Source organism: Candidatus Hydrogenedentota bacterium, from assembly GCA_013359265.1.
GTDB lineage: Bacteria > Hydrogenedentota > Hydrogenedentia > Hydrogenedentales > SLHB01 > JABWCD01.
Map to the genome: position 1 here is coordinate 1 of JABWCD010000025.1, position 57,671 is coordinate 57,671.

Genomic DNA, 57,671 nt, shown 5'->3' on the forward strand with positions numbered 1-57,671 from the left:
CATGGCCGATCTCCTTTTGTGAGCCTCGAGCTCGTTTAAAGTCTGGGAGCTACTCTATAGCATCCCGCAAAGGAGATCGGCCTTCTCATACTATCTCGTGAGTCGTCATCGTACTCGTGGCTCGACACTCGAACTGAATCGATTACGATTACGAGCACGATTACGAAGCACGAGCACGATGACGAACACGAGCACGCGGTGCAGCCGGCCGTGAAACGCACCAACCCCGGAGCAGCCCTTATGAAGTCGTTTTTCAGTCGTGCGCGAAGCAATATTGCCGATATCGAACGCGCCCACGGCGTGCTAGAATCTGCCCTGGGGGGAACACAGGGCGCCCGCGCGGGAATGGGGATTCCATCGCGGGCGGCGGTTGCTGTGTTCGCATTACGTTTGGGGGATTGCACACCATGCGACGATTTATAGCAATTCAAGTTTGGGCACACCGTCTCTTTCGTGCTCCTGCTCGTGAGTCGTCATCGTACTCGCACTCGATACTCGAAAAGATCGAGCACGAGCACGCGCACGAGCACGCGGTGCAGCCGGCCTTGAAACGCTCCAGTATTGGCCTTTTCTTGTTGGCGGTCTGCTGCGTTGCGTTCGCCCAAAGCGAAATTCAGTTCGAGGACCCGCCCCCATCCGACCGGCCGTGGGTGTACTGGTTTTGGAAGAACGGCAACATCAGCCGCGAAGGGATCACCGCGGACCTCGAGGCGATGCAGCGCGTGGGCATCGGTGGCGCGATTCTGATGGAAGTGGCGTTGAGCGTGCCGAAAGGCCAGTACGAATTCTTCAGTCCCGAGTGGCGCGAATTGTTCGCGTTTGCCGTTCAAGAGGCGAACCGGCTCGGCCTCGTTATCAGCATGAACAGCGCGCCGGGCTGGACCGGCAGCGGCGGGCCGTGGGTCACGCCGGAGCGATCCATGCAACAGGTCGTGTTCAGCGAGACGAACATCGCGGGGCCAAAACCGATCGCGCTTGCGCTGCCCAGACCGCAAGCCGTGCTGGACTATTACGAAGACATCGCCGTGTTGGCGTTTCCCGCGACGACCGGCACGTACCGCATCGCCGACATTTCGGAGAAGGCGTTCTATAAGCGCGGGGCGTTCTCGTCGCAACCGTCGGTGCGCGCGACGTTGCCATCGCTCGCCGACTACGAGAGTGCGCCGCAGGACGCAATCACCCCGCTGAAGCAAATCGTCGATCTCACAGCGCATATGGACAGGGACGGTCAACTGACGTGGGACGCGCCCGAAGGGAACTGGACGGTCCTGCGCATCGGTCATACCAGCACGGGGCAAACGAACCGGCCCGCGCCGTTGCCGGGGCTCGAGTGCGACAAGCTCGATACGGAAGCGCTCGACGCGCATTTCCGCGCGTTCATCGACGTGCTCCTGGAAGACATCGGGCCGGACGCGCGAAAGGCGCTCGTGTCCGTGCATCTCGACAGTTGGGAAGTGGGCGCGCAGAACTGGAGCCGGCGTTTTCGCGAGGAGTTCACCAAACGCCGCGATTACGATCCGTTGCCGTATCTACCCGTGATGGGAGGACGCGTGGTCGAGAGCCTTGACGTCTCCGAGCGTTTCCTGTGGGACCTTCGACAGACCGTTTCCGAACTCATCGTCGAGAACCACGGCCGGCGCCTGCGTGAACTGGCGCATGACGAAGGTCTGTGGTTTTCGGTCGAGCCCTACGACATGACGCCGTGCGACGACATGTCGCTCGGGGCGACCGGAGACGTGCCGATGTGCGAGTTCTGGAGCAAGGGATTCGACACGCGCTACAGCGTGCACGAGGCGACGTCCGTCGCGCACGTGTACGACAAACCGATCGTCGCAGCGGAAGCATTTACATCGATTGATCGCTGGTTGTTTCATCCCGGCACGATCAAGGCGCAGGGCGACTGGGCGTTTTGCGAAGGCGTGAACCGATTCGTCATCCATCGCTACATTCACCAGCCCTACTCGAATATTCGGCCCGGTTTGAGCCTGGGTCCGCACGGACTACATTACGAGCGGACGGAAACCTGGTGGGAATTCTCGCGGCCCTGGCACGAATATCTTGCGCGCTGCCAGCATGTCCTGCGGCAGGGCCGGTTCGTGTCCGACATTCTCTATCTCAGTCCCGAAGGAGCGCCGAACGTTTTTCAAGCGCCCGATCCCGCACCGAAGGGATACAAGCACGACGGATGCACGCCGGAGGCCTTGCTCACGCGCGTCAAGGCGGAACAGGGAAAACTGGTGCTGCCGAACGGCGCGCGGTATCGGCTGCTTGTGCTGCCGAAAGCCGAGACGATGACGCCGGCGCTATTGCGGAAGGTTGGCGAGATTGCCGCTGCGGGCGTCGCGGTGGTGGGCGCGCCGCCGCGCACGTCGCCGAGCTTGACGAAGTATCCCGAGTGCGACGCGGAAGTGCAGCAACTGGCCGCCGAAATCTGGGGCGCGTCCGCGGGCCACGTCGTATTACCACAAGACGCATCGCAAACAGCAGCATCCACCGATAATCCTCGCGATGCGCTGGCACAAGCGCATTGGATTTGGCACCGCGAAGCCGATCCGGCTACGGCGCCGCCGCCGGGAAAGCGCTATTTCCGCCGCGTGTTTTCGTTGCCGGATAACGCCGTCGCAAAGAATGCGCGCGTCGTGATGACGGCGGACAACGCGTTTGAATTGCATGTGAACGGTTTGCCGGCGGGCGACGGCGATACTCTAAACGAGTTGTATGCGATGGACGTCACGTCGTTGCTGCGGCCCGGCGAAAATGTGATTGCTGTCGCCGCCGAAAACAAAGGAGGAAAGCCGAACGCCGCGGGGCTTGTCGGGGTGTTGTTGATCCATCTGGGCGACGGCTCGGACGTGGCGGTGCCCACGGACGCGCAGTGGGTATCGTCGACGGATGCCGACGCGGGCAAGTGGACGGCCGTTCACGATCTCGGGTTGTTTGGAATCGCGCCGTGGGAAGACGTGGGCAAGAAGGCGGATCGAATCGATCCGTATCCGGACTCGGCGCAGATCGAGTCGTTGCTGCGCGCGATGGGCGTGCATCCCGACTTCGAAGCAAGCGCGCCGCTGGACTACGTCCATCGCCGGCTCGAGGCCCACGATGTCTACTTTGTGACCAACGGCAGTCAGGACGCGGTCACGGCAGCGTGCACGTTTCGCGTCGACAACATGGACGCGCAGTTGTGGCATCCCGAGACGGGCCGCGCGCGGACGTTGAACGGTCTGTCGCCGACCGGCGATGGTCGATCCGTAATCTCGCTTCGCTTCGATCCGCTCGAAAGCTACTTTATCGTGTTCGGCCCGCGCGATCCGAAGCGCGCGCAAAAAGCGGCGGATCGCGCCGATTTCCCAACGCTCAACGTGATTGAAACAATCGCCGGTCCATGGAGCGTAACGTTCGATCGGTCGAGCGGAGGAAGCGGCGAACCGGTGACGTTCGACGAGTTGGTGGACTGGTCCCAACGGTCCGACGAGAGTATCCGGTACTACTCCGGCACGGCGACGTATGCTAAGACGATCGAGATTCCCGAATCGGCGCTTAAGAATCGTCGTCCGCTCTACATCGACTTGGGACGCGTCGAAGCGATGGCATCTGTCCGGTTGAATGGAAGGGAACTTGGCATTGCTTGGAAGCGACCGTTCCGTATTGCGATCGGCGATGCGGCAAGACCGGGCGAGAACGCGCTCGAGGTGCGCGTGGTGAACCTGTGGCCAAACCGCATGATTGGCGACGAACGTTTGCCCGCGGACAGCGAGCGCGATGAGAGCGGCACGCTGAAGCAGTGGCCGCAGTGGGTGCTCGAGAACGGAAAGAGCCCGACTGGCCGCGTCACCTTTGCGACGTGGCGGCACTGGACCGCGGAGGATTCGTTGATCCCTTCGGGATTGCTAGGACCGGTGACGATCGTGGCGGAGGAGTAATTCGCGAGCTGGCTTGCCCATGTCACGATCGCGAATCACGGCTTTTCGTGCTCGTGCTCGTGCTCGTAATCGTGCTCGTAATCGTGCTCGTAATCGTGCTCGTAATCGTAATCAAGTACTTCTCGTTTTTTCTCGTTCCCAACTTTCCAGTTGGGAACGCGCTCTTGAAAAGCTCTGCTTTGACTCGCCAAGTACACAAGCCGCCGCTACACGCGACGTGTACCCACGAAGCCAAATACTCGATTACGAGATCGATTACGATTACGAGCACGAGCACGAGCACGAGCACGAGCACGAGCACGAGCACGAGCACGAAAGGCCGACAGGCGCGCGACTTTCCTATTCACCATTTCGAAGTAAACGAATACGCGCCGTCCGCGCGTTTCCATGTGACGGGGATGTTGCCCGAGGGCCAACTCTCCGTCTTCATTTTGTGCCGTTTGCTCCCTGTCGCGTCGCGCGACACCGATTCAATTTGCAGACTACATGTTGGAGCGTTTCGGTCTCCGGCTCCAGTTGGATGCAGCGATAGAAGTCAACACAACCTTGACATAGGGCCGGTGCATCAAGAACTTCCGCAAAGTCCTGTTTCATCGGATGCGTGGAAAACAGGCACCACGGTTGCGACGGATGGAGAAAGTCTTCCGGGCGAAGGAAATCGTTTAACGCCAACGCACGTGCCTGCGTCAGCCCGAGCAACGCGGACAGCCCGAGTAGCTCCCCTGCGCACAAATTGGCGTACAACTGAAGGCCGTCGGCTTGCCAATTCGATACGTGGACGTTTCTAGAATCGCTTACCCGAAACAGACCGTGATACGTCTCATCGGTCACATGCAGGACAAGGTCATGCCTTGGATACGAGAGGTCGAAGTGAAATCTCTCTTGCTTTGTGTTGACCCAGGCGGCAACCTGACTCGTCACCGGTAGTTCACCGCGCACCGACACCGGAATCATCTGTTTGTCCCCCAGAATTGCTATTCGTTCAGCCCAATGGTCTCTTCAATCTGGCGATGGCTTTCCGCCAAATTCCGCGCAGCCACGTCATTTGGTTTCGGAAATACCATCGCCCTTACCTGATTCGTAAATACGCGCACGTCCGGGTCTGAAACTTGCGCCGCCACCGACTCCCGGTACGGCGTTATTTGGTGCTGGCGTGCAAGTTCCGCCATCCGCTCCTTCGAGACCAGTTCCTTGATGAACTCCCACGCGAGGAATTCGGCCTCGGGCGTACTACGGCGAATCGCCGCCAGCGTGAAATCCGAGGCAACGACGCTGGTTGGCGCGCTTGGTGCGATGACCGCCCACGCATCGTCCTGCTCCCGCAACGCGTTGAGGCTCGATCGCCCGGACAACCCATCCGTCACCAATTGAAAGTACCTCGGCATGGCGGTTTGCGGTCTTCCCGTCGTAGTCGGAAGCATTGAGGGAAAGCTCGCGTATAGCCGTTCGAACTCGCGGCGGGTAGACTGCCAGGCGGCAGACTGGACGACGGCTGGATCGTCGTATCCACCGCCCGCCTCCAGCAAGATCGAGTCCCAGAGCCAACTCGCAGGCACTTCGAGGTAATTGCCGCCCGTGGGTCCCGTCTGCCGGTCCGCGTCCAGTCGCGATGCGAGATGTTCAAAGAGGGCCGGCCAGTTGCCGGAAGCAAGTGTGGCAGGGTCCAAGTCAACGTAGTTCGTGTTGATGGCCAATGCCCAGGAGCGAACGAGTACGGGCACGCCGATCACTTCGCCTTCAATCGTAGCCGCCCGCCATAGGTTCGGGAAAAAGTCTTCCATATCAAATTCCGGATCGGACACAAACTCCGTCAGCGGTAGTAGCTGCCCTTGAAGGTGGAATTGGAGCAAAGAGCGCTCCGGGGCGATCGCATTGTTGTCCAACAAGAGCACATCGCCAATGTCGTCCGATCCAACCGCACTGCTGGTTGCGCCGGATTCGACCGAGCCGATCTCGAATCTTGCTTCAAGCGAATCCGCGAGGCTCGAAGCGACGTCTCGCAGGAACGCCAGTTGCGCAGGATTGAGCGCGTATGGTGGTGGCCCGATGCGGACGACTCTGCCTGCAATCCCGGTATTTGCGGTTGCGTCAGCGGAAAGTCCACTGGAGGGTCCGGCATCGGTGCGATTGCCGTCGAGCGCGCGAAGCGGAGACTCCGCGCCGCGGGTTTCTTCCGGTGGAACGGAACGCGGCGGTGGCACCGCGGTATTCGCGTCGAATCGAGTGGGCCAATACCGCGGCGCGAGCAAGAGCGCAACGATGCCGCAGAGAATGGCCGCGAACGCGGCGGCCGCCCTGCGCCGGGGCCACTGCGTCTGGTGGACCTCCTGCCGCGCGGGCTGCACCGGAACGGTCCGCAAGTTGGCCAGCACGATGCCAAGGTGTGCGTTACGTTGTTTGTCATCTTGGATGGCCGGTTCGATCTCTTTTTCCAAAGCGGCTTTCAGGCTGTTCCGCCCGTATTCAAGCCGCTTCCGCACGGCCGCTTCGCTTATTCCGAGGAACTCGGCGATTTCCGGCGTTGGCCGTTGGTCGAAGTAGAACAGGCAAACCACTTCGCGCGACTTCGTGGGGACCCGCTGAAGCTGCCGCCGAATCGCCTCGCGCATTTCGGTATTCACGGCTTCACCGGCGCCCGACTCGCTTGAGCGAAAGTCGTCGCCGTACAGTTCGCGAATTGTGGACGCTTTTTGCTGCAACCGTCTTCGCCTCTTCACCAGGTTCAGGGCCGCGTGCCGGGCCGCGGTCACCAGATAGTGGGAGAACCTTTCCGGCTCCCGTACTTCCGCCAGCCGCTCGAAACAGCGCAAGAAGGTATCTTGGACAAGGTCCTGACTGTCCTCGCGATTGGCGGTAATTCCAAAGCACACCGCTAGGGCGGTCTTGTAGTGGCGACGCACCAGTTCGTCGTAAGAAGCCCGCTCGCCACCCAAGGTTTGGCGCACCAATTCCGCATCCGACTTCACTGGCGGTCCCGATTTCTTACTTTCATTTGCTTTACTCATATAGGCAATCGACGCCTCCGCAACGTGAGGTTTCCCCAGGAATCTCGTAAACCGAATGCCGGCTGCGGTTTATCGCCATCGCCGAGGGGGTACGCGTTCGCCCCAGGCCGGCGAAAACCACCGGCCCCGGCCCGAATCTCGGCGCAACCGCGCGCAGGACGGGCGAAAGGGGGTTGACAAATTGTATAGTACGTAGTACAGTGTGTATCCAGATACGTGGTGCTCCGGTGTATTACTTTGAGGTGCTAGGAGATGCTCATGCCTTATCCACAAGGACTTGCGCGAAGTGTCGGAACGCCGACGGGGTGGAAATGTCTCCGCGTGTGCGTACTCTGCGCCTTTTTCGTGTTGGGCGCAAACGCGACGGAACTCGTGCTCGGGCCGCCGCCCTGGGATTTGCGCCCCCACGTCCGCTGGTCGTTGCAGACAGTCGCCACCATGTACGAATCGTCGCATCCGGGCGTCACGGTCCGCGTCACGCCCGGGCTCGCTTCGTTTAATGCAACGACTGTCGATGCCCAGGATCTTGGCGACATCATGTTCGTTCCCGGCACGGAGTTTGGCCGGGCGTCGATACTGGGCATTCTTGTCGAGCGCGGACTATGTCTCGACCTTTCCGCGAATGTGCAGGAACCGGCATTCGAGAAAGACGACTTCTACCCAAACGTGTGGGATTCCGTTACCCGTGACAATCGGATTTGGGCCGTCCCGCTGATGGTCCGCTCGTGGGGCCTGGCCGTTGACGCCCGCAAGGCGGATGCGACCGCGTTCGGCGAGCAAGTTCAGTCGTGGCAGGGGTTGATCAACTCGCAAAGCGCCCTGGTGCGCGATTTCAACGGAGACTCGATCCCGGACTACACCTCGATGTTGTGCGGGATGACCCCGTTCACGGTGTGGCAATGCGTGTTCCTGGACCTGGGCGGCGATCCGTCAGATGCGGCGTCGTTGCGGCCGGGTACGCCGGCCTGGGAGGGAGCGTTATCCGTCGTGAACGGCCTGCATTCCGCGAACCCCCTGTTCTTTGACCGTTTGCGCCTGACGCGGGCGCTTGAATTGCGGCGCGATGCGGCGGTCCGATTCGTGCATGACGACGACGCGGGTAGAACATCGTTCCAGCTTCATGATGGACCGGAGAACTGGAAGCTCGTCCCGGTGCCGGGATCGGGCGCGATCGCGCCGCTCGACACGACGGTTCTGGCCATCAAACCCGGCCCGCCGGATAAGGAGGCGGCGGCGTGGGCTTTTGTGCGTTGGTTAACGTCCGCGGCGGTGCTTGCGGAGTTGACCCCGAAGTTTCACCTGACGCCGCTTCGGCAGTCGGTCGTGGCCACGATAAACGATCCCGTCACCTCGTTCTTCGCGGCCCAGATCGAGCGGATGCGGTTCCAGCCGCCGTCGGGCGCCGCGAATCCGGACGTGGAGGGGCTGCGCGCGTCCCTGAATGCCATCGGTTCCGGCGATACCCATGCCAAACTGTGAACAAGGGAGAATATCGATGCGACAACTATTACCCCGTTATGCGCCGTTGGTGGTCCTCGCGATCGCCCTGGTTACCGGATTCTCGATTTCATCGGCCAATGAATACTGCGCACGTTGCACGGACACGTGCGTGGGTATCGCCGGGGGCGGATGCGAGTTATACTTCGGCCGGCCGGATGTGTGGAACGACGTCAATTGTCCGCCAAACTCCGACTCGAGCGAGCCATGCGATGTGACCAAGACCGTGGGCTGTTACACGACGTATCGCGTATGCTCCGAAGGGTACTGCGACATGGGCGCGTGCGTCGGCGAGGGCGGATGTTCAACCTACACCTACCCGTACATCGATGCAGGTACAAACCCTTCAGGACCGACACAATGCACACCGCAATGACGATTGTCCGAGGAAAACGGATTCCGCGCCATTTCATGGGATGTGCGTGGATGCTACTGGCCACGCTGCACAGCGCCGCGCAGGAGCCATCGTTCGCCAAACAACTGCTTCTGCAATCGATACGCAATCGCGAGTCGGTCGAGACCAAGGCGCTGCACGCAACGGTCCGCGTGGAAGTGGAAGGGCCGGCGTCGGCGTTGGTGGTGCCCACAAATAAGAAAGGCGAGGTTTACAAACAACTCAATGTTCAGGACTGGTGGGTGGACGACCAAAAGATTGCCGTAGCGACCCAGCAGGAGAGCAAGTGCTGGCTGGACGGCGAGCTGATTTCGTCGTCCGAGCCGGGCGAGAATCCGCAGTTCGTATACACGTATGACGGAGAACGCGCGTTCTATTTGGACTATCGGGAAGGCGGACAAACGATCGAGGTTAACACCCGCTGGCCATTTTCGGGCACGTCGCACCCGGTGCTCTTTGGCCGAGCCTATGCCAATATTCCCATTTCCGAGTGCATGGCGGGCGGCTTCGAGATGCTTCGTTCGGAGGACCTCGATGGACAGCCATGCGAGGTGGTCGAGTTTCCGTTCGGCTCGGGAAGGGTCAACTGCTGGATCGCCAAAACCGCCGGCAACCTCGCGCTGCGCGAAGAGTTCTACAGTGGGAACGGCCGTGTCCTGTCGCGCCAATTTCGGTTCACGCCCGGGCCCTCGGGGATGCTGCGGCCCGAGAGCGGCACCGAGGTGCGCCACGCATCGCGCGGAGGCGACGTAACCACGACATGGACCGTCACCGCGTTCGATATCGATGCCGAGCGGCCGGAATACGTCTTTACGCCCAACCTCGAAAAAGCCGCCAAAGTAATCGACGGCGCTACCAAGGAGGTAGTGAAAGGGCCCGATGTCACGTCCGCGACAAATAACTAAGGCCGCCGCCGTGTCGGTCTGCGCGGCGTTCCTTGCGCTCGTGGCAGCGTTCCGATCGGGCGACGCCAATCCGGTACGCGTTTCCGATTCCACGATAGACGTGGGGACTGTGGTCGCCGGGTCGTCTTTTCGCGCGGCGACGACGACGATACAGAACAACTCGGGGCATGCGATCGAGCTGCTGGCCCGATGGGACTGCGGCTGCGTTCGCGTCGAGCCCTCGACGTTTACCCTGCCGAAGAGGGGCCGGATTGATTTGAACGTCGTCGTCTCCCCCAGTGTCGCCAACGATCGCATCTCGTCCAATGTCTATTTCACGAGTCCGAGCACGAAGACCGCGGTCGCCACGCTTCACATAACGGGAAAGGTTGCGCCGCTCCTGCAATCCGACGTGCAGACGCTCCAACTGGAATGCGACGAATCCAAGGACGTGGTGGAAAGACCGCTGGTGATCAAGAACGCACACGTGGCCAACTTTGACGGACGGTTCAGGCTGACCGGGGCGGCGGGTCAGTACCTTGACCTGGACTCGCAGCACCTTTCGGTTCACGCCGGCGAGACCACCCGCGTTCGCGTTCGGGGCCGATATCCGGGCGATGCGCGCGTTCGGGGCACTCTGGAAGTCGCGCAGGACTCGACGGGAATCGCCGTCTTGAAGGTCCCGATCGTGTTGACCGGCATACCGCGGGTGCGCGTTTCCCCTCCAACGGCGTTGTTCGACGGGGACAGCGCTGTGGTTGCGCTCCAGTTGGCGAAGTCGGATGAGGCCCCCTTCCTTCTGGACGACGTGAAAGTGGATCCGCCAGACCGAGCGACCGTGGATTGGGAACGCGACGTGAGGGCCCAACGCCACACGGTCCGGCTGACCGTTCCGCCAGACCGCCGGCGCACCGGATCGACCGGAACGATCACGATTTCCGCGAATGCGGACAACGAAACGCTAACGCTTAGCGTCCCGCTCTTGATCGGCCCAAAATGAGCGTCACGGAGCAGCATAGCGACGCCGACTTTCTGCGCCGCATCTTTCCGCCGGCGTTGCGGCCGCTGGCAGCGGACATTAATCCCGAGTCCGTACTCTTCGCGCCCGGTTGGGGCCTCGGACTCGGCGACCAGTGCATGTGCGTGCCGCTGGTCCGGCTATTGAAGCGCCGATTCCCGGACGCGCACTTGTGTGTCCTGACAAGCTACCCGGAGTTTTGGGAATGCAGCGGGATCACCGGCGCCGAATTCGTGCCGCTGGACCCTAACTCGGCGCACCAGATATCCGAATACGTGGGACAGTTCGACGTTGCGATCGTCGGATACTTCCCCGGAAGCCTGGACACGCTGTCCATGGCGGGGAAACCCATCGCCTTTGCCGCGGGCGGCCAGCTCATGCAGTACCGCTGCTTTTATGCCGACACGGACAGGCGCGGCGAAATACCGCTCGAGTCGTGTCGCGTGACCGTATGCGAGGCGCACAAGTTTCTTTCGCTCTTCGCGGATATTGGCGTGTGTACGCGCGACGAGTATTGGGAGGCGCTCTCGAATCTTGATTCCGTGGATGCCCGGGATTCCCGGACGCGCGGCCGACGCGTCTTGATTTGTCCCGCTGCCGCGCAGTTGTATAAGGAATGGCCCGCTGCGCGCTGGAGCGATCTCGCCGAGGACCTCGTACGCAACGGGGCTTCGGTGACGGTATCCTCGGGCATGAATTCGCGTGAAGCGTCGGTAGCCGAACGAATCGCGAGTGGGCATCCCGGAATCGACCTAATGCCGCCGCAGTCGCTTGGCTGTTTCATGGAGTCGCTCAGCGAGTTTGACCTGGTTATTTCAGGCGACACGTCGGTCCAACACCTGGTTTCGTTCCTGGGCAGACCTGTTTCGCTCACGATTTATGGTCCAACCGACCCGCTCCGGTTTTGTCCGCCGACACCCAATTGCTTCCATTTGGCTCCATCTACGCTGTCCAGAGCGGAGGCCCGGGACGGCGTCTTGGCGTGTTTTGCGCTGATGGCGGGCGAATACGGCCACGTGGCCCATGAAGCGAACGCGCTGAGCCTCAAGAGTGCTGCCTTGCAGTTCGTTGAAGCCTGCCGGTTGGGCGCGCAAGCGACGGACGGAGCGGAGAATTCACAGGATTACAAGGTGCGAATCCGGGAGTTACGCCGGTTGCTCCGCCCGGAGTCCCGGCTGTTTTGCCTGGGTTGCGAGGGTCAGCTTCAACGAGTCTTCGCCGTATTTGAACGGGCGCAGCCCCTCGTTGCGATCCAGTACCTGCGCCAGTCTTCGGCGTACCGTATGGCCAGATGGATCGTAAGCCATGGATGATCCCTTCGACGCTCAAGCGCGATTTGATACGCCGGAGGTGCAAGACCGGTTGCAGGAGTATCTCCAATATGGCGACACCCGGCCCTTGCAGGTGGACTTGGACATAACCACGGAGTGCAATTATCGCTGCACGTTTTGCGGCGACTTGGCGCGGGGCCAGCTCAACCGTGGCGGCTTGAACGCTACCCAATTGCTGGCGCTTCTGGACGATATGCACGCGCTCGGTGTGCGCGACGTCTCGCTCATCGGTGGTGGTGAGCCAACCGCTTCGCCGCATTTCTGCATGGTAATTGAAGGATTGCGCACACGAGGTATCCGGGTTGGCGTTGTAACCAACGGGAGCCTGATTACAGATGTAATTGCGGACTGCATCGCCGACACCTGCTCCTGGATACGGATCAGTCTAGACGCGGGTTCGCGGGATACCTACGGCGCGCTGCACCATCCCCCCGAGGGTATTACGCTCGATACGGTCGTGTCGCGGGTGTCGCGCTTGGCACGTCGCATGCCCGGGCGCGTTGGAATCTCGTTCCTGGTGATGAATCGCAACGTAGGAGAGATAGAGGCGGCGGCCAGGATAGCCCGCGGCTGTGGCTGCTCGTACATTCGGATACGCCCGGCGCAACATCCGATGACCGGACGGGTGCTACCGATCCGGGATGCGGACGAACTGCGCCGGCAGCTTGACCTGACTTCCGCATATGCGACAAAAGACTTCCTCGTAAGCGTTGGGGACACTTGGGCCGCTGCCGGTGACTATCCAAACGAATCGCTGCAACGCAAGGAATACTTCCGCTGCCACGCCCAGGCGTTTGGCACGACGATAGCCGGGACGGGAGCGGTATTTGTTTGTTCCAAGTGGCGCGGTGAGGCGAAGTGGGAGATTGGAAACGTGCGGCACACGCGCCTGACGGAGATTTGGAGTAGTGAGCAAAGGCGGACCGTGCTCGCCAAACTAAATCCGAGCCGGGTGTGCTCCAATGTTTACTGCCAGGCCCACGTGTACAACGAATTGCTGGATAGACTCGCAGCCGTGGAGATATGTGTTTAGTTGGCGGAGGATACCCGCGTGTCGCCAAGTTTGGCATGGGAGGCCCTGAGATGCTGGAAAAAGTCAATCTGAATAGTAGTGTCGCCGTGTATGTGCAAATAGAGAACCAGGTGCGCTTCGCCGTCGCCGCGGGCAAACTGAAAGCGGATGACCAGTTGCCTTCCGTGCGGGAACTGAGCGAGCGGTTGGAGGTGAACCCGAATACCGTGTCGAAGGCGTGCCGGGATTTGGAAGTCATGGGCATCGTCTACACGCGGCGTGGAATGGGGATATACATCCAAAAGGGCGCCGAGGCCAGGTGCCGCTCCGCTGTACGCACGCAGGTCATCGAAAAACTATACGAGGTCGTTGGTGAGGCCCTGGCGGCGGGATTTTCGCACAAGGAAATGGGGGCAATCGCAGACAAGCTCTGCCACGCCGGCGTAGAACCCTACGCAATCGAAAGCAGCCTCGTACGATCGCTGACGAAAGTTTGACGCGCCGGTAACCGGTAATGAATTGAAATCACTCGCACTATGGGCTTGGCCCGGAGCCCGGGATCGTTTGTCTGCGACAGTGAACAAACTTGCGCGCGCGGTCTTGATTTGTCAGCTCATGACTACACGGTAAGCCTTGTTCATTCGGCACTTCGCCTGATTCTGCAAGAGGGCCGCCCGACCACCATGCCGGGTGCAGTTCGTGATTCACGACTGCCGCGTGGCCCGTATCGCCGGAAAGCGAACAAAACCGAAGCCGGGCCGTCCGGCATAGGTCTCGCAGATATTGGTCTTTGAGCACGTGTCTTCGGGCAAGATGCGCGCCTACTTGTTCCTTGTCGAGGTAGTTCTTGTCCAAAATTCGGGGAATGGTATGCCGTTCTATACCAGCGAACGGATTTCTTCCGGAGGATTTGCCCTGCGTCTTGGCATGATTCCATTCAGACTGTAGGGTCTTGTGAGCGTTACTCACACTGACCGGTTACGGGCGGCTGTTGCTGTCGCTGGGAAACGACAGTTAGTGGAATCGGCCTTTCGGGGAAGAAGGTGACCAGAAGTCCGAATCAGACGTAGCCAGTCTGCCCAGTACTCATTGTCGTCAAACCAGCCCTGCAATTTATCGATCTGGTGGAGAAATTTCACGGATCATGCCCGCCGCACGCAGCACGGACATTCAACGAGGCCCCGGGGCGTTGGGTCTTACTTGCCCTCCTCGTTATTACTCGAACCGTGCCACTTGCAATCCCTAGCAACTTCGGCTATTTTGGATTTAATATCCAAATTGGACGACATGCATGTACTTTCACAGGGACCTCGAATCGGCGTTCATAGACGCATCAACCCAGTTCCCGGTCGTCCTGCTCACCGGCCCGCGGCAGGTGGGGAAGACCACCCTGCTCCGTCACCTGTGTGGTACGGACCGCCGCTACGTCACCCTGGATGACTTGACCCTGCGGTCCTTGGCCAATGAGGACCCAAGGTTGTTCCTCCAGCGATACCGGCCCCCGGCCCTAATTGACGAAATCCAGTATGCGCCAAACCTGCTTCCATACATTAAGATGGAGACGGACACGTCCCGAACGCCCGGGGCATTCTGGCTTACCGGCTCGCAGCAGTTCCATATGATGAAAGGAATCACCGAGAGCCTCGCGGGAAGGGTCGCCGTTGTACGCATGCTGGGCTTCTCCCGACGGGAACTTGATCGCAGGAAACCCGTTGCCGGTCCCTTTCTTCCGACCCGGCATGCCCTCGAAGAACGAGCCGCGACCGCTGCTGCGTCGAAACTCGATTCCATCTACAAGTTGATCTGGATGGGTTCGTATCCTGCGTTGCACGCGGGTTCGGTGCGTGACCGTGATCTGTTCTACAGTTCGTATCTTCAGACCTACCTTCAGCGCGATGTACGCGACTTGACCCAGGTCGGCGATCAGCAGTCGTTCGTTCGGTTCATCAAAGCGTGCGCGGCACGGACCGCGCAGATGCTGAATCTTTCCGAACTCGCTCGCGATGTCGACGTCAGCGTGAAGACCGCCAAGGCATGGCTTTCCATCTTGGAGGCGAGCTTTCAAGTGGCGTTGGTTCAACCATACCATTCCAACGTCACCAAGCGATTGGTCAAGACACCCAAGTTGTATTTCCTGGACACCGGGCTCTGTTCGTATCTCACCGAGTGGTCATCGCCGGAGACGTTGGCGTCCGGCGCAATGAGCGGCGCTTTCTTCGAAACCTTTGCGTACACGGAGATTCTCAAGAGTTGGTGGCACCGCATGCGCACACCGAACCTTTACTACTACCGGGACAAAGACACCAAGGAAATCGATTTCGTAATCGAGCAGGATCAAACGCTCTACCCGGTGGAGGTCAAACGAAGTGCAACACCCAAGCGAGAGTGGGTCCAGGCTTTCGTTGTCTTGGACCGCTTGAAAAAACCAGTGGGCGAGGGCGGAGTGATTTGTATGTGTGAAGAGATAACCCCGCTGAGTCTCGGCACGAATGCTATACCAATCGGCGTGGTGTAGCTGTGGCAACAAGTCGGAATGATTGTGGGCGTGGCTGCGGCTAAGACAGTGATTCGAAGCAACGCAGTACCACGAAGTGCGTAGACATTATGCGAGTTAACACGCAGCGTTCGTATCAGTAGATCACCCAGGAAGAGAAACTTGACAGACTCTGACAATCGATGCCGGTTCTCGGCAAAAGGAGTAGGAAAACAGACGCCGGACGATCTGACACGTAACCGATTGTATAGGAGCGAGTTACGAGATGGTGGGCGGTACTGGACTTGAACCAGTGACCCCTTGCATGTCAAGCAAGTACTCTAACCACCTGAGCTAACCGCCCACAAGGGGAAGAAGGAAGTCTAGCAAAGGGCCGGGCGGGCGTCAACAGGCAGGCAGGCTGCTCGCTTCGAGTAGATTCTTGCTTGAGGCAGCAGGCTGCCACGTGGTTGGCTACGTCGTTCGGTTGTCACATGGTACGGTACGATTAGCGAAGGTCTTGACAGGCGCCGGGCACCGGGTCGTTTAGTTCGGTCATCAGGGTTTTGGAGTTGCCGCACCCAATAACTGCAGGATTTCGAGTATCTCGATGCGCGCCCGGTCCGCCTCGCCGCGGTCCATCGGCGCTTTCCATTCGAAACCTTTGTTGGCGAAGCATGCGTCGGTGATCCGCGCAGGCGTCTCGCGCAGCAGCGTTTGTGCGCGTTCGACGATGGCAGGATCTGTAGTCTTGTCTTTCGCGGCGGTCACGGCCTCGTCCAGGATTGCGAGGTACTCGTAATCTTCGACTCCTTCGCGCATCGCTTCGATGTGTTTGCCGGTCGTGACGGATGCCGCATCGAGGAACAATGGTGTGTAACAGGTACCCTTTGCGGCGTATTCGTTCCACGCCGAGCCGCCGCCGGTGTCGCCAAACGCCCAGAAGTACGAAGCCGTTGCGTTGTAGCGCCAGCAATCCCACGGTTGCAGCCGGTGGTACGAATACGGGTCGAGCACGCGCACGGGCCCGCTGCACGAATAGAATTCGAGCGACTTTCCCTTGCCCGGCAGCGACGCGAAGAACTCCCGGTACGGTTGTTCGGCCTGGTAGAAAATCTGCCGGTTTGGACACACTGCGTCGCACGCCGCAATGCTCGCCGATTCCGTGACAGCCATGGTGCGGTGGGTTGGATCGATCCACAGCCGGATTCCGGTATTCGCCTCGCGGAGCGGTTTCGCCCATGCCGCAATCGCTGCGTCGTGCTCCGGCTCGTACGGTTCGTCCATCAGCAGCACAGCGAACTGCTCGGGTTTCAGCTCCGAAGCGCGAATGTGGTCTGCCCAGAACGCAAACCACGCCTTCGCGGCGCTATCGAACGGCGGCGTTCCCGCGGGCATGCTCGCGAGATGGTTCGACACGGCTGCGAACACGCAGTACTGCGCAGCGCCGCGCCACCGCGCGATCCATTCGTCGAAGTGTTTCGTGTCCGGCGGCGCGGTCATGTTCCCGTCGGCGTCGAAGCTGCCGTACGGCAGCACCTGGCTGGCGCCCCACGGCGAGTCCACGAAGTGCTCTTTCAGGAATGCGACGAGCGGCTCGCGGTTCTCCGTTGTCACGCCGTACATGGACGGCTGGTCGGTGTAGTCCCATCCGCCGCAGTGCAGGCGCGGCCGATCGGGGAATTGGATGGGATACACCGCGAGTTCGATCGGAACTTCGCGCGCGCCCAAGTTCGATTCGAGTTGTATTGTGCCGGAATACGTGCCCGGTTCGATGCCCTTGGAATGTACCGTCAACCACACTTGCCGCGTGAGACCCGAGTGAACGTGAATGGAGTAGGAATCGCCGTCGCGCCTGGCCGGGGGGAGCGCAGCTTCGACCGGCTCGCCCATGCGCGTATCTGTCCACGTAGCTTCGTACACGGCGATGTACGGTGGCGCGGCGCCGCCGGGCAAACCGGCAAAGCGCATCGTAACTTTCACATCGTCTTGCGTCGCATTTGCGAGGTAAAACGCGCCCGATCGGAATTCGTTCAGCATCATGCGAATGCTCAGCGCCAGCGCATCGCCCCGTTGGGGGCGATCGTAGGGCGTGCGGAAGTCCCATCGCGGCGTCGCGCGTTCACCCCACACGGTGATTGGTTCCGCGCCGGCCGCGGCCCAGAGCCGCGCTTGCGCCCGAAACACACGCGCGTGCGCCTCGTTCAACGGCAGGATCGCTTTGAAGCCGGCGGGGAACGCCGCGGGTAGATCGGCGAGCCCGCCCTGCACGGCGTCCAGTTCCACGGCAACCGCGTTGCGAACGGTTTCCTCGGCCGACGCGGCTTGCGCGCGGACGCCGTCGATGTCCCGTTGAATCCGCCGTTGCACCGCCACGCGCATTCCAAGGCGCGACGTGTAGGCCGCGATATCGTCGATCGCCTCGCCAGGCATCGGCGACGACAGCCACTCCGCGTCCCCTTCGTACACTTCGATCTCGTCCACAAACGTGTAGGGTTCCGCGAGCACCGCCAGCGCCACATAGCGTCCGTGCGCTTTCAACTCATCCGTCCAGAACCAGTGCAACGCATACTTGCCGAGTGGCGGCGCATGTTTGCGCGCGCTCAAGGTAACGAGATCGCCAATCCAGTGAAACGCGCGCGCGTCGCCGCCGGCGAACAATTGAATCGAACTGGGCCAATACACGCCCGCAACTCCCGCGGCGGTCGTGTACGAGACGCCGCGGATCGGTTTGTCCGCGCCGAGATCGATTACGATCACGACGGGCCGCGCGTGCTGCCAACCCACCGTGGACGGTTGCGTCCAGAAATGTTCGGCCGTAAACACACCATCGGTGAGTTGCGTGGCGTCGCCCGCTTCGGTGCAATACGTATAGTTTGGTGCGGGCTCGAGCGTGTATGGAGCCCCCTTCGCACTATTCGTGAACGGCGCTTCAGGCGCCTGGGTGAGCACCGCGATCATCACGGCGAACGCGATTGTGTGCATGAGGTCCCCCCTCTCACACCGGCACAGTTGCCGCAGCCGCCGGTGCGCCGAATCCACTGTATCTCAATGCAACATTGATTGCACCGTGCGCCGGCGGTGGGCGGCGACGCGTCGAAACTTTTCGAGCAGGAAAACGGATCAATGGCGTGTCCCGTTTCCGGATGCTATGCTACCGCGTCCGGTTTTCGCGGGTTAGCGGGAGTGAGCATGAAGAAGACGCACGTGGCCGTCCTGATGGGCGGCGTCAGTTCTGAACACGAGGTATCGCTGAAGAGCGGCGCGATGGTCAGCGGCAACATCGACCGCGCCAAGTACGATGTGACGCAGGTCGTCATCACGCAGGAGGGCCACTGGAAATTTCCCGGCGAAGACCTGCTCGATATCTACCACGCGTTGCCGCGTCTGCGCGAGTTGAAGGTTGACTGCGTCTTCATCGCGCTCCACGGCCCCTTCGGCGAGGACGGCCGCTTACAGGGCATGTTCGATGCACTCGGAATGCCGTATACCGGATCGGGCTGCGCCGCGAGTGCGCTCGCGATGGACAAGATTCACTCGAAGGCCGTCGCGCGGCAGGCGGGCGTTCGCGTCGCGGATCAATTTCTGCTCACGCGTCAGGAGTGGGACGCGAACCGTGCGGCGATCCTCGCGCGCGTGGAGAAGGAATTCGATTATCCGTGTTTGATCAAGAGTCCCTGCCAGGGTTCGAGCATTGGCATGGCGATACCTAAGGACGTCGAGCACTTCAAGAAGAGCCTGCTGGAAGTTTTCATGTACGGCGATCTCGTGATGATCGAAAAGTTCATCAACGGCACCGAGGTGACATGCGCGGTGCTCGATGTCGAACCCGGCGACCCGCCGCGCGCGTTGCCCGTCACCGAGATTTGCCCGGTCGATTCAGAGTTTTTCGACTACCACGCGAAGTACACGCCCGGCGCTTGCAACGAAATCACCCCGGCGCGCATCTCGCCCGAAGTCACGAAGAAGGTGCAGGCCGTTGCCGAACGCGTGCACCACGTCATCGGGTGCAGCGGGTTCAGCCGCAGCGACTTTATCCTCGACGGCGACGACCCCGTGTGGATTGAAGTCAACACCATTCCCGGCATGACCGAAACCTCGCTCTACCCCCAGGCCGCCGCCGCCGCCGGGATCGCCTTCCCGCAGATGCTCAGCCTGTTTATCGAGGAAGCCCTCGCGCGGAAGTAAATAGTCGTCAATTCGCCTTGAATGCCCGTCCCCATACCGGCAAACTGTCGGCATGTTGACGCACCTGTCGATACGAAATTTCAAGCTCTTCCAGCGCGCCGATATCGAGTTGGGAAATGCCGTCGTACTCATAGGACCGAACAATTCGGGCAAGACAACCGCGCTGCAAGCACTGGCCTTATGGAATATCGGACTTCGAAAATGGAACGAAAAACGGCAAGGTAAGGCGTCGCCTGAGAAACGCCCAGGGGTGACTATCAACCGGCGCGATCTAATTTCGATTCCCGTTCCAGGTTCGAACTTATTGTGGAGGGACCTCCATGTCCGCGATATAGAACGCGTCTGGAGCGACGACGAAGGAAAGAGGAAGCCGAAGACCTCGAATATTCGAATAGAAATCGAAGTTCGTGGGGTCACGCGCGACAAACCGTGGAGTTGCGCATTTGAGTTTGATTATGCCAATGATGAGTCTTTTTATTGCCGGCCACTACGAATTGGCAACGGTTCGAGGTCAGGTCGTATGGAGGTGCCATCGGAAGCGGCCGAGGTAAATGTCGCTTTTCTGCCGCCCATGTCAGGCCTTGCAGCAACAGAGCCAAAGTGGGAACCTGGAAGAGTAAACGTTCTGGTCGGCGAGGGACAGACCGCACAAGTCTTGCGCAATCTCTGTTTTCAGATTCACTCGAAGACCGACGGGGGGAATGATTGGCGGCGCGTCTGCAGAATCATGAGCGATCTGTTCGGGATTGAACTTCTCGCGCCGGAATATGTCGCGGAGCGCGGTGAGATTACGATGGCCTACAAGCAGCGAAGAATCCAACTGGATATTTCGTCATCCGGCCGCGGTCTTCAGCAAACGCTGCTGCTCTTGGCGCATTTGTATTCCAATCCGGGTACGGTACTGCTTCTCGACGAGCCTGACGCCCATCTTGAAATACTGCGCCAGCGAGAGATTTATACACTTCTGACCAATACGGCTGGCGCCCAAGGCTCTCAGATTATTGCGGCAAGCCATTCGGAAGTTATTCTGAATGAAGCTTGCGGCAAGGATACGGTGATTGCATTCGTCGGTACTCCCCATCGAATCGACGATCGTGGAACTCAGGTGTTGAAGTCGCTTCGGGACATTGGGTTTGACCAATACTATCAAGCCGAGCAAATGGGGTGGGTTTTGTACTTGGAGGGGCCGACGGATTTGGCAATTCTTCAAGCGTTCTCCGACACACTTGGCCACACTGCGCGCAAGTACCTTGAGCGACCGTTCGTCCACTATGTGAGTTCGAATCTTCCAAGCCGCGCGGAAGCGCATTTTTTTGGTCTGCGGGAGGCGAAACCGAATTTGGTAGGAATTGCGGTCTTCGATCGGCTCGAAGTCACACTATCTTCCACCGAAGACTTTGTAGAAACTATGTGGTCCAAACGCGAAATTGAGAACTATTTGTGTGCAGAAGACGTGCTGCTGGCATATGCGCGGCGGGATGAAGCGGACGATTTATTTTCAGCCGCTGAGCGCGAACCCAGAGAAGAGGCCATGCGGGCGGCAATTCGGGAAGTGTCTGACGCGCTGAAAGTCCTCGACATGCCTAGTCCGTGGTCTGACGATATAAAGGCGTCGGACGATTTCCTCGATAGAGTGTTTCGCACCTTCTGCAAGAAGCTCCGCTTGCCGCTCGAGATGCGAAAATCCGAATACCATCAATTGGCAAAACTCGTTCCGGCCCACGAGATTCATCAAGATATTGTCGAAACGCTCGATGAGATTGTACGGATCGCCGCACGCGCCCGGCCAGGGCGCTAATCGGAGCGTTTCAGGCCAGGCCATTAGCTGGCGAAATCGCATGGCCCGCCGGATGCGCCCTGCACGGTCTTATGCTATTCTGGTTGTCTTCGCGCGGCCGAACGGGGGCCGCGGGGGTAATGGGCGCACTTCCAATCGTTTGGTGTGTGTGCGGACGCAACGTGGTCGGACTATCGAATGCGAACGCAGGAGGGTGTTATGAGCGAGGGTACGGGAATGACACGCAGGGATTTCGCAAAGTATACGGCGGCCGCGGGTTTGGCCACGTTGTTGGCCGATCCCATCGCGGCGGCGAAAGAGAAGCCGCTGAAGGTCGGTTTGTTGGGCTGCGGCGGACGCGGCACGGGCGCGGCGGGGCAGACGCTGCTGGGGAACCAGAACATCAAACTGGTCGCGATGGCGGACCTGTTCGAGGACCGCTTGCAGGGTTCGCTGAACAGCCTGAAGCAAAACAGCAAGATTGCGCAAAAGATTGACGTCGGCAAGAAGAATATCTTCGTCGGCCTCGACGCGTACAAAGGCATTCTCGAAACCGACATCGACATACTGATCGAGGCGACGCTGCCTTACTCGCGCCCGAAACACTTCGAAGCGGCGATCAACGCGGGCAAACACGTATTCACCGAAAAGCCCGCCGCGGTCGACCCGGCAGGCATTCGCCAGTTCATCGCCGCGGCCGAGAAGGCGAAGGAGAAGGGACTTACCGTTGTCGCGGGAACGCAACGGCGCCACAGCCTCGATTACCAGGAAACGATCCAGAAGATTCACGAAGGGGCCATCGGCGACATCACACACATGCGCGTGTACTGGTGCGGATCGCTGCCCTTCTGTCACCCGCGCAAACCGGAGTGGAGCGACTTCGAAAACTGCGTGCGCAACTGGTACGCGTACTGCTGGGTCTGCGGCGACAACATCGTCGAGCAACACGTGCACAATCTCGACATCGCCCACTGGGTCATGCAGGCGAACCCCGTGTCGGTGTTCGCGTCCGGAGGCCGCGCGTGGAAGACGAACGATCCGAAGTACGGCGATCTGTGGGACAACTTCTCCTGCGATTATGAGTACGCCAACGGCGTCCACGTGTCGAGCTTTTCGCGCCACTGGGGCGGCGCGGACGGGGGCGTGTTCGAGGAGGCGATCGGCACGAAGGGCCGCAGCACCTGCCGCGACTTGATGAGCAGCGGAAAAGAAAAGATGGTAGACCCTTACGTGCAGGAGCACATCGACTGCGCGAACAGCGTCCGCGGCGTTGTGCCGTATATCAATGAAGGTGTCCAGGTCGCGGAAAGCACGATGATGGCGATTGTCGGCCGCATCTCCGCGTACACCGGCAAGGTCGTGAAATGGGACGACGCGATGAAGTCCGACCTTTGCATTGTCCCCGCGGACTGGGATTTCAGCAAGTCCTATCCGACAGGTCCGGTCCCGATCCCCGGAACGCAACCGGCTTAACGCGAATCAGGCGATTATTCCGCCGCCTTCGCCATTCGGCTTGGGCGGCGTTTTTTTGCGCTCTTGCATGTCCGTCGCAGTTGTTCATCGGTTGCCGATTCCGAATGACGAGCGCGAAACCGGCGGACCGTGAACAGAAGACGAAGTGCGCGTTACCCGCTTGACTTCCCCCACCCCCTGCTTCACACTCGAATGCGCCCAGTGGACTAGCCAAGAGGGACGCTCGCTGTGGACGCCCGGACCGCGGAAGCCCACTTCAAAGAAGCCGACTCGCTGTACCGCGATGGCCGTTATGCGGAGGCGCTTGACCGTCTGATCGAGCTTGACGAGGCGTACCCGAACACGCCGAACGTGCTTTTTCCGCTGGCGCGGTGCCTGCGCCGGGTCGGGCGGGTGGACGAAGCGCTCGGAATCTGCGACGACCTCATCACGCGGTGTGGCGATCTGCGGGCGCTCGAATTGCGCGAGTACATCCGCAAGTCGCACGCGCCGGAAGCCGAAGAGTCGCTCCAGCCGCAGGCGTATTCGGTCGCGGGCCTGAACCAGGACGCGCACGCCGGCGTGCTCGACGACCTGCTCGGCGAACAGCATGGCGCGCCGCCGCCGTTGCCACCAATGAGAGCGCCCGCGCCGTCGAAGCGGAAGTACCTGATCGTCGGCGGCATCGCGGCCGCTGTTGTCCTGATCGTGCTGCCGCTGGCGATGGGCCTGATGCGCGGCGCGCCGGAAGCCGCGCCGGAGCAAGCGCCGGCTGTCGAGACGGCACGCGAAGCGGGTCCGATGCAATCGGCAACCGATACACCTGCGCAACCCGTGCAACAGGCGGAACTCGATCCGCCGATACAACCCGAGGAAGCGAAGCGCATTCTGGTCAGCCTGGTAGTCATCGCCATTATGCTCATTGTCGCCGCAAACACGGCGTCGCTGTACCTTACCCTGATGATCACCGGGAAACTGCCATACGATGTCGTACTTGATAATCTCCTCAACGTGGCGTTCATGGCGGTTGCGCTTTCGCTTTTGAACACCGTTCTGCCCTGTATCGGGTTGGCCATCTCGTTCTACGTCCTGTACAAGTCGTACGAATTCACCATAGTCGATTTTCTCATCTGGTTCGGAATGAACATCGGCGTCGGCTTTGCGATTGGACTTATCGCGCAACTCGTTATCGCCGCCGCAGGAATGTCCATCGCCTAACACATCGCGCAACCCGATCGCGGGCGCGCGTATTCATCGGATTGACAGTCGAACGCCGAGAATGCCTCGCAGCCCCAAAGTCCTTTACACTCAGCGCCAATGACGCAATCCCAAAAAGACGCGATTTGGTTCACGATTGCCGTTTCGCTGAGCGCCGTCATCCTTGCGGGGTTGTGGATGAATGCGCCCGCGCCCGCGCCGCCACGCCCTGTGCCTTCCGCGTATTATGTCTGGCAGTTGCAGTGGAACGACGACGTGCGCGACGCGGTGCGTCTCGCGGATGCCACAGCGAACGCGTTTATGGTGCTTATCGGCGAAGTGAACGCGGCCGGCGGCGAACTCCGCCTCCAACGCGGCTATCCCGACTGGAACGCATTATCGAAGGCGCATTCGCCGGTCACCATCGTCCTTCGCGCGAACGCCGCGTTGGGCGACCTGCTGCAAGGCGAAGCGCGCGAACGCGCCATCGACTACATTGCCGATACACTCGACGCCGCGATTGCCGAAGCGAATACAAAGGGAACGACGATTCGCGGCATTCAACTCGATTACGATTGCCCGAGCGCGAAGCTCGCGTCGTACGAGATTCTCGTGGACGCGCTTCGCCCGCGCTACGGGAAACTGGAAATGTCGATCACGGCGCTGCCGACCTGGCTGAAGTGGCGTGACTTCGAGCAATTGATCGATACCCTCACGTACTACGTGCTCCAAGTCCATTCACTCGAAAAACCCACGGCCTTCGACCAACCCATCACGCTGTGCGACACGGGCCGCATCCCCGGTTACCTTCGCCGCGCGGCGTCTATCGGCGCGCCGTACTATCTCGCGCTGCCGACCTACGGGTACCGGTTTGTGTTCGACGAGCACGGCAAATTCGTGTCGATCGTCGCCGAAGGCCCCGCGCCGGTCGTAAATTCCCGCCAACGCGTCCGCACCGTCATGACCGATCCCGGCGACATCGCAGCAACGGTCCGCGCCATCCGCGCGAACCCGCCGCACGCGCTCGCGGGCTACGTTTGGTTTCGCCTGCCCGTCGCGTCGGACGAACTCAACTGGCCCTGGCCAACCCTCGAAGCCGTCCGCGACGGCCGCACGCCCAAGACTGTGTTTACCGCCGAGCTCCGGAACCCGAGCCCCGGCCTCTACGAACTTCACATTACGAACGCCGGGGAGACGTGGCCGCCACAACCAATTCGAGCGATGATCTCGTACACGCCAAACGCTATTCTCGCCTCTGACACTCACAACGGCTTCGTCGCCGAATCGCGGATGACTTCATCCACGATTCTCTCCGGACCGGCTCCTCGTCCAGGACAATCAGTTCTCTCCGCGTGGTTTCGCATGACGCCGTCGCGACCAGAATCCAGCCCGCCGGCTATCACGGTGGGACACGTGGAACTCGAAAACTCGCACGAATAGGATTATCTCCACCGGATGGACACCGGCGTCGCGCCGAGAAGTCGATCAGGCGGCGGTCATTTTCGCGACTGCAGTCTGCTGCGCTGTGCATCGCGGACGACTTCGCCGTGCATCTCGGCGATGTGATCGCGCAACTGGTTCAGGACCTTCCGGCCCTCTGTAGTAAGAAAATACTCCCGCCTTGCGCGCGCGCCGCGCCTGCCGTCGGCTTTGCTGCGCAGCCAGCCGTATTGTTCCATGCGGCGCAACAGGGGGTAGAGCGTTCCGGGGCTAACGTCGTAGCCGTGTTCGCGCAGTTCGGAGAGCATCCACTGGCCCACAAGGGGCCCCTCCCCGGCGTGGTGCAGGATGTGGACTTTCCAAAACGCGAGGAGCACTTCGCGGGCGAGTATCTTGTTTTTGTCTTTCATTACGATTATCGTATATGACTTTCGCAACCAGTCACCTTGGGGACCGTGTTAGCATGAACGTCGTTATCCCGAATCGGAGTGCGGCCGCGTGAACTTTGCTGCTTCGGCCATGCGGCGGCCCGTGACGGTGTACGTCAGCGTCGTTGCGTTCATGCTGGCGTCAATAATCGCCGTGCAACGCATGCCCCGCGACATTTTCCCCGATCTGGGTATCCCCGTCATTTACGTTGCCCAGCCGTACGGCGGCATGGACCCCGCGCAGATGGAAGGGTACATTTCCAACTATTACGAATACCACTTCCTCTACGTTACCGGCATCGAGCACGTTGAATCGAAATCGATCCAGGGCGTCGCGCTGATCAAACTTCAATTCCACCCCGGCACCAACATGTCGCAGGCAATGGCCGAGACCGTGGCGCAGGTGAACCGATCGCGCGCGTTCATGCCGCCGGGCACGGTGCCGCCGTTTGTCACGCGATTCGACGCCGGCAGCATTCCGGTCGGTTTCCTCGTGTTCTCGAGCGAATCGCGCTCGCTAGGCGAAATGCAGGACCTCGCGCTCAATCGCGTCCGCCCGCTATTTGCCACGCTTCCGGGCGTATCCGCGCCGCCGCCGTTTGGCGCGAGCCAGCGCTCGATTGTCGTGCGCGTCGACGCCGAGCGGCTGCGCGCCTACGAGATGTCGCCCGAAGAAGTCGTCACGGCGATTAGCCAGGCGAACACGATCAGCCCATCGGGCAATGTGCGTATCGGCGACTACATCCCGATGGTGCCGATGAACTCGATCGCGCAGAACGTCAAAGACCTCGAAGCGGTACCCATCCGCACAGGAAGCACCCAAACCGTATACCTCCGCGATCTCGGTGTCGTCCAGGACAGTTCCGACATCGCGACGGGCTATGCGCTGGTAAATGGCCGAAGGACGGTGTTCATTCCGGTTACCAAGCGCGCCGACGCGTCGACGATGAGCGTCATCAATCTCGTGAAAGAGAACATGGCCAAGTTCCAGGCGGTATTGCCGGAAGACGTTTCGGTATCGTTCGAGTTTGACCAATCGCCGTACGTGACGCGCGCGATCACCGGGCTTATTTCGGAAGGCGCGCTCGGGGCCGTCTTGACCGGCTTCATGGTGCTCTTGTTCTTACGCGACTGGCGCAGCTCGCTGATTGTCATCGTTACGATACCGCTGTCGTTGTTGTCGGCCGTGTTTGCACTGTGGCTCACGGGGCAGACTGTGAATCTGATGACCCTTGGCGGGCTTGCGCTCGCGGTCGGCGTGCTTGTCGACGTGGCAACGGTTGTCATTGAAAACATTCATACGCACTCGCACCGGCTCCGAAAGCACAGCGAACACGGCGAGCGGCAGGAGAAACTTCATCTCGAACACGCGCAGCGGGTCATTTCCGCACGCGCGGCGCTGGACGCGACGCGCGAAACCGCGCTGCCGATCCTTCTCGCGATGCTGTGCATTCTCGCGGTATTTATTCCGTCGTTCTTCATGACGGGCGCCGGGCGCGCATTGTTCGTTCCGCTTTCGTTGTCCGTTGGCTTCTCCATGGTTGCGGCATACCTGCTATCGAGCACACTCGTGCCCATCCTGGCGGCGCGTATGCTGCGCGGCAATGGTCATGCGGGCCAAGGAAAGTTCTCCTTCGCGGCGTTTCAGCGCGCGTACGCCTCTTTACTCGCCGTGCTGGTTGGCGCGCGCTGGGTGTTGGTGCCCGCGTATCTTGCGGCAAGCGTCGCGCTGTTGGCGTACTTTGTGCCCAAACTGGGAACGGAAATCTTCCCCAAAGTCGACATGGGCCAGTTCCAGATGCGTCTTCGCGCCCCGACCGGTACGCGCATCGAGAAGACGGAGCAAATCGCGTTGACGGCGCTAAAGACAATCGAAAACGAAGTCGGCGCGGAGAACCTGACGATATCGATGGGGTTCGTCGGCATTCAGCCGCCGAGTTATCCGATTAACACGATTTATCTTTGGACGGGCGGTCCGGAAGAAGCCGTGTTGCAGGTCGCGCTGCGGCATGATGCCGGCATTTCCGTCGACGCGCTCAAGGAGCGGTTGCGCGAACTCTATGCCGAGTGTTTGCCGGATGTTCAATTCTCGTTCGAGCCGAGCGACATTGTCAGCCGCGTAATGAGTTTCGGTTCGCCGACCCCCGTCGAGGTCGCCGTAAGCGGCCCGGACCTTCCCGCGAACCGCAGGTTTGCCGAAACACTGCGCGCGTCCCTGCGATCCGTGCCAACGCTGCGGGACCTTCAGATCGTCCAGACTGCCGATTACCCCACGGTGAACATCGCCGTGGACCGCGAACGCGCCGGCACTATGGGCGTTACGATGACGGACGTTTCGCGCTCGGTGGTTGCGGCGACATCGTCGAGCCGTTTCGTCACGCCTGTTTACTGGGCGGACCCCAAGAGTGGCGTGGCGTACCAGGTCCAGGTCGAAATTCCACAGGCGCAGATGAACTCGGTCGAGGAGATTAAGACAATCACCGTCGCGCGTAAGCACGGCGAACAGTTGCTCCTGCAGGACGTCGCGGACGTCACGCGCGGACAGACCGTCGGCAAATATGACCGGTACAACATGCAGCGAATCGTCACGCTCACGTCGAACATCGGCGACACCGATTTGGGCCGAGTCGCGACGGACGTATCGGGGGCGATTGCGGCGGCGGGCGAGCCTCCACCACGGGTCTCCGTCGCGGTGCGCGGCCAGATCGCGCCGATGGAACAAATGCTCGGCGAATTGCAGACGGGGCTGCTGCTCGCTGTCGTCGTGATTTTGCTGCTCCTTGCGGCGAACTTCCAGTCCTTTATTCTGTCGTTCGCCGTGGTGTCCACGGTCCCCGCGGTGCTCGTCGGCGTCGTCGCCGCCTTGTACGTGACCGGGACGACGATGAACATCCAATCGTTTATGGGCGCGATCATGGCGATTGGCGTGTCCGTCGCGAATGCAATCCTTCTGGTGACATTTGCGGAACGCGCGCGCGTCGAAGGATCGGCAACGCAGCAGGCGGCGATACACGGGGCAACGAGCCGACTGCGCCCCATCTTGATGACGAGTTTTGCCATGATCGCCGGCATGTTGCCGATAGCGTTGGCGCTGGGCGAGGGTGCAGAACAGTCCGCGCCGCTCGGTCGCGCCGTGATCGGCGGACTCGCGGCCGCGACAGTTGCCACTCTGTTGATACTGCCGCCGGTATTCGCGATCGTGCGCAGGACCAAGGCGGCGTCCAGCGTATCGATTCACCCCGATGACCTGCGGCAATCGCCCTGACATCGTGACCGTTCTTCAGTTGCGGAGGAATTTGAGATGACCTGTTCGATGGCGAGTGCTTGCCGCAGCACGGCAATCGCGTGTACGTTGGCCGCGTTTGCCGGCGTAGCCTCGTTCGCGCAACCGCCGGCGGCAGCGCCCGCGGAGACGCCAACCGTCACGGTTGTCCCGCCGCGGCAAAACGAAATCACGCAAAAGGTCAAACTCCCGGGCAATCTCGTTCCGGACGAACAGGTGTCCGTGTACGCGAAAGTATCCGGTTACCTCGACGAAATCTCCGTCGATCGCGGTGTGACCGTGACGAAAAGCCAGGTCATCGCGAAACTTTCCGCTCCGGAGATGGAATCGGAACTCGCGCTGGCGGAGGCGAAACTGCGCGCGGCGCAGTCGCGCACGGGCCGCGCGCGCGCGAACGCGGAACTCGCCAAGACCACGCAGCAGCGACTTGCCAAACTCCACGCCGCCGAACCCGGCGCGGTCACGCAGGAAGACGTGGACGACGCGGAGGCGAAGGACAAGATCGCGCAGGCGGACGTTGTTGCGACGGACGCGGAAGTTGGTGTCGCCGCGGCGGACGTGAAGCGATTGAAAACGATGATAGATTATCTGACCGTGCGCGCTCCGTTTGACGGGACGGTCACGCAGCGGTTCATGGATGCCGGCGCGTTCATCGCGGCCGGGGCCGGCGCGAAACCAATTGTCGAGATTACGCGCGTGAACAAACTTCGCCTGGCATTCGATTTGCCGGAACGGCTCGCACCGTTCGTGAAGACCGGACGGCCTGTCACCTACACGCTTGCCGCACTACCGGGGAGAACGTTCAATGCGACGATCGCGCGGCGCACGGACGCGCTCACGCCCGAGTCGCGCACGATGCGCGCGGAAGTCGATATTGACAATACGGAGGGCCTGCTCTCGCCCGGCATGTATGCATCGGTGCAGATTCCGCTCGGCGGCATCGCGGGCATCAGCATTGTTCCGTCAACTGCCTTGCGCACAATTGATGGAAAAGTCTGCGTGCTCGCGGTTATCGACGGCGCAACGAAAAAGCTGCCAGTCGAATCGCTTGCAGACGCCGGCACGGATGTGGTCGTGTCGGGGGAACTGTCGTCCGACATGCAGATCGTTGTTCAGGGACCGGCGACGCTGGCGGACGGTCAGGCGGTAAACGTGAAGCAGGCGAAGTAGGGCATGTCCAGATTAGCGCCAATCGCCAATATGGAGTGTGGCAGCGGAGTCCGCTTCAGACGGCGCTACCGCTTTCGCTTCCGGCGGAGCCGTGATCCTCTTCAGATCGCGTTGGGCTATAGCGAGAATCGCTCCGCGGTAGCCAAAGCGGCATCGCCGAAGACCCTGCTGCCGCACTCCATACCGTGCAACTCTCGCCGCATACGATTCGTAGGCTTCGTGCTCACGTTTTTGACGGTCTTTGCGGGGTGCGCGACGCAATCGACTACAGTGGTTTCCGCTACCAGTCCAACCACTTTGCACGATACGCAGAAAGTAACGGCGGTCGTTGCGCCATCGTCGCCAGCAGCGACGGTCGAGTCGCAAGCGAACGCAACCGATCGGACACGATCAATCGCGCTGTCGGAAGCGATTCGAATCGGGTTGGAATCCAATCTCGATCTTGCGTTGGCGCGGGCGCAACACGAGATTGCGCAGGCGCGCGCGATGGCAAGCACGGGCGCTTTCATACCGACATTGGACGTCGGCGCGGGAACGACCCGGATTGACGGACTTGTCCAGGGCGCGTTTGGCGATTTTCGCGACATCGACTCGCGCGGCAAGACGGCGGGTCTCGCGTTCGGCCTGCGGGTGAACATCGGCGCGCGGGTCTGCGAAAGTATCGCCGCGCGCCGCGAATGCGATGCTGCGTTGCTCGGCGTCATGGCGTCCGAACAGAAACTAATTCTCAGCATTGTCGAACTATACGAAAACCTCGTCCTCGCGAAAGTCTCGCGCGACATCGCGCAACAACTCGTTCAATCCAGCGGCGAGTTCGATCGGATTGCATCCACGCGCTACCAGGGCGGTGTCGGCCTTGGCTCGGACGCCGCGCGCGCGACGGCCAACCTCGCGGCGAGCAAACAACAACTCGTGCAAGCGGAGAAGCTGTGGCGCACGACAAGCGTGCGGCTCGCGGTCGTGTTGCGACTCGATCCGAAGGTGTTGCTCGATCCCGCGGATACGCAGATTGAACCGTGGCAACTGCCGCCCGATTTCGGCGGCGACGCGTACGCCGAGAACGCGGCGAACCGGCCCGACGTTCAGGCCGCGCACGAACAGGCCGATGCCGCAAAACAATTGTTGCGCGCGCGCTGGTGGGACCTTGCCGCACCCGAGTTGTACGCGGAATGGCGGCTCACCGGCATCGGCGGCACAGGCGACACCGCTGAACCGGATGACGGCGCGGCATTGAGCAGCGCAGCCGGATCGGTTGGGCGTTCCGCCGTCGCATGGCGGAACACCGGCAACGCGATAGTTCAGGGCACGGACCCGATCCCGCCGTTCACTTCAGCGGCCAGTTCCGGCGGTCGAGCGTACTACGCGTACAAGAACCTCATCGGATCGACGCAACAGGAAATCGATAGCCTGGAGCGCCAAGAACGCTATGGCATCGGCCTGAACTGGAACTTGTCTTTCGCAAAAGCCGCCCGAATCCGCGAACAACGCACAAACGCGCAAGCCGCCGGTCTTCGAGCGCAGAAAGCGGAAGACGCCGCCATCGGCGAAGTGCGGCAGGCGCAGGACGACGTGCGCGCTGCGATCGAACTCATTACACTCGCGCAAGACGAAATCGTTTCCATCGAATCGAGCCATCGCATGAGCCTTGCGCGGTTCACCGGGGGCACGGCGCTTGCCTTCGAAGTGCTTGACGCACAAGACGCCCTAACCGAGGCCCGCCTCAAACTCGCGCGCTACACGACCGATCTCAATGTCGCGCAAGCCCGCCTCCTCGCCGCATCCGGCATCATCGAGCAGGGTAACGTTGGAGCCGACGCACCGGCGCCCTAACACCGAAGACTAAGCGGACCGCCATTCCATTTGCTATGCTAGGGTCGGGCTGACGGGAGTGCGTTTGTGCCGAATTACGACGTGATAGTCCTTGGCCTTGGCGGAATGGGCAGCGCGGCGCTGTACCATTTGGCGAAGCGCGGCGTGCGCGTGTGCGGCGTCGAGCAGTTTGGCATTGCGCACGACATGGGCAGCTCGCACGGCCAGACGCGGATGATTCGCAAGGCGTACTTCGAGCACCCCGACTACATCCCGCTGGTTGAGCGCGCCTACACGTTGTGGCGCGAACTGGAATCGGAATCCGGCGCGGAACTGCTCATCGAGTCCGGCCTGTTGCTTTCCGGCAAACCGAATTCGGGACTGATCAAGGGGCTCGAAACCTGCTATCGCGTGCACACGCTGCCGCACGAGCGCATCGACGCGGCGGAAGCGATGAAGCGCTATCCGCAGTTCAATCTGCCGGAAGACCATGCCGCCTATTGGGATCCCGTCGGGGGATTTCTCCGTGTCGAGGGTTGCGTGGACAAACACGTGCAGTGCGCGCAGAAACATGGCGCGGACGTGCTCATCCACGAAGACGTGCTTGCGTGGAGTTCGGACAAGGACGGCGTATCCATCACCACGACGAAGCGCGAGATGCGCGCGAACAAACTGGTGCTCACCGCGGGTGCGTGGACCACGGCGTCGTTCGTCGAGTTGCTCGTGCCGCTGCGCATTTTGCGCAAGCTGCAGTTTTGGTACACGTCGCCGAACCTTGCCGAGTACCGGCGCGGAGCGTTTCCCGCGTTTTACGTGGATACGGATGCCGGCGGTTTTTACGGCTTCCCCGCGATCAACGATCTTGGCATAAAAATCGCCGAGCACACGGGCGGTGAGCGCGTGGACGATCCGGACCAACTCGATCGCGGCTTGCACAAGGGCGATGAAGCGAATGTCCGCGGGTTCGTCGCGGACGTGCTTCCCCGGTTCCAGCCCGAGCGCACCAAGTTCAGCGTCTGCATGTATTCGATGACCGCCGACGAACATTTCCTCGTCGACCGCCATCCACGCCACCCGAACGTTGTCCTCGCTGGCGGCTTTTCCGGCCACGGTTTCAAGTTCTCGTCTGTCATCGGCGAGGTCCTCGCCGACCTCACGCTCGAAGGGCGGACGAGCCACCCGATTGGTTTCCTCGGGCTCGGAAGGTTTACGTCCTTTTAGAGCGATTCAAGAAACGTCGTAGCCGATATGTCCCGTAGGTTTCGGTGCAAATCGAGTGTGCGATTTCGATTACGAGCACGAGCACGAAAACGCAGCTACGTAATATCTCAAATTACTTTAGCGGCTGCGCACGAAATGAAGCTGGCGGAACGCATTCGATCATACGGTCCGCCAGCCAGAGATCTGAATTGCCGCTATGTGCGAATTACGCGCAGGAATTCTTCCGGCGTGACAATGCCGTCCTTTACTTTGAGGCGGCAGCGCTCGGCCATCGTCTTCAGTTTTGCCGCTTTCGTGATCTGTTCGATGGGCGCGTCAGCGGCGATCATGCGTCGGATGTCTTCCGACACCTCGATGATTTCGAAAATGCCCGTGCGTCCGCGATTTCCGGTGTGATAGCACGAGTCGCAGCCCTTGCCGCGATACAGCTTTTTCGTCGTTTCGGGCAGGTGCAGCGATTTCAGCAACGGCTTTGAGGGCGTAAACCCTTCGCGGCAATCCGGGCAAATTTTGCGCACGAGACGCTGCGCGACCACCGCCGTCAGCGCGCTCGCGATCAAATACGACGGTACCTGCATGTTGCGCAACGTCGAGATTGCTTCCGGCGCGTCGTTTGTGTGCAGGGTACTGAACACGAGGTGGCCGGTCATCGCCGCGCGGATGGCGATGCGCGCCGTGTCCGCGTCGCGAATTTCGCCCACGAGCAGCACGTCGATGTCCTGCCGCAACGCCGCGCGGAGCGTTGTCGCGAACGTGACCTCGATGTCCGGGTCGATCTGCACCTGGTTGATGCCGGAAAGCTGGTATTCGACCGGGTCCTCGAGCGTCACGATGCTGTCCGTCAGCACGTTCTTCTGGTTCAGCGCTGCGTAGAGCGTCGTCGTCTTGCCGCTACCCGTGGGGCCGGTGACCAGGATCATGCCGTAGGGCTGATTGATGACGCGCGCGAGGATTTTTTCGTCGTCCGATTCGAGGCCAAGGTCTTTGATCCCCGAAAGCACCGCGCTCTGATCGAGCAACCGCAGCACAACGCGCTCGCCCAGGTAGGTCGGCAGCGTCGCGACGCGCACGTCGAACTCGCGCTCCTTGGATTCGATGCGGATGTGGCCGTCCTGCGGGCGCCGCGTCTCCGTGATGTCGAGGTCGGACATGATCTTGACGCGCGAGACGACCGCGGCTTCGATCTCCGGCGAGATGCTCATCACATCGTGCAGCACGCCGTCGATGCGGTAGCGCACGCGCATCTCCGGCTCCTGCGGGTCCATGTGGACGTCCGTCGCGCCGGAGTTGATCGCCCCTTCAATAATTGTCGAGACCAACTTGATAACCGGCGCGCCTTCGGCTTCCTTGGCGATTTCGTCGAAACGGCGCTTTTCCTTGATGTCTGTAACAGGTGCCACGGTCTGCTTCTCCTCTCTAGGCGCCGCTTCTTTCGCCGCCGCTTTTTTGCCCTTCTTTGCTGTACCTTTGCCATCGCCGGATTTCTGTTTCAAGGCGGGTTCCGCCGGTTCGGCTTTGCGGCCGCCGCTCAAGACGTTTTTCGTGCCCGCGTACCGCGCGCGGATTTCCGCGGCGACGTTGTCGCAGTTCGTCATCAGCGGTTTGATCTGTTTGCCCAGCATCCTGCCGAGGTCGCCGAGGCTTGCGCGCACCTGCGGCTTGCTGATGAGGACGGATAGTTTGTTTCCGTCCAGCGAAATGGGAATTAGTTGATACTTGAGCGCGTAACTTTCCGGCACCGCCTCGAGCGCGTTCTGATGGCTCGGCGTTTCGTCCAGTTCGCTGAAATCGAGGTCGTACTGTTTCGCCAGGGCGGAGTTGATGATCCGCCGCGTGACCAGGCCGCGGCTCATGAGGATTTCGCCGAGCAGCCGGCCGGATCGCTTTTGCTCCGCGAGGGCCTGATCGAGCTGGTCTTTGCTGATGGCCTTGATCTTGACCAGCGCGTCGCCGAGGCTCGATTGGTCCGACGATTTTGCCGCCATGCCCGGCACGCGAATTTCGGTGCGCAACGCCTGGTCGATCGCCGCGTAGGTGACTTTTCCCATTTGCAGCAGCGATCGGTGCCACGGAACGCCGGTCGCCTGTTCGCGGGCCTTGGCCTTGTCCAGGTCCTCCCGCGTGATGATTTCGCCCTTGACGAGCGCGTCGCCCAAACCTGCTTGTCGCTGTTCTTCCGCCATTGCGCCCTCACCCTTCCCCGTTGCAGCCCCGGATTTGACCACACACCTTGGCCCACTTGCAGCCGATTTGCATTATAGGCGGCTTTCGTAAATTGGTAAAGAACTTTCTCCCCGCGCGGTCACCGCGCCCAATCCGGCACTTCGCCAATAGTGATCTGGAACACCGGCACGATTACGAAGTACGCCAACAACGTTACCAGCACCGCTGCAATGACGTTGAGAATAAACCCCGCGCGCATCATTTGCGGGATGGTCACGTAGCCGCTGCCGAACACCAGCGCGTTGGGCGGCGTGCCCGCGGGCATCATGAACCCGAGCGACGCGCTTAACACCGCGGGCAGCAAGACAAACAGGGGATGGCATTCGAACACCCGCGTCGAGGCCGCCGCCAGCACGGGAATCATGAGCATCGTCAGCGCGGTGTTCGACATGAATTCGGTCAGCGCGATCACTGCCGCGCAGATCAGGAATGTCATGACGATTGGGTGCGTGGCCTTGACAAACGCCAGCTTGTCGCCTACCCAGTCGACAAGGCCGGTATCGTCAAACCCTTTTGCGATCGCGATTCCGCCGCCGAACAGCAACAGGATTCCCCACGGAATCCGTTTCGCCCACTCCCATTCGAGGGCGAAACGACCCTTGCGAATATCGACGGGCAACACGAACAGCGCCATTGCGCCCGCGATTGCGACGGTCCCATCGTCCACGAACTTCGGATCGGGCAGTACACGCGCCCAGCCGGGAATCGTCACGCTCCCGAGCGGAATGTCCTGTCGGAACACCCACCCCAGCGCGGTCAGGACGAAAACCGAGGCGACTATCTTTTCGCCGCGGTTTGGGGCGCCCAGCGCCCGCAGGCGTTCGGCGATCAGCGCGCCCCCTTCCGCGTCATCGCCTTTGCCGCCCGGCAACCGATACATCCATCGCGCCATGATCCACCATGCCAGCGGAACGAAGATGGACACGAGCGGGATGCCAAAGAACAGCCATTGGGTAAACGTGATGCGCGGCGCCTCGGGAAAGAGCTTCGCCATTTGCCCCAAGAAAATCACGTTCGGCGCCGTGCCGACGATGGTCCCCACGCCGCCGATACTCGACGCGTACGCAATCCCCAGCATGACGGCCGTGCCGAAGGGCGCGACCCATGCCGCGTTGTGCTCTTTCTCGAATTGCTGGATTACTGCCAGCGCGATGGGAATCATCATCATCGTCGTTGCGGCGTTTGAAATCCACAGCGAGATCGATGCGGACGCCAACATGAACCCCAGCACCAGCCGGCGCGGGTTCGTGCCCGTCACGCGAATGATGTGGAGCGCGATGCGCTCGTGCAGCCGCCATTGCTGCATCGCCATCGCAATGAAGAAACCCCCGGCGAACAGGAAGATGGTCGAATCGCCGTAGCACACCGCCGTGTCGCCCGCCTTCATGACGTTGAGCAACGGAAACGCGATGAGCGGCGCCAGCGACGCGGCCGCGATGGGTATCGCTTCCGTCACCCACCACACACCCATGAGCACCGCGACGGCCGCGACGCGCTGCGCCTCGGGGCTCAGGTCCGCCGGACGCGGCGTGAGCAATACCGCGCCGAACAGGAGCGGACCGAGGAGCAGGCCCGCCGCTCTAAACCGATACGGAACAGGTGCTTCGCCCGGTTCGCTCATGATGTTGCCGACCCCTGCGCCACTGCGCGTGGGCCATGGTAATTGAACAGAGCCGTGTTTCGCACGTAGAAAGGCGGACGGGGGACGAGCCCGTCATTGGACTCGACCGTGATTTGTCGCGGGGAGCGAGGCGCCGAGCGCAGGTTCACTATTGACAATCGCCGTTGTGGATTTACCCACGAATGGTTTCGTGGTATTCTGGTGGAGGCGTAGCTCTGGGGTTGGCGCGGCGCCCCCGTGACCACAACAAACGTCACGGAGGAGTGTGTCGTGCCACGCTGTGCAGTGAGGGTGTAACCATGAAGTACCGTGCAGTCCGATTCGTCCCCACAACCCCGGTAGTGTTTGCCATTCTCCTGGCCGCGACGGCGTTCGCCGACGAACGCGCCTTCGAGAAGAAGATCGAGATTAGTGCGTTTCCCTTCTCCTTTGACAACATTCCGGTACCCATAACGGCGTCGTTCGACGGCGCAGCGCCGGTTGTCGTGAATACCGTGTACGAGGAGTTCTATGACGACGGCACGCCCATCGTCCTGACGGCACCGGAAACGTTCGAGCACCGGCCGTTTGTCGCGTGGTGGAAGGACGGCCCGACGGTCTACTCGGAAGAGCGCACGATCTCGTTCAATCTTGACCAGAGCGCCACGTATATCGCCGCGTACGGAACACCAACCTACACGCTTAATGTGACAAGTTCGCCCGAGGTTGGCATAACGTTCCTGAACGAAGACATTCTCGAGATGCAGACCCCGTACGAGCGCGTGTTCGAGACCGAGGACATCTACGAAGCCATTATCAACGCGCCGGTCACGTTCAATGGCAAACCGTTTGCGCGATGGATGCTTAACGGCAAGGAGGAGTCGAAGCTCCACGTCATCAACGTCATGATGGATGACGACTACGACCTCGAAGCGCAGTATGGCTCCGGATCGATTACGTGCAAAATCCAGCCGAAGGAAGCGCGCAGAAAAGCCCGGTGGCGCATCGACGGCGGCGAATGGATGAAACGGGGAGTCACCGTCGAGGACTTGCTCGTCGGTAAGTACCGCATCGAGTGGAAGCCGGTGGCCGGCTTCAAGACGCCGAACCCGCGCAACGTGCCCATCGAGGACGGCGACGCCCACACCATTCGCGGGCGCTACTTCCCGGAAGAGTAGGCGGGCGGCCGCTGCGGGCGTGCGCATATGCGCGATTGCCATCGAGGGAGTACGCGCACACCCATGATCTCCGAAGCCACACTTGACGACGTTCCGGAACTTGCCGAACTTCTCGGCATCCTCTTCGCGCAGGAGGTCGAATTCGAGCCCGATGCCGCGCGCCAGCGCGAAGGACTGCGCCGCATCGTTTCGGACCCGAATGTCGGCCGCGTGTTGGTCTGGCGCGAGGACGGACGCGCGCGCGGTATGGCAAACCTCCTGTTCACCGTCAGCACGGCGCAGGGCGCTGATGTCGCGATGTTGGACGACATCGTCGTCCACCCCGAGTGGCGCGGCAAAGGAATCGGCTCGCAGTTGATCGCCGCCGCGATCGACTTGTGCAGGGCGCGCGGTTGCACCCGCATCTCCCTTCACACCGACAACACGAACCAGGCTGCCCAGCGACTCTATGAACGCCACGGGTTCCGCGCGTCGACGATGATCGCCATGCGTCTACACCTATAAGCCCAAGGCGTTGCACTCACGCACGTCTATCCCTGCGCGTGAAGTGGAGTTACTCGTCCAGTAGTTCTTCCAGAGCGTACAGCGTCCTCTGCGGGAAGCGCTCAATGGGGTAGAACGCCGCAATAATTTCGTGTGGCGATGTTCAACCAATCTTGCAGCGCGGGACTGGTCATGGCGCACGTCTTTTCGGTGTGTTGGCTTGGGCGTTCATAGCCCTGCCGCGTCGCGGTTGTGCTTGTGGCGTAATTTTGTGACAAGGGACCAGTACCGGGGCCATGTAGCGAGCGTGATCCCACAGGTGACGCAAAGTGCCGCCGACACGGCCAGCGGCCAAATCAACTCTTCGGCGCCGAATACCTTGTACGATTCCTCGCGTTCTAAAGAATCTTCGAGGGCCTTTCCGAATACGTAGGTGAAAGTCAACAACACCGCAGGCGGGAGGAGTGCCGTCCGCGCGATCAGGACTGCACGCGGCGAACGTCGGCCAAACAGCGCGGGCAATATGGGACTGACCAAAAGGGACAACGCTACTCCGATGCCTCCAACGAGAATATCGAAGTCCCACTGTCCGGGCGGACGACGTGCAACGGCTACCTCCATCCAAAGGAAGCCTACAAACAGGGCGACGAAAAAGGCCTTGTATAAGGCGCTTCGCCGCCGCACCACCTCGCGCAGCGTCTTGAGTTCAATGATTGTGAGATACGTCTGTAGGAATCGCTTATGCGCCGCAGTCGGTTCACCCAGCGCCGTTACCGCCCACGCGTGCGCAGCGTCTTCACTTAGACCGTCGCGAAGCGCCTCCTCATACGCCGCCAAATAGTGCGCCGCAACTTCCCTGGTGATTCGTACTTTCGCATCCTTGCACAGAGCTTGAGTGGCAATCTTCAGCCAGTCCTCAAGGGCAGGGCTTGTCATGATGCGGATTCCCAGTCCCGTTGGCGCCGCGTTTTGCCGAGTATGGACAAGTTAAGCGTCCAGATAGAGCAAGCAGGGCCGACCGCTATTAGAAGCGAGATCGTGGCGGTAATCCAGTTCAGAACGCCAAGTGCGTCGGCCAAGGAAAAGAAGATTCCTACAAAACCAACTGGCGCGAGGATCATCTGCGCGCACAGCACGAAGCGCGGCGCCCTTCCGCCAAGTAGCACGGGAATTACAAGAAAGCTTGCTAACAACAGTTGAAACGCCAGGAAACCAATATCCTCGAATACGTCCCGCTCAAAGTCGGTGGCCAATCGAGCTAGCCCCAAGATGATCCAAATCGTAATAAAAAAGCTGGCAAACGACTTGCGGACCAACGACGGTGGCCGGTGCAGTGCGTTCCATACATCGAACTCAGTGACTGTAAAGTGCAACTTGCAGAACCGATCCTGGGCCTGCTTCGCGCCGCCTAACGACTGTAACGCTGCGTACGTTGCCAACTGCTCCGTGTGGCCTTCCACAATCAGCCGTTCATACTCCGCTGCGAAGTGCTCATGTACCTCCTTCCTGACGCGAGCCTTCGCATCCGCGCAGAGGCCGCGCGTGGCGATGTCGAGCCAATCTTGAAGGGTGTTGTCCACAGTTACAGCCCTGATCCCATTCGATGTGTCACTCTTTGGCAGCCACATTATCGACACCCGTTTCTGTCTCGCGGTTGCCAGCGTCATAATACGAACGCCAGCCGGCCTTGCGCGCGGTCTTCCACAGTTCGTCAATTCGCGTCTTCACTGCTGCAGCGGTGTGCTTTGGTGTAGCAAAGAATAAGAACCGGCCATCGGACTTTGTCTCGCTGGTGTCCGCAGGGGGCTTCCCCAGCGCCTCAGTCAGCTTTGCATATTCCAGCATGTGGCCCTTGTAGAAGAAGTGGCCTCCGGCATCGACCCGAATGAGCACTTCGTCCTCGTATTCGAATGCGAGAGCCGCGTCGAACGGGACCGCATCGCCGTGGAGCACCGCCACGCGCCCGGGCGTGGTGGCGATACAGTAGTAGCCGATGTCGCACGTGCAGTCGTCGTAGTCCAATGGCACAACGGTCTCGATACGCTTCGGCACGTGCGGCGCCACCTTCCGCAAATTGGCCCACTGCGACTTTGTCAACGTGACCGTCCCCAGACAGTCCAACTCTTCAATCTGGTCGGCGTCAAGCGCGACCTCCGTGTACGGGACGGTAATCTTTCCCGTATCGCGATCCACCGGAATGCCGTCCGCATGGGATACGGCCGCGATACCCCCGACGAGCACGATCAGAACCGATCTCCACATACTGATGAAGTGAATCACTGTTTGATCTCCGGCGGTGCGTTCCGCAATTTTGCGAGGAGGCGTAATCGAATAACGGCGTCGATGCTCCACCACGACAAGAGGGGCACGAGAAGCAATGCGTAATTCCAGCCGGGATCGTCGAGGTCGGGCCAGTGGAGGTAGAGCATGAGCGAAAGCGCCAGGGGACATACCGCCGACCCGAATAGATTGACGCGGCCCAGCGCGGTGGGGCGGTTCGCGAACCGGCGCGCGAGCGTCGCCTGGATCGCGAAACAAAGGTACATTGTGAAGCACCACGCGAGGATCATGTCGCCGTTCTGCGTAAGGGGCAATGCGCCGACGAGCAGCAACCCGCACAGGACCGTCGCCGTCCAGATGATCCATAATGCGCCGAGCGACGTGCCCGCGAGCCGGCCGACTCTTCGCGCTTGCGCTTTGGTCAGATACACGCGACGATAACGGCGGTTCGCGCGCTTTGCATCTCCCAACGCTGCCGACGCCAACGCGGCGGCGATAACCTCATCCTCGCCTTCATAAATCTGAAATCGATACGCCGCCGCGAAATGCGCCTCGACTTCTGGGCGGATTCGGGCCTTCGCGTCGTCGCAGAGGCCGCGCGTGGCAGTATCGAGCCAGCGATTGAGTTCCATCGATCCGGGCGCGAGTTCGGTCAATGGCGGGAGATCGTGCGGATCGGTCATTTCAGGATTCCTTTATTCTTCTTCGTCGCTGTCTTCGTCATCATCGTGATCGTCGTCATCGTCGCCACGGTTGAACTTGATGCCGATGGGGCACTTTGCCGGTTTGCGGGGGTTGAGGCCGACGGGGAACCAGCCGGTGTCGTCGCATTGCAGGGTCAGATTATCGGCGCCGGAGAGTGGCGTGAGGCGGACGATGAAGTCGACCATGTCGGGTTCTTCGAGTTCCTCGTAGTCTTCGGAGTCGTAGAACTCGGTCCATTCGTCTTCGTGGCCGGGGTCGTCGTCGGGGTCTTCGCCGAGGTAGAACTTCATGATGTCGGGGAATTCTTCGCCGGGGCGCGTGCGGCGGAACCAGGAGCCGAAGGGTTCGCGGTCGTCGCCGTGCAGCGTGTCGAGGCCGTTGATGCTCCAGTAGAGCGTGTAGATCTCGACGCGATAGTCGCCCGGCGGAACGGATACGGTGCGCATGAAGTCGTCGTTCGGGCCGCGCGGATCGAAGCCGCCCTCGAACACGAGTTCGCCGTCGGGCACGCGCAGTTTCCAGACGACCTTGCTGACCCATTCCGCGTCTTCTTCGCGCGTCAACGCGTCGGTGATCAATCGGATGTGCGGGGAACTGTCCTGCACAAGGCTAAAGGCGAGGATGGTGCCGTCCTCGACGTGCGCGCGGAAGTTCTCCGAGAGGTCGTCGCGATCCTTTCCGCAGAAGCCGGCGGAGTGGATCGTGAAGCCGGTGGCTTCGTTGTATACGGCGATGTCTTGTCTCATGTGATCCTACTTATCGTGCGACGTCTCATTCCAAACGCAAGACAAAGCGGAGCTTTTCAAGAGTGCGTTCCCAACTGGAAAGTTGGGAACGAGGAGGCACTGGAAGGTTCGGAACGAGGGGCACTGAAAAGTTCGGAACGAGGGCGACACATTGAGCGCTACGCATTGATGGCCGCGACATAATTACACGTCTCCCGTCAGCGGTTTGAGGGCGGCGGCTTTGGCGGTCGCGGTGGAGTTTTTCTTTTCTTCGAGGGCGCGTTTCATGCCGCGTTCGGAGAGCTTGTAGTAGCGGCGCGTGCGGTCCTGGGCGGTGACTTCGTAGGAGATGAGGAGGCCGTCGTTTTCGAGTTCGTGAAGCGCGGGGTAGATGAGGGCTTCCTGGTTGTCGAGCAGGCCGGGGGCGCGCTGTTTGATCGTCTGGGCGAGCGGGTAGCCGTACTCGGGCCCGGCGAGCAGCGCCTCGAGGATTTGGTCGTGCAAACGGCTCGTGTGCGACATGGCGTTAAGCACCCAACTGCCATCAGCATACGGCAGGGCGGGGAGAGCGTCAAGGTGAAGTTGCGATTCCAGCGTTTCCATTACTTTGCCCAACGTGTTGCAGTCCAGCGGGTGTGAAGCGGAAGGTCAAAGCAGAGCTTTTCAGGAGCGCGTTCCCAACTGGAAAGTTGGGAACGAGAAGGAAACTGGAAAGTTGGGAACGAGAAAAGGGCAAAGCAGAGCTTTTCAAGAGTGCGTTCCCAAGCCGGAGCTTGGGAACGAGAGCGAACGAGAAGATAGCTACTCCTCCGGTGGGAGGGGCGAGGCGTCGACGATGGGTGCGCGGTCGGAGGGCGGGGCTTCGGTGGTGAAGGCGAATTCCATTTGCTGGTTGCGGACGAGTTTGTATCGTTTGAGCAGGCGGAGGGTTTGCAGGGTGTCGGACGACGGATAGTTTCCGTTGGCGTCGACGTGGTCGATGATGTTGCGCAGGACGAGCGGAAACTCGATGACGTGGCCGATGCCGGTGTCGCGCAGGAGATCGAGCGAGCGTTGGCGCAGTTCGGGGCTGGCGGGCAGTTCGGACACGACGAGGATCGTCGCGAAGGGCAGGCCGTGAAACACCTCCGCGGCGAGCGCTAGCGAGTCCTGCGAGACGAACTGGTAGAGCACGGGATTCGCCTCGATGACGGAGGGATAGAAGCGGTCGCCGTGCCACGCGCGCACTTCGACGACGGCGCGTTCGATGACGGAGACGTCTGCGGGCTGCAGCAGGAACGGGAGTTCGCGCGGAATGGCCAGGTCCGTGTTCTGCACGAACAGTTGGCCGCCGTGCTCGCCCGGGCGCAGGCGCCGCGCCGTCTGCTGCCAGTTGGTCAGCGCGTGAAACAGGTTGAGTTCGAAGAACTCGCGCACCAGTTGGACGTTGATATCGCCCATCGTAAGAGGGGTCCCCAAGGGTTTTACAGCGCCGCCAGTATCGTAATCGGAATCGTCCGCGTAATCGAGTTTGTTCGAGGCGAAAGGACGCAAAGGACCTGGCGCAAGGCCGCCCGGCGCAGAGACCGGGCGCTACAATAATCCGCAAAACATATGGAATGACCCGCTGAAGGACGCAAACGACCTGGCACAAGGCCGCCCGGCACAGAGACCGGGCGCTACAATAATCCGCAAAACATATGGAATGACCCACTGAAGGACGCAAACGACCTAAGGGACGCAAGAGACGGAGTCGAGCTGGGCCCGAGTCCAATTGATCGCCGTTCGATTACGATTACGGGGACGATTATAAAACGGATTGAGGAAAGCCGGGACGCGGGTTACGAGGTTCCCAATTCCGCGAGTGCCGCGCCCAGTTTATGGTTCGGATCGCGCGAGAGAATCCGCCTGCCCACTTCCGCGGCGCGGTCCAATTTTCCGAGCCGTTGGTAGCACAAGCCAAGTTTCGCCCAGATGTCCACCTGCGAGAAGTTCTCGCCGAACGCGGTGTAGACCTTGTCCGGTTCCTTGCCGTCGGTGCGGTCGTCCGCGGCGCGGTAATGTTCGAGCGCGCTGGCGAGTTCGCCGCGCACAAAGCAGACTTCGCCGCGCAGGAAATGCGACTCCGGTTGATCGGGCTGAATCTCGATGGATTTTTGGAGCACCTTCTCCGCGGCGTCGAGCGATTCCTTCGCGGTGACGTCGTCGCCCGCGAGTTTTGCGGCGCGCCCCGCGAGGTACAGCGCGGAGAAGTTCGAGCCGCCGGTCAACAGCGCGCCGCGCGCCTGCTGCATCGCGGAGACCCAATCACCCTCGTTGAAGGCGCATTGCGCGAGGCCGAGCAGTGCGCGCGCGTTCGACGGATCGAGGCCGTACAGTTGTTCGAATTCGCGGCGCGCGCTGCGCGTGTTGCCCGCGGCGAGCAGCGCCAGGCCGAGGTCGAGGCGCGCGGGACCGAGGTTCGGGCGCTTGCGCACGACCTGCAGCAAAATGTCTACGGCGCGCTGCGCCTGGCCGAGGCGCATGTAGCACTTGCCCAACTGGTGGTAGGCGACGGCGTACGAGCTGTCGAGCCGGATCGCGCGCTCGAAGCACTCGATCGCCTTCTTCAGATCGCCCTTCTTGCTCGCGGTCAGACCGTCGTCGTAGTAGCTCTCCGCATTTTCGCCGCCAAACGCCATGCCGTTCCTCTACGATTCCGCTGCCGCTTCGAGCGCGGCGCGCGCCTGATCGAGCGTCACGTCGGTGCGGTGCACGACGTGGCCCATGCGATCGGGGACCACAAACTTCATCGTGCCCGCGCGCACCTTCTTGTCGTGTTTCATCGCGTCGAGCACGAGGTTGATCGGCATCGACGGCCACGCAGACGGCAAACCGTATGCGTCGATGCATGCGCGCTGGCGATCGACGAATGCGCGATCCACCATGCCGAGATTGCGCGCAAGCGTTGCCGCGGCGTGCATGCCGATGGCGATGGCTTCGCCGTGCAGGAAGCGGTCGTAGTTCGACGCCGCCTCGATACCGTGGCCGAACGTGTGGCCGTAATTCAGGTTCGCGCGCACGCCGTGCTCGTGTTCGTCCGCGGACACGATGGCGGACTTGATCTCGCACGAGCGCCGCACGGGATACTCGATTGTGTCGAGGTCCTTTGCGAGGATTGCACCCGCGTTCTGTTCCATGTAGGCGAAGAGATCGGCGTCCGCAATGACACCGTGCTTGATGACTTCCGCGAGGCCCGCGCGCAGTTCGCGGTCCGGGAGCGATTTCAGGAACTCGAGATCGACGATGACGGCGGATGGTTGGTGGAACGCGCCGATGATGTTCTTCGCCATCTCGTGGTTTACGCCGGTCTTGCCGCCCACGCTTGAATCGACCTGCGCGACAATAGTCGTCGGAACCTGGACGAATCGAACGCCGCGCATGAATGACGCCGCGGCGTAGCCGACGACATCGCCGACGACGCCGCCGCCCAGCGCGATTACTATGCTCGATCGGTCCATGCCTGCCTTTAGGAACTCGCCGATAAACCGATCAATCTGATCGATGCGTTTGTTCGCCTCGCCCGCGGGCATAGCGCACACGATGGGGTCCGCGCCCGCGTCGCGCACGAGCGATGCAACGCGTTGGGCGTAAAGAGGGGCGACGTTGTCGTCGCTGGCGATGGCGACGGCGCCCTTCGCTCCGAGCGACCGCAATACGTCCGGTAAACCGTCGATAGCGCCCGCACCGATATGAATCGGGTACGAGCGATCGCCGAGTTCGACGGTGAGTGTGTTGATGCTGCCGGTGTGCACGTGGCTGTCCTGGTTGAAACCGCAGATAAACCTAACCCAGCGGGCATTTTACCGGCGAGGCGCGAGACTGAGCAAACAAGCGAATTTGGGGAGACTGGGGATTGAAATGAAAAGAGAATGCGACTTTTCTCAATCCACTCGAAATCCGTACGCGAAGCGAGTAAAGCGCCGTATTGCTTTGTTAAAGTCAAAGTGGAACGGCGGCGCGTCGCGCTGTCCGCGCAAGCGTTCGAGCTAATGCGGTTCACGAGTGGATGTTGCCAATCGCATACGATCTGTCCGAATGCACATCCCCCTGAATCCCCCTTCAAAGGGGGACTTAAAGTATTGCAGATCCACGTCATTTGGCGGTTATTGAGTCCCCCTTTAAAGGGGGATTCAGGGGGATGTAAGAGCCGTACGCGCAATACCGAGTGGCGCTAATGTCTTGGCGCGAACGACAGCGCCGCGATCTCCTCGTCGCTCAGTGCGCGCGCCCAGAGCGCGGCGTCTTCGAGTTCGCCGTGGAAGTGGCGGACGACGTTGCCGTTGTCCGTTTCCGCCGCGATGAGAAGTGGTTCGTCGTTCTTGACGAGCGCGCCGGACCATGGCGTGGACGACATGAGTTTGCCATCGCAGAAAAGAGCCAGCGTCTTGCCGTCGTACCGGCCGACGAGATCGTGCCAAGCCGTCGTGTCGACCTGAGTGGCCGGAAAACTCACCATTACGAAGCCGTTGTCGGTGCGCACCTCGAAGCCGATGTCGCCTTCGCCGTTGTTGTCGAGGCCTGCGCCAAACAAATTGAAGTGCACTTTGTCGTGGTTGCCGCGTTTGGCGAACAGCGCCGAGTTCCACGCGCCCTTGGGATCGCGCGCGCGCAGATACGCGGTGACGGCTTCGCCATCCGCGTGCAATTCCTTTCCGGCGTCAAAATACGCGCCTTCGAGCACGACGCACTTTGCGTTCGGCCGCGCGCCGGCGCCCGTCGACGCGACGTTGAGTTGCAGTTGATAGAACTGCGGCACGCTCGTGAGGGGATGCTTCGCGCCGCGCCCGGCTGAGTCGAGCTGCCAGTGCGCCAGCGCGTTCGCCAGTAGATCGTTGCGCTTTATCTCCGGTTCGGTGATTTTGGTCGAAGTCTTTTCCGCCGGTTTGAGTACTTTCAATCGGATATTGCGAAACTGCACGAAGGTCTCCGGGCCGCTGTGAAGTTGCAGCGCGAGGATGCCCTGCGGTTCGGCGCGGCGGGGATCGTTGTCCTGAATCTCCGCTGCGAGTCTGCCGTTCACGTGGAGCGCAATGTGGCCGCCGATGCAGACGAGATGGTACTCGTGCCAGTCCTCGAGTTTGAACCATGCGTTGCCCGCAGCTTCCGGCATCGGCGATGCGGTGCGGTTTCCGTCGGTGTCGAAGGTGGCGCGCTCGCCGCGCAGGGCGAGATCGTGGCGGCCGTACTCGTCGTAGAGCCGGACGAGCCACGGCGTTTGGAGGTTGTTGTCCATCTGGTATCCGCAGACGTCGTGGTCGGGCAGTTCGCGGCTGCGGAATTGGAATCCGTTGTTAATTGCTCCGTTTCCGTTCAGACGCGATTCGAGTTTCAGTTCGAAGTCCGCGAGTTCGCCGCCTTCCCACACGAGGTACTGATTGATCGTGCAGGGATGTTCTTTCGTGATGCGGCCGGTGATCGCGCCGTCTTCGACGGACCAATACGACGGATCGCCCGCGCGCCAGCCGGTGAGTGACGCGCCGTCGAAGATGGGGTTGAAGCTGGGTTCGTCGGCGGGGGCAACGAAAGAGGAGATGACGAGAGTAACGGTCAGGAGTGAAATTGGGAGTTTCATGTTATGGCCGATTTGGAGATCGAAGGATCGATTACGATTACGATTACGAGCACGAGCACGAGCACGAGCATGGGCACGAGCATGGGCACGAACACGATCCCCCTACGCCGGGTGGGCTTCGGAGGACAGGTCACGAGCACGAGCACGGAGAATTATATCCGAAGGAAGATTTTGCGGCGATACATCCAGTACAGCACGAGCCACCACACCAGCAACACGGCCGCGCCGAGGAAGAACGGTTCGTAGGCGTCGCCGGCGAATTTGAAGAAGTCCTGGCCGAGGTGGGTCTTTAGTGTGCCCATCGTGAAGTTGCGCAGCGTTTCTGCGATGCAGTACGCGGCGATCGAGTTCATGCCGATGACGCGCAACGGGAACGACCACGACTTGATGTTTGCGATGTCGATGACCGCGTAGAACCCCGCCAATAACAACAGGCACCATCCGCCGCTGAACAGCACCCAGCTTGGCGTCCAGATGCGTTTCACGACCGGGCAGATGCCGAGCTTGCCGAGCAGCCAGCCGGATGCGAGCGCGACGATGCCCGCTGCGAGCAGCCACAACGCTTTTTGTTTGTGCGTGCGGTCGTCCTTCAATACGCCACCCGCGATCAGGCCCAAGATCATAGTCGCGAGTGTCGGGATAAAGCTGAGCGTGGAATAGCCGCCGCCGTTTGCGGTGAAGGGCTTTTCGCGCGGGAAGAGATTGAGGAACCACGTATCGAATTTCCACGCGGGGTTGGTGTTGACGTTCCAGTGCGCGGCAAACCCGTGCAGGTTTTCCGGCCAGTCTTTTGGATTGCCGATTGCGGCCCAGTCAAAGTCCGGGCCGGGCAGCGCGTAGAATGCGAACAAGGCCCAATATCCGGCGAGTATTGCGGCGAACGCGCTCCATTGCGCCCGCACCGATCGGAACCCGAGCAGAAACAGGAACCCGTAGCCGAGACCGATCTGGGAGAGTGTGTCCTCGAAGGTCCAATACGTTTGCGGTTTGCCCGTGGACCGAAGGAAGACGCCAAGCAGGATTAACAGCAGCGCGCGCCAGAATGCGTGCGCGGTCATGCGCGCGTTCGACTGTCCTTTGAGTTGCCGCGCGAGGATCGAAAACGGGAGCGCCACGCCGACGATGAACGAGAAGGACGGTTGAATGAGATCGTGCAGTGTACACCCGACCCACGGCACGTGGGACTGGTGATGCGCCAGAAACGCCCAAAATCCGTTGCCGGGCAGCGCCTGCGAGACGGCGTGGAACCGGAGCACCTCCGCCATCATGAGAAACATGACAAATCCGCGGTACGCGTCCAACGACGTTAGCCGCTGGGGCGCCGGTGCGGAATTTGCCGGCGCCGTAGTCGATGCCGCCATGTTTGGAATCCCCAACCCGGCAGTACGATGCGGCTTAGGGCACCCGGAGTGCAACTCGCTTTTGACTGGGTCCGGGCTGTTGGGTATACTTTGTTGCTCTGTGCCGCGCACAGAGCCATCTTTTGCGCTTTCGGCGACCCCATCGTCTAGCCCGGCCTAGGACACCGCCCTTTCACGGCGGCGACACGGGTTCGAATCCCGTTGGGGTCGCCATTTTTTTGCCTTCGCGGCGGTGGCGGCTTGAAGTCAAAGCCTTGCTTGCGAGTACGATGTCGCGCATGAGCACGGGCACGAACGGCCGATGAAGGCGTGGCGCGCTCCCGCCGCGATCGCGTCGGCACTCATTTTTGCCACCTTCGCCCTGTACGCGCGAACCGCCTCGTACGAGTTCGTGAACTACGACGACCCGGGCTACGTGTATGCCAATCCCCACGTGCGCGCGGGGTTGACGGCGGACACGATTCCGTGGGCCTTCACCACGGGAGAGCAGGGGAACTGGCACCCGCTGACGTGGCTGTCGCACGCGCTCGATTGGGAGCTGTACGGCGATTGGGCGGGGGGCCATCACCTCACGTCGGTTGGAATTCACGCGATCACGACGGGCTTGCTCTTCGTGTGGCTGATCCGCGCCACGGGCGCGTTGTGGCCGAGCGCGATTGTCGTCGCGATATTCGGATGGCACCCCCTGCATGTCGAATCGGTGGCATGGGTATCCGAGCGCAAAGACGTTCTTTGCGCGTTCTTCTTCGTAATCGGATTGATTGCGTACACCGAGTACCGGCGGCGTCGCTCGGTTGTTTGGTACGGCGCGGTGACGGCGAGTCTCGTTCTCGCGTTGCTCTCGAAACCGATGGCGGTGACGTTTCCCTGCGTATTGCTGCTCATTGATGTTTGGCCCCTGTGCGCTGAAGGGTGGCGGGGTCGCGTTCTCGAAAAGCTGCCGTGGTTTGCGATCGCCGCCGCGCACAGCGTCGTCACGTATGTTGTCCAGCAGGCCGGTCAAAACACTGTCGGGCTGCACTCCGTGCCGCTGCACATTCGACTTGAGAACGCCGCTGCGTCGTACGGGACGTATGCATTCAAGACACTGGCGCCGTATGGGTTGGCCGTGCACTACCCTTACCCGCCGCAGGGTCCGGCGCTGTGGCATTGGATGTGCGGCGCGGCGTTCGTCTTGGGTGGCAGCATCCTGGCGTTCGCGCTGGTGCGCCGCGCGCCGCATGTGTTCGCGGGTTGGTTTTGGTTCGTGGGCATGCTCGTGCCGGTGATCGGGCTGGTGCAGGTGGGCACGCAGTCGCACGCCGACCGGTACATGTACCTCCCGCAGATCGGGTTGGCGATCGCGGTCGTATGGAGCATTCATGCGTTGGCGGCGAGATCCGCGAAGTGGCGCGCGTTTGGCGCGGCGGCGGCCGCCGTGGCGCTTATTACGTATCCAATGCTGACGTGGCAATTGGTACCCACGTGGAAGCACAGCTTCGCGCTGTTTCGACACGCGCTCGACGTCACGGAGAACAATGCCACCGCGCATGTGAACCTCGGCGTCGCGCACTACACCATGGGCGAGTACGACGAGGCTGCCAAGCACACGGAGGAAGCGCTGCGCATTCGGCCAAACGAATTCAACGCGCTCATCAACCTCGGGCTGATTCAGAGCGAACGGCAACTGTGGGGCGAAGCCGAACGGCTTTGGCGCGCGGCGCTCGCCCTGGACCCCGGCCGCGCGGATGCGCACGCGTTCCTGGGCCAGGCGCTGGAGAAGCAGGGGAAAATCGAGGAGGCCGCCGCGGAATACGCGGAAAGCGTGCGTCTGGATCCAAAGGTCGCCCGGACACACGAACTGTTGGGCGGGGCGTTGCTTACTCTTGGCAGGGACAAGGAGGCCGAGCAGGCGTATCGCCGCGCCATTGAGCTGGACGCGAAGCGGGCCGGGTCCTGGGCGAGCCTCGGGGTGTCTCTTTGCAGCCAATGGCGGTTTCAGGAGTCGTTGCAGTATTTCGAGCGGGCGCTGGAACTCGACGCCTTTAACGCGGACGCCCGGCTCTACTACGCGCGCGCACTGGCGTCCGCAGGCGACCGCGGCGCCGCGCTGGAGCAGTTGGGGACATTGCTGTCCGTTCACCCGGGTCATGCGGAAGGGTTGGCCCTGTTCCAGGATATTGAGCGGGCGACACCGTAACGCAACAGAGGCAATTTGGCGCGGTTTTCGGTATTATATGGCCATATTTTGCGCGGTAGCGTGGGCGACCATGGGGAACCATACTGCCTGTTGTGGAATATGCGTGGTTCGACGATTGGTCCCCATTGCGGGTGGCCAGAGGATTTTAGAGGTCGGTAGTATGTTCGGGAATTCCGTTTCGTTGAGATTTTGGCTGGCGGCGGCGGCGCTGGCGCTTGCCGCGCCACTGGTCATCGCGCAGGACCCGAACCCGCCGTCGATCCGGTCGTCGCAGGGGGCGTGGCCGATTCGCCGCCAATGGACCCCCGGCGAGACACAGCACTTCGCGAAGTGGATGGAGCACATCTACGTGGCGAAGACGAAGGGAGACGTCGAGCAGCGCATAGCGAAACTGGATCGCATCCTGACCGACCCGAAGATCAATCTGCTGCTCGATCCGTCGTTTGCGGGAGCGGGGTCGAACCCGCAGTTGAGCAAGGGCACGATCTCATTTCTTCACAACATCACCGACTGCGCGAAGTTCAGCATGACGCTGCCGGCGTACTACGCGTACCGCCGCGCGTTGCCGTGGATGGTGGCGTATGTGTCGGCAACGGAGGGCGACGTGCGCACCGCGCCGGCGAATGTGCCGGTCGGGCAGTTGAATTCATTCTCCACGGGTTCCGCGGACGCGTTCTTTCGCAGTATGGTGACCGGGATCAGTTCCGGAAACTACCGCGTCGAGCCGAACAGCACGCGGTCGGAGTGGTCGGACACGTGCCCCGTTGCGATCAATAGGCAGTATCTCCTGCCGGGGACGATGAACTATACGGACGGACATTGTCTGCTGCTCGCGCAGGTGGACAAGTACGGCGAACTACACTTCATCAATGCGAGCATCAACCGCACGCGCGACATCTTCACGTTCAACGGCATGAATACGGTTGCGGGAATCGAGCCGATGACCGAAGACGGACCGAACCCGTTGAAGGGATGCTTCCAGGGGTTGCGCGTCTTCCGGTATCCGATTGCGGAGACGAACGGGAGCGGCGTGGTGACAAAGGTGCGCCGCCGGACCGACGAAGAAATGGAAGAGTTTGGGGCGTCGATCGAGCAGTATGAAAAGATCACGCAGGTGTCGACGGAACACGTCATTGTCGAGGACGGCCTGCGCCTGCAAAGCATGCACGAGTTCATCCGCTACCGCATGAAGTCAGTGGACAAGGTCGTGCCGATGGAGTTCATGCACGAATACGTGAAAGAACTCGCGGACATGTACCAGCAGCGCGACACGTTCGTGCAGGACGCGTGGAAGAACGTCAAGGCGAACGGCCTGATTACGTATCCGGAAGAGTTGGAAAACAACAACATCTTTCAATCCGTCGGCCGGTGGGAGGATTGGAGTTCGCCGTCGTCGGACGTGGACCGGCGCAACAAATATTTCTATCTCGCGGATTGGATGGACAACGCCGTGCGATGGTACGAATCCGCGCCGCAATTGGTCGATCTGAAGGGCTTCGAGAAGTACAACATCAAGAACAAAGAAGATTTCGCCGAGGCGATTGTCGAAGAAAAGAAGAAGGTGTTTCAGGAACACTTCATCGAGTACGTCAACACGCCCGGGCAAAAAGTGAGATTGTCGCTCGCGGACATCGAGGAGCGCATCTACGACATGTCGTTCGATCCGAACCACGCGCCGGAAATCCGGTGGGGCGCGAAGCCGGGCACGCCGGAATTCGCGATGGCGAAGATTAATCCCACGCCGACTCCCAAGGGCGGGCCGGTGCCGTTCGAGGTCGCGTATGCGAAGCAGGCGTATTACCGAACGGTTTGCCAGCGCGAAACGGAACGCAGTTACCTGCGCCAGATGTTCACCGCGGGGTACCCCGTGCGCGTGAAATTCGATCAGCAGTTGGATAAATGGCTCTACGGAAGATATCCGGAACGCCTCGCGCAAGCCTCGCAAACCGCGGGGGTTACGCAGCTACCGGCAACGCCGGCTTCCGGCACGAATCAGCCGTAGATGGCGAGCCACCTGAACCCTTCACGGAGAGCACCGTGAGATCGAATGCTACCTGTATGGATAGTCCGACAATAAGGATATTGCGAGACTTCAGAGTGACCATCGCGGCGGTTGCGGCGTGGCTGTGGTTGAACGTTTCTTTGCTAGCGTTTGTCGGTAGTATGAGTGTGAACGATACATCGTTGGGCGCTTCCGAAACATACCTGTTGCCATTTGCCTGGCGTGTATACGCCGTAATTGCGCTCGCGATTTCGTATGTTGTACTGGTTAGTGCTGTGCCACGCACTATCAGGGAACAAGCTGAGCGCGCAGGCGTTCTCGTGATATTTAGGGTCGCTCTATTAACTATTGCCCTCTCCGCATTGTTAAGCGGACCGGGCAAGGTATTTTAGCCGCATTTTCAGGGGTGACAGGGGATACTCAAGACAATGTTGGGTCAGTTCATGCGGAAGGGAACGTCGTCAAAGAACGACGACATAAATAAGCGCGCGCATTTCTGGATTGTGAGCATAGTTTTCGTTATTTCTGTTTCAGTAAGTGCTCACGCAGCCGATCCCAATCCGCCGTCGATTCACAGCGATGAAGGGGCGTGGCCGATTCGGCGGCAGTGGAACGTCGCCGAGACGCACCACTACGCGAAGTGGATCAACAACATTTACCAGTACAAGCAGCACGGCACGATGCAGCAGCGGCGCGCGAAGCTCGAGGCGGTGCTGACCGATCCGCAGATGAACCTGCTGTTGAGTCCCGAGTTTGCGGGCGAGCAGTGCAATCCGCAGCTTCCGCCGGAGCTGATGCACAAGATGCACCGCATCCTCGATTGCGGGAAGCTTACGGTCGCCTTTTCATCGTACTACTCGTACATGCGCGCGTTGCCATGGATGATCGGCTACGTGCGCAGCGGCGGCGGCGACTTGCGCACGTCGCCGTTCAACATCCCCGCGGGCGAACTCAACAGCTTCACCGCGGAGTCGCTCGAGTACTTCTTCGAGAACGCGGTGACCGGATTCTGTACCGGCAACTTCCGCGTGCCGCCGTTTGGCGAAAACGCGCAGCAGTCCGATACGGTCCCCGTCGCGGTGAACCGGCAGTACCTGATTCCCGGCGCGCTGCACTATCTCGACGGGCACGTGCTGGTGCTGGCCGACGTGGACAAGAACGGCGAGTTGCGTTTTCTCGATGCGACCACCGCTGCGTCTCGCGACATTTACAGTTTCAACGGACTCAATTCGGTGACGGGGATCGCGCCGAAACGCAGCGAGCGCACGGGCGACGAATACGCCGGATGCTACCGGGGGTTGCGCATCTTCCGCTATCCCATTGCCGAGGTAGACGAGACGGGCGAAATCACGCGCGTGCGCCGGCGCACCGACGCGGAGATGGCGGAGTTCGGCTATTCCGTCGAGCAGTACGACAAGATCGAGGAAATCGCGAAGACACAGCGCATCATGGAGAACGGCGTCGCGCTGGACAGCTTCCACGAGTTGATTATGGAGCGCATGCGAACGGCGGACAAGGTGTCGCCGACGGAGTTTCTCGACCATTACGCCGACGAACTGCTTGACCTGTATAGGATGCGCGAGGTGTCCGTGCAGGAGGCGTGGGCGAACGTGTTGGCGAACGGCCCAATCACGTATCCCGAAAACGATCGCGTAGATAACGTGTTCACGGCTGGCGGCCGCTGGGGCCAGTACAGTTCGGCGTCGTCGGACGTCGAGATTCGCAACCGCTACTACTACCTCGCGGATTGGATGGACAACGTCATTCGCTGGTATAACCGCAGGCCCAAGTTTGTCGATCTGAAAGGTCTTGAACTGTATTACGTCGAGGACCGCGGAAATCTTGCGCGTGCGCTGGTTGGCGAGAAGTGTCGTATCTTCAAAACCAAGAAACTGGAGTACACGAATTCGGCCGGAGCGAAGGTGGCGTTGAGCCTGCTCGATATCGAGAAACGCCTCTACGATCTGTCGTTCGACCCGAACCACGCGCCGGAACTGCGCTGGGGCGCCCCGTTAGGCAGCGCCGAGGCCGCGACGGCGAAATTGATCGACACGCCCGTGCCCAATGGCAAGGTTGTTGCACTAGCGGATGCGATCAAGAAGCAAGCGTACTACCGCGCCGTGTGCGAGCGTGAGACGACTGAAAGCTACCTGACCGAGATGTTCACGAGCGGGTTCCCCGTCCGCGACAAGTACGACGGCCAACTGATGAAGTGGATTCGCAACGCCCCGCCGGTGCCGCCGCTCGTCAGCCTCGCTGGGGGCGACAAGCCGGATTCGCCCGCCCCGGTCAAGGCCGCCGCAAACCTGCCCAAATCGTAGCCCGCCGCCCTTGACATCGCCGGGCTAAACCGTCAGTCTGGTCACTCCTGGTGAGGAGGAGTCCCCCAATGACGACCGACGCAGAGCCACGCCCTGTCGAAACGCACGAGGAAGAGCCGTATCCGTCGCCCGCGTACGCGTGGTACGTGGTCGGCGTGTTGATGGTGGTGTACGTGCTCAGTTTCGTGGATCGGCAAATTCTTTCGCTGATTGTCGGTCCGGTGAAAAAAGACCTCGGCGTGAACGACACGCAGATGGGCCTGCTGATGGGCTTTTCGTTTGCGATGTTCTATTCGATTCTCGGCGTGCCGTTCGGGTGGCTTGCGGACCAAAAAAGCAGGCGGTCCATCATTGCGGTCGGCGTTGCGGTGTGGAGCGCGATGACTGCAATGTGTGTATTCGCGCGGCAATTCTGGCAACTATTCGCATTGCGTGTAGGCGTTGGCGTGGGGGAAGCGGCATTGTCGCCTGCGGCGTATTCCCTCATTACGGATTACTTCCCGCGCAATCGCATTGCCACCGCGATTAGCGTGTATGGAATGGGCATCTACATCGGATCGGGCATGGCGTTCTTGTTGGGCGGGTTGGTCGTGGGCTTCACCGCGGGGCGCGAGTCGGTCGTGTTGCCGGTTCTTGGCGAGTTACGCGCGTGGCAAATGGTGTTCTTCGCCGTCGGCGTGCCCGGCCTTCCGATTGCCGCGCTCGTATACACCATTCGTGAGCCGTTACGGCGCGGGCTGAAACGACTCGGGCCGAACTCGCAGGTGTCATTTGCGCAGTTCATGCGGTACGTGAACCAGAACGCCGCGGCTGTCTGGTGCCATCATCTCGGGTTCGCATTGTTGGCCTTTCTGGGGTACGCGACGATCTTCTGGGTGACGGAATTCTTCCGGCGCGTGCACGGGTGGACGCCGAAAGACATCGCCGTGAATTATGGGTTGGCGATCATGATTTTTGGCGCGGCAGGCATCACCTCCGGCGGTATGCTGGCGGATTGGCTCGCGCGCAAGGGGTACCGCGACGCGAAAGTGCGGACCGGACTAATCTCGGCGATCGCGGCGCTGCCGCTGTCCATCGCGGTCCCGCTTGTGCCGAACGGGTCGTTGGCGATGGTGCTGATATGCCCGCTGGCGTTTGCAAATGCGTTGCCGTTCGGCGCAGCGCCCGCGGCGATGCAGGAAATGATGCCGGCAAATATGCGGGGGCAGGCGGGCGCGTTCTATCTGCTGGTCGTGAACCTTATCTCGATTGGTTGTGCGCCTACGGTGGTCGGCGCGTTGAACGATTACGTGTTTACCGACCCCACCGGGGTGAGGTTGTCGCTGGCCGCCGTCGGCGTCGTGAGCACGATTGGCGCGGCAATCTTTCTGTACTGCGGGCTGAAGCCGTTCGTGCGCAGCCTCGAGCGGCTGAAAGAGATGGAAGGCCGTTAGGCTCGCAGCGTTAATCGGGGCTCGCGGAATTCTTGCTCATTGAACTGTCGTGTGCAAGACTAAAGCCAATGGAAGGTATCGCTCAAGAC

The 57,671-nt window shown here is 60.8% G+C and carries 42 protein-coding genes, 2 tRNA genes and 1 pseudogene; 25 read left to right on the top strand and 20 right to left on the bottom strand.

Features of this window, described 5'->3' with window-relative positions; genetic code table 11:
• Nucleotides 1-545: 545 nt before the first annotated feature.
• Nucleotides 546-3,920 carry a hypothetical protein gene (locus HUU46_19660; protein ID NUM55864.1) on the top strand — a complete coding sequence of 1,125 codons (3,375 nt, stop codon included), beginning with the start codon at nt 546-548 and terminating at the stop codon, nt 3,918-3,920.
• 244 nt (nt 3,921-4,164) lie between these two features.
• On the opposite strand, the pseudogene HUU46_19665 reads toward HUU46_19660, so the two are convergent.
• From HUU46_19665 to HUU46_19675, 3 genes and pseudogenes are all read right to left on the bottom strand, one after another.
• Nucleotides 4,165-4,233: pseudogene (locus HUU46_19665) on the bottom strand (membrane or secreted protein).
• A 113-nt stretch (nt 4,234-4,346) separates the two neighbouring features.
• Nucleotides 4,347-4,874: a hypothetical protein gene (locus tag HUU46_19670; protein ID NUM55865.1), complete on the bottom strand. Its 528-nt coding sequence runs from the start codon at nt 4,872-4,874 to the stop codon at nt 4,347-4,349.
• Nucleotides 4,875-4,894: 20 nt separating this feature from the next.
• Nucleotides 4,895-6,925, bottom strand: a complete 2,031-nt coding sequence (locus tag HUU46_19675; protein NUM55866.1) for an extracellular solute-binding protein — start codon at nt 6,923-6,925, stop codon at nt 4,895-4,897.
• Nucleotides 6,926-7,183: 258 nt separating this feature from the next.
• On the opposite strand from HUU46_19675, the gene HUU46_19680 reads away from it, so the two are divergent.
• The 8 genes from HUU46_19680 (at nt 7,184) to HUU46_19715 (ending at nt 15,576) form a co-directional block, all read left to right on the top strand.
• Nucleotides 7,184-8,404 (top strand): extracellular solute-binding protein, encoded by a 1,221-nt coding sequence (locus HUU46_19680; protein NUM55867.1) that lies wholly within the window; start codon nt 7,184-7,186, stop codon nt 8,402-8,404.
• Nucleotides 8,405-8,420: 16 nt separating this feature from the next.
• Nucleotides 8,421-8,798, top strand: a complete 378-nt coding sequence (locus tag HUU46_19685; GenBank protein NUM55868.1) for a hypothetical protein — start codon at nt 8,421-8,423, stop codon at nt 8,796-8,798.
• A 50-nt stretch (nt 8,799-8,848) separates the two neighbouring features.
• On the top strand, nt 8,849-9,721 hold the full coding sequence (locus HUU46_19690) for a hypothetical protein (protein NUM55869.1): 873 nt from the start codon (nt 8,849-8,851) through the stop codon (nt 9,719-9,721).
• A complete protein-coding gene (locus HUU46_19695) occupies nt 9,696-10,700 on the top strand; it encodes a hypothetical protein (GenBank protein NUM55870.1) in 1,005 nt (334 codons plus the stop codon). The genes HUU46_19690 and HUU46_19695 overlap by 26 nt, the downstream gene beginning before the upstream one ends.
• Nucleotides 10,697-12,031, top strand: a complete 1,335-nt coding sequence (locus HUU46_19700) for a glycosyltransferase family 9 protein (protein ID NUM55871.1) — start codon at nt 10,697-10,699, stop codon at nt 12,029-12,031. Before HUU46_19695 ends, HUU46_19700 begins: the two co-directional genes overlap by 4 nt.
• The gene (locus HUU46_19705; GenBank protein NUM55872.1) at nt 12,024-13,082 is read left to right on the top strand and encodes a radical SAM protein; all 1,059 of its coding nucleotides are present in this window, start codon (nt 12,024-12,026) and stop codon (nt 13,080-13,082) included. The genes HUU46_19700 and HUU46_19705 overlap by 8 nt, the downstream gene beginning before the upstream one ends.
• A 50-nt stretch (nt 13,083-13,132) precedes the next feature.
• Nucleotides 13,133-13,558, top strand: a complete 426-nt coding sequence (locus HUU46_19710; protein ID NUM55873.1) for a GntR family transcriptional regulator — start codon at nt 13,133-13,135, stop codon at nt 13,556-13,558.
• A 794-nt stretch (nt 13,559-14,352) separates the two neighbouring features.
• Nucleotides 14,353-15,576: an ATP-binding protein gene (locus HUU46_19715; protein NUM55874.1), complete on the top strand. Its 1,224-nt coding sequence runs from the start codon at nt 14,353-14,355 to the stop codon at nt 15,574-15,576.
• Between the two features lie 245 nt (nt 15,577-15,821).
• On the opposite strand, the gene HUU46_19720 is transcribed toward HUU46_19715, so the two are convergent.
• Together HUU46_19720 and HUU46_19725 are read right to left on the bottom strand one after the other, a co-directional pair.
• Nucleotides 15,822-15,898 (bottom strand) — tRNA-Val (locus HUU46_19720).
• A gap of 194 nt (nt 15,899-16,092) precedes the next feature.
• Nucleotides 16,093-18,519: a hypothetical protein gene (locus HUU46_19725; protein ID NUM55875.1), complete on the bottom strand. Its 2,427-nt coding sequence runs from the start codon at nt 18,517-18,519 to the stop codon at nt 16,093-16,095.
• A gap of 207 nt (nt 18,520-18,726) precedes the next feature.
• Between HUU46_19725 and HUU46_19730 the strand changes: the two genes are divergently transcribed.
• The 5 genes from HUU46_19730 (at nt 18,727) to HUU46_19750 (ending at nt 25,588) form a co-directional block, all read left to right on the top strand.
• Nucleotides 18,727-19,722 carry a D-alanine--D-alanine ligase gene (locus tag HUU46_19730; protein ID NUM55876.1) on the top strand — a complete coding sequence of 332 codons (996 nt, stop codon included), beginning with the start codon at nt 18,727-18,729 and terminating at the stop codon, nt 19,720-19,722.
• Between the two features lie 52 nt (nt 19,723-19,774).
• Complete coding sequence (locus HUU46_19735; GenBank protein NUM55877.1) at nt 19,775-21,520, top strand: AAA family ATPase; 1,746 nt, start codon at nt 19,775-19,777, stop codon at nt 21,518-21,520.
• Between the two features lie 198 nt (nt 21,521-21,718).
• The gene (locus HUU46_19740; protein NUM55878.1) at nt 21,719-22,972 is read left to right on the top strand and encodes a Gfo/Idh/MocA family oxidoreductase; all 1,254 of its coding nucleotides are present in this window, start codon (nt 21,719-21,721) and stop codon (nt 22,970-22,972) included.
• Nucleotides 22,973-23,200: 228 nt separating this feature from the next.
• Nucleotides 23,201-24,169, top strand: a complete 969-nt coding sequence (locus tag HUU46_19745; protein ID NUM55879.1) for a tetratricopeptide repeat protein — start codon at nt 23,201-23,203, stop codon at nt 24,167-24,169.
• A 99-nt stretch (nt 24,170-24,268) separates the two neighbouring features.
• The gene (locus HUU46_19750) at nt 24,269-25,588 is read left to right on the top strand and encodes a DUF3142 domain-containing protein (GenBank protein ID NUM55880.1); all 1,320 of its coding nucleotides are present in this window, start codon (nt 24,269-24,271) and stop codon (nt 25,586-25,588) included.
• Between the two features lie 56 nt (nt 25,589-25,644).
• On the opposite strand, the gene HUU46_19755 is transcribed toward HUU46_19750, so the two are convergent.
• Complete coding sequence (locus HUU46_19755) at nt 25,645-25,998, bottom strand: helix-turn-helix transcriptional regulator (GenBank protein ID NUM55881.1); 354 nt, start codon at nt 25,996-25,998, stop codon at nt 25,645-25,647.
• A gap of 109 nt (nt 25,999-26,107) precedes the next feature.
• On the opposite strand from HUU46_19755, the gene HUU46_19760 reads away from it, so the two are divergent.
• The 4 genes from HUU46_19760 to solA all read left to right on the top strand — a co-directional run bounded on the left by HUU46_19760 (nt 26,108) and on the right by solA (nt 33,499).
• Nucleotides 26,108-29,281 (top strand): efflux RND transporter permease subunit, encoded by a 3,174-nt coding sequence (locus HUU46_19760; protein NUM55882.1) that lies wholly within the window; start codon nt 26,108-26,110, stop codon nt 29,279-29,281.
• 36 nt (nt 29,282-29,317) lie between these two features.
• Nucleotides 29,318-30,469: an efflux RND transporter periplasmic adaptor subunit gene (locus HUU46_19765; GenBank protein ID NUM55883.1), complete on the top strand. Its 1,152-nt coding sequence runs from the start codon at nt 29,318-29,320 to the stop codon at nt 30,467-30,469.
• Between the two features lie 219 nt (nt 30,470-30,688).
• Nucleotides 30,689-32,299 carry a TolC family protein gene (locus HUU46_19770; GenBank protein ID NUM55884.1) on the top strand — a complete coding sequence of 537 codons (1,611 nt, stop codon included), beginning with the start codon at nt 30,689-30,691 and terminating at the stop codon, nt 32,297-32,299.
• Between the two features lie 66 nt (nt 32,300-32,365).
• Nucleotides 32,366-33,499, top strand: a complete 1,134-nt coding sequence (gene solA / locus HUU46_19775) for an N-methyl-L-tryptophan oxidase (protein NUM55885.1) — start codon at nt 32,366-32,368, stop codon at nt 33,497-33,499.
• 194 nt (nt 33,500-33,693) lie between these two features.
• On the opposite strand, the gene tadA is transcribed toward solA, so the two are convergent.
• Nucleotides 33,694-35,682: a Flp pilus assembly complex ATPase component TadA gene (tadA, locus tag HUU46_19780; protein ID NUM55886.1), complete on the bottom strand. Its 1,989-nt coding sequence runs from the start codon at nt 35,680-35,682 to the stop codon at nt 33,694-33,696.
• 119 nt (nt 35,683-35,801) lie between these two features.
• Nucleotides 35,802-37,343: a DASS family sodium-coupled anion symporter gene (locus tag HUU46_19785; protein ID NUM55887.1), complete on the bottom strand. Its 1,542-nt coding sequence runs from the start codon at nt 37,341-37,343 to the stop codon at nt 35,802-35,804.
• Nucleotides 37,344-37,642: 299 nt separating this feature from the next.
• Between HUU46_19785 and HUU46_19790 the strand changes: the two genes are divergently transcribed.
• Both HUU46_19790 and HUU46_19795 read left to right on the top strand, forming a co-directional pair.
• Complete coding sequence (locus HUU46_19790; GenBank protein NUM55888.1) at nt 37,643-38,500, top strand: hypothetical protein; 858 nt, start codon at nt 37,643-37,645, stop codon at nt 38,498-38,500.
• A gap of 63 nt (nt 38,501-38,563) precedes the next feature.
• Nucleotides 38,564-39,004 (top strand): GNAT family N-acetyltransferase, encoded by a 441-nt coding sequence (locus HUU46_19795; GenBank protein ID NUM55889.1) that lies wholly within the window; start codon nt 38,564-38,566, stop codon nt 39,002-39,004.
• Between the two features lie 207 nt (nt 39,005-39,211).
• Here HUU46_19795 and HUU46_19800 read toward each other — a convergent pair whose 3' ends face one another.
• From HUU46_19800 to HUU46_19855, 12 genes are all read right to left on the bottom strand, one after another.
• Nucleotides 39,212-39,919, bottom strand: coding sequence for a hypothetical protein (locus HUU46_19800; GenBank protein ID NUM55890.1), 708 nt, complete (start codon nt 39,917-39,919; stop codon nt 39,212-39,214).
• Nucleotides 39,916-40,650, bottom strand: coding sequence for a hypothetical protein (locus HUU46_19805; protein ID NUM55891.1), 735 nt, complete (start codon nt 40,648-40,650; stop codon nt 39,916-39,918). Before HUU46_19805 ends, HUU46_19800 begins: the two co-directional genes overlap by 4 nt.
• Nucleotides 40,592-41,263 carry a hypothetical protein gene (locus HUU46_19810; GenBank protein NUM55892.1) on the bottom strand — a complete coding sequence of 224 codons (672 nt, stop codon included), beginning with the start codon at nt 41,261-41,263 and terminating at the stop codon, nt 40,592-40,594. The genes HUU46_19805 and HUU46_19810 overlap by 59 nt, the downstream gene beginning before the upstream one ends.
• Nucleotides 41,260-41,946: a hypothetical protein gene (locus tag HUU46_19815; protein NUM55893.1), complete on the bottom strand. Its 687-nt coding sequence runs from the start codon at nt 41,944-41,946 to the stop codon at nt 41,260-41,262. Before HUU46_19815 ends, HUU46_19810 begins: the two co-directional genes overlap by 4 nt.
• 12 nt (nt 41,947-41,958) lie before the next feature.
• Nucleotides 41,959-42,714, bottom strand: a complete 756-nt coding sequence (locus HUU46_19820) for a hypothetical protein (GenBank protein ID NUM55894.1) — start codon at nt 42,712-42,714, stop codon at nt 41,959-41,961.
• A gap of 183 nt (nt 42,715-42,897) precedes the next feature.
• The gene (locus HUU46_19825) at nt 42,898-43,308 is read right to left on the bottom strand and encodes a helix-turn-helix transcriptional regulator (protein ID NUM55895.1); all 411 of its coding nucleotides are present in this window, start codon (nt 43,306-43,308) and stop codon (nt 42,898-42,900) included.
• A gap of 186 nt (nt 43,309-43,494) precedes the next feature.
• The gene (locus HUU46_19830) at nt 43,495-44,133 is read right to left on the bottom strand and encodes a hypothetical protein (GenBank protein NUM55896.1); all 639 of its coding nucleotides are present in this window, start codon (nt 44,131-44,133) and stop codon (nt 43,495-43,497) included.
• A gap of 380 nt (nt 44,134-44,513) precedes the next feature.
• Nucleotides 44,514-45,353 (bottom strand): tetratricopeptide repeat protein, encoded by an 840-nt coding sequence (locus tag HUU46_19835; GenBank protein NUM55897.1) that lies wholly within the window; start codon nt 45,351-45,353, stop codon nt 44,514-44,516.
• Nucleotides 45,354-45,362: 9 nt separating this feature from the next.
• Nucleotides 45,363-46,466, bottom strand: a complete 1,104-nt coding sequence (locus HUU46_19840) for a 3-dehydroquinate synthase (protein ID NUM55898.1) — start codon at nt 46,464-46,466, stop codon at nt 45,363-45,365.
• A gap of 419 nt (nt 46,467-46,885) precedes the next feature.
• On the bottom strand, nt 46,886-48,286 hold the full coding sequence (locus HUU46_19845; GenBank protein ID NUM55899.1) for a DUF1080 domain-containing protein: 1,401 nt from the start codon (nt 48,284-48,286) through the stop codon (nt 46,886-46,888).
• The gene (locus HUU46_19850) at nt 48,283-48,432 is read right to left on the bottom strand and encodes a hypothetical protein (protein NUM55900.1); all 150 of its coding nucleotides are present in this window, start codon (nt 48,430-48,432) and stop codon (nt 48,283-48,285) included. Before HUU46_19850 ends, HUU46_19845 begins: the two co-directional genes overlap by 4 nt.
• A gap of 6 nt (nt 48,433-48,438) precedes the next feature.
• On the bottom strand, nt 48,439-49,647 hold the full coding sequence (locus HUU46_19855; protein NUM55901.1) for a DUF5009 domain-containing protein: 1,209 nt from the start codon (nt 49,645-49,647) through the stop codon (nt 48,439-48,441).
• 135 nt (nt 49,648-49,782) lie between these two features.
• Between HUU46_19855 and HUU46_19860 the strand changes: the two genes are divergently transcribed.
• The 5 genes from HUU46_19860 (at nt 49,783) to HUU46_19880 (ending at nt 57,582) form a co-directional block, all read left to right on the top strand.
• Nucleotides 49,783-49,860: transfer RNA gene (locus HUU46_19860), tRNA-Glu, on the top strand.
• 88 nt (nt 49,861-49,948) lie between these two features.
• Nucleotides 49,949-51,826 carry a tetratricopeptide repeat protein gene (locus HUU46_19865; protein ID NUM55902.1) on the top strand — a complete coding sequence of 626 codons (1,878 nt, stop codon included), beginning with the start codon at nt 49,949-49,951 and terminating at the stop codon, nt 51,824-51,826.
• 181 nt (nt 51,827-52,007) lie between these two features.
• Nucleotides 52,008-53,828 carry a hypothetical protein gene (locus tag HUU46_19870; protein ID NUM55903.1) on the top strand — a complete coding sequence of 607 codons (1,821 nt, stop codon included), beginning with the start codon at nt 52,008-52,010 and terminating at the stop codon, nt 53,826-53,828.
• A gap of 428 nt (nt 53,829-54,256) precedes the next feature.
• On the top strand, nt 54,257-56,149 hold the full coding sequence (locus HUU46_19875) for a hypothetical protein (protein ID NUM55904.1): 1,893 nt from the start codon (nt 54,257-54,259) through the stop codon (nt 56,147-56,149).
• A gap of 68 nt (nt 56,150-56,217) precedes the next feature.
• Nucleotides 56,218-57,582, top strand: coding sequence for an MFS transporter (locus HUU46_19880; protein NUM55905.1), 1,365 nt, complete (start codon nt 56,218-56,220; stop codon nt 57,580-57,582).
• Nucleotides 57,583-57,671: the final 89 nt, after the last annotated feature.

What these genes read in the sequence shown, in the direction of transcription:
- HUU46_19670 (NUM55865.1), bottom strand. Translation starts at nt 4,874, where the DNA reads ATGATTCCGGTGTCGGTGCGCGGTGAACTACCGGTGACGAGTCAGGTT.
- HUU46_19675 (NUM55866.1), bottom strand. Translation starts at nt 6,925, where the DNA reads ATGAGTAAAGCAAATGAAAGTAAGAAATCGGGACCGCCAGTGAAGTCG.
- HUU46_19680 (NUM55867.1), top strand. Translation starts at nt 7,184, where the DNA reads ATGCCTTATCCACAAGGACTTGCGCGAAGTGTCGGAACGCCGACGGGG.
- HUU46_19685 (NUM55868.1), top strand. Translation starts at nt 8,421, where the DNA reads ATGCGACAACTATTACCCCGTTATGCGCCGTTGGTGGTCCTCGCGATC.
- HUU46_19690 (NUM55869.1), top strand. Translation starts at nt 8,849, where the DNA reads ATGCTACTGGCCACGCTGCACAGCGCCGCGCAGGAGCCATCGTTCGCC.
- HUU46_19695 (NUM55870.1), top strand. Translation starts at nt 9,696, where the DNA reads ATGTCACGTCCGCGACAAATAACTAAGGCCGCCGCCGTGTCGGTCTGC.
- HUU46_19700 (NUM55871.1), top strand. Translation starts at nt 10,697, where the DNA reads ATGAGCGTCACGGAGCAGCATAGCGACGCCGACTTTCTGCGCCGCATC.
- HUU46_19705 (NUM55872.1), top strand. Translation starts at nt 12,024, where the DNA reads ATGGATGATCCCTTCGACGCTCAAGCGCGATTTGATACGCCGGAGGTG.
- HUU46_19710 (NUM55873.1), top strand. Translation starts at nt 13,133, where the DNA reads ATGCTGGAAAAAGTCAATCTGAATAGTAGTGTCGCCGTGTATGTGCAA.
- HUU46_19715 (NUM55874.1), top strand. Translation starts at nt 14,353, where the DNA reads ATGTACTTTCACAGGGACCTCGAATCGGCGTTCATAGACGCATCAACC.
- HUU46_19725 (NUM55875.1), bottom strand. Translation starts at nt 18,519, where the DNA reads ATGCACACAATCGCGTTCGCCGTGATGATCGCGGTGCTCACCCAGGCG.
- HUU46_19730 (NUM55876.1), top strand. Translation starts at nt 18,727, where the DNA reads ATGAAGAAGACGCACGTGGCCGTCCTGATGGGCGGCGTCAGTTCTGAA.
- HUU46_19735 (NUM55877.1), top strand. Translation starts at nt 19,775, where the DNA reads ATGTTGACGCACCTGTCGATACGAAATTTCAAGCTCTTCCAGCGCGCC.
- HUU46_19740 (NUM55878.1), top strand. Translation starts at nt 21,719, where the DNA reads ATGAGCGAGGGTACGGGAATGACACGCAGGGATTTCGCAAAGTATACG.
- HUU46_19750 (NUM55880.1), top strand. Translation starts at nt 24,269, where the DNA reads ATGACGCAATCCCAAAAAGACGCGATTTGGTTCACGATTGCCGTTTCG.
- HUU46_19755 (NUM55881.1), bottom strand. Translation starts at nt 25,998, where the DNA reads ATGAAAGACAAAAACAAGATACTCGCCCGCGAAGTGCTCCTCGCGTTT.
- HUU46_19760 (NUM55882.1), top strand. Translation starts at nt 26,108, where the DNA reads ATGCGGCGGCCCGTGACGGTGTACGTCAGCGTCGTTGCGTTCATGCTG.
- HUU46_19765 (NUM55883.1), top strand. Translation starts at nt 29,318, where the DNA reads ATGACCTGTTCGATGGCGAGTGCTTGCCGCAGCACGGCAATCGCGTGT.
- tadA (NUM55886.1), bottom strand. Translation starts at nt 35,682, where the DNA reads ATGGCGGAAGAACAGCGACAAGCAGGTTTGGGCGACGCGCTCGTCAAG.
- HUU46_19785 (NUM55887.1), bottom strand. Translation starts at nt 37,343, where the DNA reads ATGAGCGAACCGGGCGAAGCACCTGTTCCGTATCGGTTTAGAGCGGCG.
- HUU46_19790 (NUM55888.1), top strand. Translation starts at nt 37,643, where the DNA reads ATGAAGTACCGTGCAGTCCGATTCGTCCCCACAACCCCGGTAGTGTTT.
- HUU46_19795 (NUM55889.1), top strand. Translation starts at nt 38,564, where the DNA reads ATGATCTCCGAAGCCACACTTGACGACGTTCCGGAACTTGCCGAACTT.
- HUU46_19800 (NUM55890.1), bottom strand. Translation starts at nt 39,919, where the DNA reads ATGACAAGCCCTGCCCTTGAGGACTGGCTGAAGATTGCCACTCAAGCT.
- HUU46_19805 (NUM55891.1), bottom strand. Translation starts at nt 40,650, where the DNA reads ATGACGCTGGCAACCGCGAGACAGAAACGGGTGTCGATAATGTGGCTG.
- HUU46_19815 (NUM55893.1), bottom strand. Translation starts at nt 41,946, where the DNA reads ATGACCGATCCGCACGATCTCCCGCCATTGACCGAACTCGCGCCCGGA.
- HUU46_19820 (NUM55894.1), bottom strand. Translation starts at nt 42,714, where the DNA reads ATGAGACAAGACATCGCCGTATACAACGAAGCCACCGGCTTCACGATC.
- HUU46_19830 (NUM55896.1), bottom strand. Translation starts at nt 44,133, where the DNA reads ATGGGCGATATCAACGTCCAACTGGTGCGCGAGTTCTTCGAACTCAAC.
- HUU46_19835 (NUM55897.1), bottom strand. Translation starts at nt 45,353, where the DNA reads ATGGCGTTTGGCGGCGAAAATGCGGAGAGCTACTACGACGACGGTCTG.
- HUU46_19845 (NUM55899.1), bottom strand. Translation starts at nt 48,286, where the DNA reads ATGAAACTCCCAATTTCACTCCTGACCGTTACTCTCGTCATCTCCTCT.
- HUU46_19855 (NUM55901.1), bottom strand. Translation starts at nt 49,647, where the DNA reads ATGGCGGCATCGACTACGGCGCCGGCAAATTCCGCACCGGCGCCCCAG.
- HUU46_19865 (NUM55902.1), top strand. Translation starts at nt 49,949, where the DNA reads ATGAAGGCGTGGCGCGCTCCCGCCGCGATCGCGTCGGCACTCATTTTT.
- HUU46_19875 (NUM55904.1), top strand. Translation starts at nt 54,257, where the DNA reads ATGTTGGGTCAGTTCATGCGGAAGGGAACGTCGTCAAAGAACGACGAC.
- HUU46_19880 (NUM55905.1), top strand. Translation starts at nt 56,218, where the DNA reads ATGACGACCGACGCAGAGCCACGCCCTGTCGAAACGCACGAGGAAGAG.